A 57,671-nucleotide genomic window follows, 5' to 3' on the forward strand; every position below is an offset into this window, starting at 1 on the left:
AAAGACCATGCTACAACCTGCGCGCAATCATCGGTGGGAGGTTAACCATCTCCCATGGCCTAAAGACCATGCTACAACCTGCGCGAAAACCTCGGTGGGAGGTTAACCACCTTCCATGGCCTAAAGACCATGCTACAACCTGCACGCAAACCTCGGTGGGAGGTTAACCACCTTCCATGGCCTAAAGACCATGCTACAAATAAGATGATTTCCCCTACCCTGTAGGCGGTGGCTTTAGCCCCGCATCATCGGAACATAACAACGGGCTGAAGCCCGTCCTACAGTGGTGGATTAAACCGAAAGCGGGACTAATCGACCTAGTGGTTCGTCTAATGATTTAGGGGGTTCGGTGAACCAATGGGCTTGTTTATCCCCCATGTAAAGACAATCCTCTAAACGCACACCAAACTCGCCGGGGATATAAATTCCGGGCTCATTCGACAAGCACATACCTTTATTTAGTGGCGTTGTTTCACCTTTAACAAAGTTGACACTTTCATGACCTTCCATGCCGATGCCGTGCCCTGTTCGATGTGACAAACCAGGTAGCTTGTAAAGTGGCCCATAACCTTGTTTTTCGTAATACGCTCTCACCGCGTCGTCCACTTTACCCGCAGCAGTGCCAACTAGAGCGGTTTCGTATGCTATTTTTTGGCCTTTTTTGACCGTTTCCCAAACTGCGCGCTGCTTTTTAGATGCTTCGCCAAAAACCAAGGTTCGACTGATATCTGATTGATAACCATAAACACTGCAACCGCTGTCCATTAAAATGACTGAGCCTTGTTTAATAACCTGCGACTGCCCAGTGCCATGTGGATATGCACTTGCTTCATTAAACAGCGCTAAACACCAAATATTTGTGCCGCCAAGCTGCGATTGGGTAGCGTCCATCAATTGTTTTACATCGTGTTGCGTCATGCCCAGTTGAAGCTGAGAAAACACATGTTCATAGGCCATCAAGGTCACTTCATTGGCTTTATGCATAAGCGTCAATTCATGTGCAGATTTATACATGCGGCAAGCTAAGGTGACCGGTTCGGCGCTGACGTGATTCATATCAGGTAGCAAAGCCATTACGCCATCAAGGACGAAGTATCTAAGCGTAGACTCAAAACCCAACTTGCCTTTTCTTATGCCTCGGTCTTGCAAAACCTGTTTGATTAGCTCAAAGGGACTTTCATGCTCTTGCCAAACTCGAACATCATCACCAAGTTTTAAAGACTCACGAATACTTGGCTCTTCAAAAAAGGGACAAACAACGGCAATATCACCGCTTTGAGGAATGACAACGCCGGTAAGCCTTTCACTTCGCCACCACTGAATTCCAGTAAAGTAATCCATAGCCGCACCAGGCTCTAGAATAATGGCATCTATTTTTTGTTCTGCCATATGCTTCTGCGCCGCAGCAATACGCAGCTTTCTCTCTTGCACTGAAATCGGTTGAACGTTGCCAGTAACCTTTGACAGTTTGGTTGATGTAACAGGTGATGCCGCGGTCTCCAACGACAAACCATTGAATGCTATAGATGCCATTCCGAAAGAGGATAATTTTAAGAAAGTTCTTTTTTGCACAATGATATAAGCCCAAGACGTTTTTAATTATAATATGTGCAAAAAACACGCAACACAATATTGCTACTCTAGACTTCCTTCAATCTCTATCGCGAAGCCCTGCTATGAAACGTTTAAGGCAAATAACTTATCGAAAAGCATACGGTCTACAATATTTGAAAACGATTCAGTCATGTACAAAGCATAACTTTATCGGCAAACTCAATTAGGTACACCTAAAATTAAAACTAAAAACGTAAAATGGACTTATTTTATGAACACTGATTCAATCTCAAAAACATATGCATTTTTTATTAAAAATACGTTTTTCATTCTTCTGTTAAGCGTATTTTCAAATTTGAGCAACGCCCAACAAATGGGTGGGAACAACGAAAACTCGGTTTTCGCACAACAATCCGCACAGAGCGCCATTAAATTTGCTGAAGCACTGAATAATCACGATATAGATAGTTTAGGAGAAATGACCGACACGAAAAATTTAGGGCAAATTGTTGGCAGTGCGTTATTTTCCAAACAAAGTGAAATAAATGATTTTGTGCGTGGATTTTCGGCGGAACGCACACGGAAAACCTTAATCAATAATCTTTTTGCACAATTTTTCAATGAAGAATCAAACTCTAGCTTTATACGCATGCTTGACGAGCAAGGAGCCCTGCGCCCCCTTGTCCGCATCGACTACGCGACAGGTGGGCATGAATACCTCATTTTATTTCTCAACGAAGAACAAAAAGTTTTTGATTTCCATATCGCCAGCAAAGGCGCTCAATTTAGTGACTCCTTAACCCAAGCAACGGCATTGATGATATCTACTGATGATTCTTTTTTTGGCAAAATGTTTGGTAAAGAAAAAATTAACAAAGATGTGGTGGAGAAATTCCAACGAATTGGCAGCTTACGTCAATCAGGGCAATTTCTAGAAGCTTATAAATTGCTTTTAAGTATGCCGGAAGATATGAAAAAGCAACGAGTCATGATTGATACTGGTGTTGGCCTTGCGCAAAATATTAATGATGAAGAATATCTCGCACAACTTAGTTTGTTAGACAAATACTTTGGTCACCTACCCTCTACCCAATTTATGCTGCTAGATTATTATGTGATGACTGAGAATAACGTCAAAGTCATGCAAGCGATGGAGAACGTCATTAAACGCTTTGGAATGGATGGAGCCCTTGGCGAGCTGAGTGCAAATTTATATTACAACGCGGGAGAAATGAATGAAGCATTAAAATATGCCTACCTAGGTGTCAATGCTGAGCCAAATTTTGAACCTCCCTACTGGACCTTGTTAACCATTTATAATGAACAACAAAACTACCAAGGAGTAGCTGATACATTGAATCTGATCAGTGAACGATTGTATTACGAATTTACTCCTGAGAGTTTGGGAAGTGAACCCGCGTTTGCCGGATTCCTAGCCTCAGAAGAATACCAAGTGTGGTTACAAAACTAACTAAATAACCGATAAAAACAGCAAATTAATAAGTACTAACTTGCTGAATCTAAGCTGGTATCTATATTTGCCAGCTTAGGTAAATTGCCCTCAATTCCAACTGCTTGTTTAATAATATCGTTTTTTAACGGCGATAACTGATTTGTCGCTGATAACCCTATATCTCTGATCAACTTTTTCACCGGGTTGGCACCACTAAAAAGTCGCTTGAAGCTCTCCATGACGGCAATCATTTGCAGTGCTTCTGATTTACGCCAACGCTCAAATGAACGCAGGTTTTTAGCCAAACCTATATCTTTATTTTGCTGTTGCAATTCAACCAGCACTTCGGCTAATGCAGCTGCATCAGCAATACCTAAGTTTGCGCCCTGCCCTGCTAAAGGATGTATGGTATGAGCAGCATCTCCAATCAAAACAATACGGTCACTCACCCACTTGCGACAATAACGCATTTTTAACGGATAACTGGCTCGTTTACTCACAAGCCTCACTTGTCCTAAACGCGTGTCACTGGCGGCACTCAAGGCATGATTAAATGCTCGATCATCCAATTTTAACAGAGACTCTGCCTTTTCGACTCTTTGTGACCAAACAATTGAGCACAAGTTTTTTTCATACAATGGCAACAACGCCAGAGGTCCGTCAGGGGTAAACACTTGTCGCGCCACATTTTCGTGCGCGAATTCTGTTTCAATAGTGGCAACGATAGCAATCTGATCGTAATCCCAAAAAGTCAGCGGTAAATTTGCCACTTTACGCACCAACGAATTCGCGCCATCAGCACCAACCACTAGTTTACTGCTGACATGATTGCCATTTTCTAGACTAATGAAACTTTCTGATTGACCAATGGAAATATTGGCGATTTTGGCACTAGCCGCAATTTCTACATTAGCGACTTGTTTGAGTTGTTGCATCAAACCTAAGCGGATGGCTTGATTTTCAATAATACTCCCTAGGTGTGTTTGCTGAATATCCGATGCCCAAAAATCAATTTTGGCAAAACTATCCTGTTCCCACACTTGCATGTGTTGATAAGGCTGCAATCGTTGCTCGCAAATGCCTTGCCAAGCCCCTAAATTGCAAAAAATGTTCTGACTAGCAAGATTAATTGCACTTACTCGTAACTCTGGTTCTTGACCCAGAGGCTGATCCGCCGGCTCAGAATCGATAACCACAACACGCAAATCAGTATTCTGCAACGCCAGTGCAGCCGTTAAGCCAATAATGCCTGCGCCAATAATTGCTACGTCATAATTTTGCATGGAGTTTTCCTGATGTGCTGTGAAAGCCCATGGCATGGTGAGCTAAAATTTGTTTTATCCTAGGATGACAATCTAAAATACCAAGGGCTAGATTACGCCCTAAAACTAACGGAGGATAAAGATTAGAAAAAGTATGGACCAATAAATCCGTTGCACTAATTAAGCGGTCTTGGTCATTTTTGCGATTTTGTTGGTAGCGCTGTAGAGTTCGATATTGACCGATATCCTGAGTTTCTTCAGCTAATATAATATGCACAAGTTCATCAACATCTCTTAGCCCCAAGTTCAATCCTTGCCCTGCAATGGGATGTAAGGTTTGGCAAGCATTTCCCAATAACGCGGTGCGATGGTGAATGTGTTGTAACGCTTTACTTTGAATCAATGGAAAAGCACTGCGCCTGCCGACGGCTTTTATTTTCCCTAATCGATAACCGAACTCATCTTGTAAACGCGCAATAAACTCCTCATCGCTTAACGCCAATACGTCCTCACATTGCTTTTGCGACAACGTCCAGACTAACGAACTTCGATACGAATCGGCTTGTTGCAATGGAGTCGTTAAAGGTAACAAAGCCAAAGGGCCATATTGGGTAAAACGTTCGAATGCAGTGTTGTTATGGTCTTCATACAGCGCAACATTGGCTACGATCGCTGATTGCTGATAATCTTTGAGCTGAATTTCGATGCCTGATTTTTCGCGAGTTGGGGAATTCCCTCCTTCCGCAATTGCCAATAGCGACGCACTCAATCGTTGTTCATCACCTAGAATTACATCTATCTGCCCCGAAGATTTATGAAGCTGTTCAATTGTTTGACCATAAAAAAAGGTAACTTGTTTTGCGTATCGGTGGATTTCGTTTTGCAATAAATTCACCAACACGGGTAATTCAATCACCTGCCCCAAAGCATCCAGTTGGTAATCTTGCGCAGCTAAGGTACTGCTCCCCAAATGACCTTGATCTGACACATGTATATGCGAAATTGGGCAAGCAAATTCAGATAATCCCGTTAAGCCTAACGCGGTTAACATCTGGTTTGACTGGGCAGAAAGAGCAACACTGCGCAAATCTAAATAGCTTGAATCGTCACCGCTAGAATACTCTGAACGGGGCGTCGCCGCTTCAGGGCTCTGATTAGCCTCTATCACGGCAACCTTAAGCTGACTTTGTTTCACAATCGCCAACGCTAAGCTAAGACCCACTGCCCCGCCACCAGCGATCACCAAATCAAATGATTGTTCAGCTTTGTTCATTATTGCTAGTTCGCCATCAAATTTTCAATATCTGCAATGGTCTTTGGCACTTTATCGGTTAACACTTCATACCCATCTTCGGTAATCACAATATTATCTTCAATACGAATACCAATGCCTTTCCATTTAGGATCAACCTCAGCCGTTTCAGACACATACAAACCAGGTTCAACAGTCATAACCATGCCAGGTTCAAACTCCCGATCTGCACCTGCCACTTTATAGTTACCAACATCATGTACATCCAAGCCAAGCCAATGTCCAAGTCCATGCATGAAGAACTGACGGTAATTTTGTTGTTCAATGTTGTCTTCTAAGTCACCACTCAACAATCCCAATTCAATTAGTCCCCTCGTGAGGACTTCAATGGCTTTATCAGATGCGGCTTTGAAGGTACTTCCAGGTTTAAACATGGCAAAAGACGCCAATTGTGCATCCAACACCAGTTGATATAACGCTTTTTGTGGTTCGCTAAATCGACCATTTACCGGAAACGTGCGAGTAATGTCCGCTGCATATCCTTGCAATTCAGCACCGGCATCGATCAGCACTAAGGTATTGTCTTGTAGCTCACAATTATTTTCGGTGTAATGCAAAATACACCCATTGTCGCCGCTACCAACAATAGTTGAGTAAGCAGGTGACTTTGCACCATGCATGGCAAAATGGTGATGAATCGTGGCTTCTAAATGAAATTCATTTTTGCCCACTTCGCTGTATTTCATTGCGGCGATATGCGCATCACAAGAAATTTCGGCAGCTTGGCGCATAATTGAAATTTCAAAGTCAGATTTAAATAGGCGCATTTCATGTAGCAGTAAGCGAATATCGAATTCGCAACTAGGAGCGATTTTCGATTGTTTTGGTGCATTGCGTAAGTTGGCGAGTACTTCATCCATTAACGCATCACTAGGGCCATGATGACCGCGAGCGAAATACAGATTTTCGTGACCATTTAGGTAACTTGTTAAACCTACTAGGATATCGTCTAGGGGGTGAGCAATGTCGACTTCATAATCAGCTGGTGCCGCCTCGGCTCCAATCCGTCTGCCTTGCCAAATTTCTGCTAATTCATCTTTAGGTAAACAAAATAAAGCGCTGAATACATCGCCCATCAATGGACTATTACTAATCACTAAATAGGCATCGGCTTCTGGAAAGCCTGACAAATAATGAAAATCACTGTCTTGGCGAAAAGGAAACTCAGTATCATTGCTGCGGGTTACCATGTTTGCTGCAGGTATGACGGCAATACTGTTTGGCAACATTCGCTCACGTAAAATTTGTCGGCGTTTAGTGCACTCTTTAATTAATTCTGATGACATCAATGTACCGTCTTAGGTTCAGTTTGTGCTTGGTCAGCTGAATGACCCAATTCATTGAAACATAACATGCAAGAAACTCGAACGTATTCGATGACTTCGAACAAGGCTTTTTCTGCTTCCTCATTTTCTGGCATGGTTTCGTCCATACGAGAAATCTCATAGAAATCTTCTAACGCTTCTTTCACGTCGGCAGAACAGGCAGTTAAATCAGCTTGGTGCAAACCAAACCCCAACATAAAACCTTGAATCCAATTGATTAATGCTTTGCCTCTTTCGTTAATTGGAGCTGAGTCATCGGGCATACATAAGGTTAAAGTGAAATCGGTTTCTAATAACTGTTGGCAGGTATCATTGTAAAGCGCGGTTAATTGCACTTGAACCTCATTAGGTAAAGCGTCACCTTGATTTATTGAATCATTAAGCGCAACTGACCATTCCTGACTTTCTAACGCCATTCCACCCGATAACATACCGCAAAAAATGCCATGTACTTCAGATGCATCAGTGAGAATATTGTGCTGTTCCAATAAAGTAGACAACTCTTCATAATTTAAATGCGATGGATTCAATTTTGTTTCCTTTATTTTCCATTAGTGCCATTTCCACTCAAGAACTGACACAAGATAGGGCTTTGAGATCGTATCACTACCAAAGGTGCCTGCCTAGAGCATGATGAGGCTTTAGTAAAGCTTTGTCATTTTGATAGCGGTGACTGTGTTGAAATTTCGCCACTTAGTGCAGTTTATAAGCAACTAAAAATGAATTACCAGTTTTCGATTTTATTTTAGCGCCGCTATGCTAAAATTCGTAATTCTCCTGGGGTGTTTGCCAGTTCAGTTTTGTCCCTGGCCGATGCTATTTAACCTGGAAATTGATTCCACTACTATTGTGCAAGCTTGGCTAGTATCAAGACGCCTACGGTAGTGATGATGTTTCCGCCCTGAACTTTCGGTTCACGGGCCCACACCGAACAGCGGCATTTTGGGAGATTCTAATTTCATAGGGCGAGGTGTCAATTTATTTGACACCTCGCTTTTTTATGCACCCTCCAAAATTCACAACCCATTGTTTTATAAGAATATAAAAGTTGTCGGTTCATAAATTGCAGGTTATTCTAATACTGTTGATTGGACGGAAAACAGGCGTTATACAAAATACTTCAGGCACACAGGGAATTGGCCTATACAGTGCGCTAGCAGTTTCTTAGTGAAAACCACTAAACTTTTAAAATTAACGTTGAAAAGAATAATAATGTGATGAAAGTGCCACCGACTGAACAACAGGCAATGCGTGAAGCTTGTCCTGAATTTTTTGACGACCTAGACCATCAAATCGAATGGAAGTGGGACGAGCATTTTGGCTGTCTTCTCGCTGAGTTTTCCGTGGACCATGCACAGCACGTTTATTCAATAGCCAAAAAACATTTTCCCCATATTTGGGATAAGAAGCAGTTTAAAAAAGCCAATCCGTTTCTCAAACACCGCGCAGGATTTTTCGGCATTCTCGAGAAAAAACAACAATTGCTTACCAAAGATGACAATGGGCAAAATGACTTAATGCTGTCTTGGTGGCCCTGGGGACACGGTGCGACTATATCTGTTCGTTTGTTTCAAGCTAACGAGCAACCATTTGTGGAAACTCAAGGTTTATTCGACAAAATTGCGTCTATCTTTTCTCGATAGCCTAGCAATCTCGAAGTGCAGAAATTTTCAGCAATAAGTTATCAATAGTTAAAAAATAGCCTTTAGGCCGTCAAAGCTGACCAAATGGTCAGGTTAAACTGTTCTTTTTAGCGTTAACTTATGGTACAAACGCATTTCTTTGTAATCTCATAGCGCTAAATTGGAACTTTTATGGCTGTTATTAATTTCGGTTCAATCAATATTGATCATGTTTATCAGGTCGATCATTTTGTTCAACCCGGTGAAACCTTATCCTCAACAGATTATCAACAATTATTAGGCGGCAAGGGAGCAAACCAGTCGATCGCACTAGCGAAAGCGGGTTCCGATGTTAGGCATGTGGGAAAAATTAACGAACATGACGCCCATTTTAAGCAAGCAATGATTAAACAAGGTGTTGACTGCAAATATGTGCAGTGCACCGACTCCCCTACTGGCCATGCAATAATTCAAGTGGCCTCTTCAGGTGAAAATGCCATTGTTTTATTTGGTGGCGCGAACCTTGAAATTGAAAATCAGGATGTTCTCAAAGCCCTTGATGGCGCTGATGAATCTGCTTGGGTACTAACTCAAAATGAAACAAGCTCCATAGACATTGTGTTTCAAGAGGCTAAAAAGTTAGGGTTAAAAGTGGCTTTTAATCCAGCGCCAATGACTGATTCAGTGAAACAGCTCCCCCATGACTGTATCGATCTACTGATTGTTAATGAAGTGGAAGCAGCTGCAATTAGCGGAGTCGACGATATTGATCAAATGGAAGAATATTTCCGTCGCGAATGGTCCCATGCAGAGGTATTAATTACCTTAGGTAAACAAGGAGTGCGATTTGTATTGGCTGAAGAAACCATCACAGTTCCTGCATTCTCGGTTGAAACAGTAGATACGACCGCAGCTGGTGATACGTTTATTGGTTATTTTCTAGCGGCATACAGTCGACGTCATAAACCCAAGGATGCGTTAGTGCGCGCGTGCGCAGCTTCAGCAATAGCAGTGACACGTAGTGGCGCTGCCCAATCAATTCCGAATACTGAAGAGGTTGATCTTTTCCTCAGTCAGCATCAAGCTTAACCACAATTTATCATTAAAGAGAACGATTATATGGCTCATAAAATAATTCTCGATACCGATCCAGGTATTGATGACGCAATGGCAATATTTTTTGCCTTTCAATCTCCTGATATCGAGGTATTGGGATTAACCACAGTATACGGAAACGTACCTGTTACTATGTCGGCTCAAAATGCACTCACGTTATGTGAATTAGCTGATCAAGACATTCCAGTAACCAAGGGTGTGGGTATGCCTTGGGTTGGTCCTGAGTCAGGTTACGCACATTTTGTGCACGGTGATGATGGTTTTGGCAATATCGATTTTCCATCTTCAAAGCGCGAACTAGATCCTCGCAGCTCAGCCCAATATATTGTCGATATGGCTCGTCAACATCCAGGTGAAATCACCTTAGTGGCAATTGGCCCGCTAGGTAATCTGGCCTTAGCATTGCGTTTAGAACCTGAACTCCCCAACTTGGTAAAAGGTGTGGTCATTATGGGTGGCGCTGCTTTTGTGAAGGGTAATGTGACTCCTGTAGCTGAAGCTAACATATGGAACGATGCGCATGCCGCTGAGATAGTGTTTGCAGCGCCATGGGATCTGAAAATGTTTGGTTTGGATGTGACTAATGATGTGCCTTTCACGTTAGATTTTCTTGATGAATTAGAAATCAAAAACCCTAAGCTGGGTGGATTCGTGAAAAAGTCATCTCAGTTCTACGTGGACTTTTATTCACAAGATAGAGACGACCGTGTTTGTTTCTTCCATGATGCGATGCCACTGGCTTATTTAGTAGACCCCAGTTTATTTGAATTTACTCGCGGTCATGCCAGAGTTTCCACTGATCCACTTAACCGCGGACAGACAACAGTAGCACCAGAAGGTAGTACTGCCAGCCCTCTTTGGTTAGACGCCCAGCAAATCGACGTTGCCACCAAAGTTGATCATGATCGACTGCGTAAATTGTACATCGACACCTACTCGCTGTAATCACAATATCCCCTATCGAAAATGGTAATTAAGGTTACCATTTTCGTTTTAAACGCTTAATTTATCGATCTTAAGCTCTGAATACACAACTTCACCTGTGTCTCATCATTTAACTAAATTTAATCCTAAAATTTACTCACCAAGCTGATAGAAAAGAACCGAGTTATTGGTATACTGAACAGATATTGTTGTGCTTAATCTGTGTTTTCAAAGGTGTCTTTGCGTTGTTAGAAAACAAATCCCATTTACGTAAACAATTTCGTCAATTGCGCCGCAACCTATCTGCAGAGCAACAAAAACTAGCTAGTCGAGACGCGCTTCAGACTGTTATCAAATACCAAATACTGGAGCAAGCCAATCACATTGCACTTTACCTTGACCAAGACGGAGAGTTGTCTTGTACCGACATTATTGATTGGTGTTGGCAAAATGGTAAAACAACCTATTTGCCTGTTTTAGATCCATCCCGTGAGAATTATCTAATATTTATTCGATATGCTGCGGATACTAAAATGCGTAAAAATCGATTTAATATTCCTGAACCAGTTATCTCATCATCACGAGTTAAAGCAGTGCCACAACTCGATTGTATATTTTTGCCTTTAGTCGCGTTTGATGAAACCGGCAATAGGTTGGGTATGGGCGGTGGATTTTATGATAGAACACTTGCTGAAATAACCTCCTCTCCGGTAAAACCGCAGCTTATTGGATACGCCCATGACTGTCAGCAAGCGTCCAATTTAAGCACCGAAAGTTGGGATATTCCGGTCCACAAAATAGTCACCCCCAGTCGCGTTATTTCAACCTAAATAACCTCAAATCAAGATATACAGTGTTTGTAGCCGCGTGGGAGCTAAGTGCGGTATACTCTGCGCAGATTTTTTGAATGTATTAAACATTGCCAATGAATAGGATCAAACATGACTCAAGATGAAAAAAAACGAGCCGCTGCCGAAGCCGCGATCAAATTTGTTACTGACGATAGTGTTATTGGTGTAGGCACGGGATCAACCGTGCATTATTTTATAAGCGCACTGGAAAAAGTAAAACACAAGATTAAAGGTGCGGTTTCTAGCTCTGATGATTCAACGGCAAAACTGAAGGCAATGGGAATCGAAGTGTTTGATCTCAACTCAGTAGACAATTTTGACATTTATGTTGATGGGGCAGATGAAATAACCAAACATAAACATATGATCAAAGGCGGTGGTGCAGCGTTAACAAGAGAAAAAATTGTGGCCGCTGTAGCTAAAAAGTTTGTCTGTATTATTGATGACAGCAAACAAGTGCCGGTTTTAGGTGCCTTTCCATTGCCAGTTGAGGTAATCCCGATGGCACGTTCGTTTGTTGCCCGAGAGTTAGTAAAATTGGGTGGCGATCCTGAATACCGTCAAGGTGTGATTACCGATAATGGTAACGTGATTCTTGATGTGCACAATTTAAAAATTCTTAATCCAGTTGAATTGGAAAAACAAATTAATCAGATTCCAGGGGTTGTCACCAATGGACTGTTCGCCATGCGTGCAGCAGATATCGTATTAGTCGCCACAGACACCGAAGTAATTGAGATTGATTAGACCAAATAAATATAACAGGCTCTTTCTTATTTGAAAAAGTTCTGGTATTTTTCACATTCAAATAGACGTCCAGATGTCTCTTAATTCAGATATCTTTAACTAACGATCATGTACGGGAACATTAATGAGCAAAGTATCACTGCCCAAAGAAAAAATTAAGATATTGTTGCTTGAGGGTTTACACCAAAGTTCAGTGGAAACCCTTGAAGCCAATGGCTATACCAATATTGAATATATTAAGACGTCGTTATCAGAAGAAGAGTTAATCGAAAAGATTGCAGATGTTCACTTTATTGGTATTCGTTCTCGTACACAGCTCACTGCAAATGTTATAGATGCTGCGCAAAAACTCGTAGCGGTTGGTTGTTTTTGTATTGGTACTAATCAAGTCGACCTTAAAGCAACACAAAAACGCGGTATTCCGGTGTTCAATGCGCCCTTCTCTAACACCCGTTCAGTTGCAGAGTTGGCCCTAGGCCAAATCATTTTATTACTTCGTGGTGTACCAAGTAAAAATGCCAAAGCCCATCGCGGTGTATGGGAAAAAAGCGCAGTAGGATCATATGAAGCGCGAGGCAAAACCTTAGGTATTATTGGTTATGGCCACATTGGTACTCAGCTAAGCATCTTGGCAGAGCACTTAGGTATGCGAGTCCAGTTTTTTGACATAGAAGATAAATTGGTTTTGGGTAACTCAACTCAAGTTAAAACCCTTAAGCAATTACTCAGTACTTCAGATGTTGTTTCTTTGCATGTGCCTGAAACTGAACAGACGCAAAATATGATTGGCAAAAAAGAACTGGCGATGATGAAAGATGGCGCTATCTTAATGAATGCTGCCAGAGGCACCGTAATTGATATTGATGCATTGGCAGAAGCCATGGAATCAGGCAAGTTGAACGGCGCTGCTATTGATGTTTTCCCAGTAGAGCCAAAATCAAATGACGAAGAGTTTGTTTCGCCTTTGAGAAAATTTGATAACGTGATTCTTACTCCTCACGTAGGTGGAAGTACCCAAGAAGCACAACAAAATATCGGTATTGAAGTTGCGGGTAAATTGGCCAAATACAGTGACAACGGGTCGACGCTTTCAGCGGTTAACTTCCCTGAAGTATCCTTGCCATCACATATAAATCGTTCTCGTTTGTTACACATCCACGTCAATGCGCCTGGTGTTTTAACTCAGATCAACCAAGCATTTGCAGCTCACAACATTAATATCGCTGCACAATATCTACAAACAAATGAAAATATTGGTTATGTGGTAATTGACGTTGAGACAGACGATGCGAAAGAAGCATTTGAGCAACTCACTAAAATCGACGGGACAATTAAAACTCGTATTTTACACTAATCGTTTAACACTTCCCGATAGCCACTCTATCGGGAAGTGCTGTTTATTTTATGCGCCATTCAACGTCACCTTAAACGGGTTTCATTTGCCCCTCATAACTGAACAACCAATCAAGCCATCAATTAAAATGTAACCTTGCCCATAACAAGGTATATTAATAAGAAATTTATTGGTTAAAAACTCGTTCTACTGGTATTAATTATAATGCCAACGAGATTTGGGAAGTACTTAGATGCATAAGATATTCTGGGTTTGCACTGTGTTTGTTAGCCTTAAAGCGTTCGCGATACCGGTGACAATTGACGTTGTGAGTCATAACAATACCCCTGTTTTCCAAACTGTCGTTTACCTAGAGCCTGAAGACGATGTTGCCGTTGCCGAAATTAGCAAAGATATTGCGGTCATGGATCAAGTAGACCGTCAATTTATGCCACACATTTTAGCGGTTCAAAAAGGCAGTAAAGTAGTATTTCCTAATTCTGATTCAATCAAACACCATGTTTACTCCTTTTCTCCAGCTAAACAATTTGAGTTAAAGTTGTATAAAGGATCAAACGCCGACCCATTGCTGTTTGATAATCAAGGTGAAGTAGAACTCGGTTGTAATGTTCATGATTGGATGCTTGCTTATATTTGGGTGGTAGATACGCCTTATTTTGCAAAAACCAGTCAAGATGGAAAAGTAACAATAGACGTTCCTAAAGGTCATTACAAAGTCAAAATTTGGCATCCTAGAATTCAAGATGATTTCGACGCTTTGACCCAAATGATTAATGTTGATGCTCCAACTAGTGCGCGCTTTTCTCTAAAAGAAAAGCTATTACAAGACCTTAGTTTTTATGAGCAACAAGCAGATAAACTAACCGATTACGAATAGAGTGTAATGCTAATCAACATGGAACTTTGCTATTGATAGTTAAAAATTACCTTTTGTGCAAAACGTTGATTGCCAACTTTGTGTTTAGCTTGTTGGTATGTATAAGTGTTGTAACACCAGCCGTGGCAAATCAGATTGGCGGCCTAATGCAAATTTACCTTGCTGATGCTGACAGTTGGCAATCGTACCAACATCAAGGTACCGGTATTCTTCGTCACGATGAAAGTAAATTAGGTATTCAACAAGCTCTGTTGCACACAAATTTAGACATAACCTCCAGCGTAAGTGTAGATGCCGTGGCGAATTATTATGCTGACGGTGAACAACATTTCGGGTTTTCTCAAGCGTTTTTAAACTATAAACCTTTAAGCCCTGAAAAAATCAAATTCAAAGGGCGAGCTGGCTTTTTTTACCCACGCTTGTCATTGGAAAATGTCGATGCAGGCTGGCTATCTCCCTACACCTATACCCAATCGGCAATCAATAGCTGGGTAGGAGAAGAAATGCGAACGCTAGGTCTAGAGCTATCATTTTATAGCCCTGGCAGAGCAAGAAGAAGCCCTTGGACGTGGGAGATTGTTGCGGCGACTTTCAAAGGTAATGATCCTCTTGGTACCTTAATAAGTTGGCGCGGCTTTGCGATGCACGACCGACAGTCTCTTAACAATGACAGAGTCAACTTTGCTGCCTACCCGACGGTGATTGATACTGACTTTATATTTCATCCTGACTATGTAGAACCTTTCCATGAACTAGACCGACGTTGGGGGTTTTATACAGGCTTGCATCTGAGCTATTTCAACCAATCAAGCTTTCGTTATTATTATTACGATAATCAAGCTGATCCGTTAGCGGTTAACAGTCAACGACTTTATGGTTGGCGCACTAAATTCCATTCGTTTTCCATGCAACATAAATTAGACGCCAATACACGGCTGATTAGCCAAATTATGACCGGCAGTACTGTAATGGGCGTAAAGTATGTTTACGTGGATTTTGATGCTTGGTATTTAATGCTTAGCCATACAGTATCACAGCACCGAATAAGCCTGCGTTATGACAGGTTTATAGTATCTGAAGATGATGTTTTCCCCACCGACATGAATAACAGTGATGGCTACGGGCTAACTTTAGCTTGGCGCTACGATATTGATGAAAATTGGCAGTTAGGTATAGAGCAGCATTTCAACAAGAATACAGCACAAAACAGAGCCCAATTAGACCTTCCGATAGATGCAAATCAGCAGCAAACTCTATTGGTGGCGCAATTTCGTTGGTAAACGCCTTGCGTAAAACATAAAAAAGCCGGCGTAAAAAGCCGGCTTCAAGCAAATATCAAACAAGCAGGGATTAGAAAAAGGTATAAACCAAAGTGACTGCAGTTTGTGTATCTAGTTTTTCAGTATCATCAGATGCACCAGAGTTATGATCCAAAGTCACACTGAATTTCATAGACAAAGAACCATTTATTGCTGCAGATAACGACGTCACAGATTTAGATTTTGTATTATCTTCACCAACTTCTGTTGATAACAACTGTTTAAAAGTAGCGGTATCTGAGATTTTCCACTGATAATCTAATGCACCACGTACAATCAGACCTTTCTCAGTCTCACCCGCTACAAAATTTCCATCCGCGTCTTCAGTGCTCTGAGTCTTAGAATAAGAATAACCAGGACCGATACTGTATTCAAATGACGACGTTTCGTCTGCCCACAATTTTTGGTTCCAACCTACAGCGACGGTAGATTGATAATCATAACTGCTAAAACGGTCATCTTCGTAAGAACCAAAACCAAATAAACGATGGTCTGGGTTTTCTAGTTTATAGTTAGCCTGACCAGATACGAACCACTTCTGTGCCGTGGTTTGTGTAACAGTTTCTTCATCAACTGTTACTTGGTCTTTTTTGTATAACCCTTCAATAATGAAGTCGTTACTCCATTCTTCTAGTTCTTGATGAGCAGACAACTTACCTTTAACGGAAGTAGTTTCAGTATTACCAGAAGTGACGATTAAGCCAAACTCGCCATCCATGGTAAAAGGTTTAGTTTCTTCTGCGCTTACATTTGCTGCTAGGGCGCAAAATATAACTGAACATAAAACTGATTTTTTCATTCGACTTTCCTGATTTTAATTAAAATAAAAACAGCTGATATTATTATTGTTTTACTGAATATTGGTTGAAACGTTTCAAACCACCAAGATGGTAAACACAAAATGTACCAAGTTGCTGATTCATGGTTATTTTTAGCAATTCAATTAAAAAAACTGATATACCAATGTGACGGAAGTTTGAGTATCTAGTGGTTCGTCCAACTCTTGAGGTGAACGATTATGGGTCATATTAAAAGACAACTTCATAGCCAAAGAACCATTAATTTTTGCCGCCAAAGAAGTTTCCGAAAAAGAGCGTGAAAACTCATCGTCGGTTTCAGTGCTTAAATATTGCCTGAACGTTGCCATATCATTGAATTTTTTCTCGTATTCCATTGCCGCGCGGATTATAACACCAGTTTGATCTAACACATCAGTATTTTCTTTGGCAATCGAGCGCGCATACCCTGGCCCGACACTGTAGGTAAACTCACTCTCTTTATCAGACCATAATTGCTCTGTATAACCCACAGCTAAAGCGGCTTGGTAACGATATGAATTAAATCGATCATCTTCGTATTCACCGTACATGAATAGACGGTTAGTGGGATTTTTTAATTTAAAATCTGATTGCATTGAAACGAAAACATTCTGTGCGCTGGTAACTAATTCACTATTTTCATCAATAACTTGTTCGTTTTGTTTATACAGTACTTTTGCCACGTAACGGTGATGCCATTTAAGCAGATCTTGTTTAGCATTTAACTTACCGGTAACCGTAGTACCTGTGGTATTTCCATCGGCATAGATAACTCCGAACTCACCGTTCATGGTGAAAGAGTCGTGATGTTCAGCAGTCGCATCACCATGAAAAGGTGCATCAGCGAGAAAAAGTGCTCGAATTACATCAGTGCGTGCACTACTGGAAAAACTGATGAAAAGGCAAATGGTGGCGCAAATTAACTTCATATAAACCGATCTAAATTAGAATTTGTTCTATTTTTGCGACATTGTATATAATAACGTAACAATATGCAGCACTAAAATAGATTAAAAATCAAACAAATGCTACTTTCAACCCGTTCCTACATTGCATATCAAAGATATGTCTGCTTTTAGCGACAAGCTTGACGATGTTTAATGCTAGCGAGTTAGTAAGGACTGAAGATAGACATCATTTGGTTTATTTCCTGCTTACTGAAAGTGATAGCATCAACAAGTACTTCAACATCCAAATCTACACTTGCTAAGATCACTGGATTAATTGTTTCAGGCAGGTTTCCTGGGAAGTTCGTCGCCAGCATATATCCTGCAATGGCAGCCACATGCATAATAGCGACCTCTTTGTTACCCATAGCATAATCTTCATCGGTGATATGCATGATGGGCAATGAAATTTGCGTCGGTAGTTGCCAAAGTTGCAAAATCGTTGAGCTACATTGTGGATAAGTAAATCCGAGTATATTTTTTTGCAGCGCAAATGGCACTGTTGCGTGATCTGCTGGAATACATTTAGCAGCTAACTCAGGACTCTCTTTCGTCACCACCAATTCTGCTAAATTATGCAGTAAACCCAACAAAAAGAACCGTTCAGAACCTCTAACTCGCGCTAATTTGGCTAAATGCTTAGCCACTAAACCAGTGAATAAACTCTGTTTCCAAAATCGCTTCAGATCCACATTTTCATCACTCAAAGAGTCGAATGCATCTTTCGCAGTTTCAGCCATAACTAAATTATATAGTGCTTCGCCACCTAGTATGTTTACTGCTTTACCAATGTTATCGACCTGAGAGCGGAATCTAAACAATGGACTATTGGCTAATTTAAGTAATTTGGATGCAAGTGATGGATCTAAGCTAACAAGGTTTCCGATATCTTCGACGTCTGATTGATGATCATCTAACATTTGCCGAATACGCAGACAAATGTCTGGCAGGGCAAATGAGGTGCTAGCTTTTTTTGCGTAATCAATTGCTTGCATAAATACGAATACTTTTGGATGAGATGTGATTGATAGTAGTGGACATTATAGTCATGCTGAACTCAAATTGCGGTTTTTTTTTGTGCATAGTTATGGGTTTTCATATTTAACCAAGGCTTCAGCCGCACTGCTTATCCAACCACAAAAAAAAGTTGATATTTACGTTGTTAGGCGTACGGTATATTTATAACGGTTTGTTAACAGGGAAGCAGGATGGAAGAACTCTCAGGTTTAGATGCAACTTTTCTATTTTTAGAAACTGAAAAAGTCCCGATGCATATAGGTGGCGTATGCATAATGGAAGGATCGATGAAATTCGAAGAGTTTTACGAATTTATGGAAAAACGTATCCATCTAGTTTCAAAGCTCACCGAAAGACTGGTTACCGTTCCCCTAAGCCTAGATAGACCTTACTGGATTGAAGATCCCAATTTCGATTTGAGTTTACATATACGACACATGAAATTACCTGCGCCGGGTTCTTGGAAGGAACTGCGTTATGCTGCATCTCAGCATTTTTCAACATGTCTAGATAGGAGCAGACCGCTTTGGGAATTTATTTTTGTTGAAGGCTTAGACAACGTATCGCAAGTACCGAAAGGATCTGTCGCGATAATAACTAAAGTACACCATTCTGGTTTCGATGGTAAATCAGGTGCAGATTTAATGGCCATGATGTGGGATGTCACTCCCAAACCTCGGCCGGTCCCCGCGAAAGTATCCAAACCCCAAGAAAAGATCCCTGGCGCGATGAACCTTATGGCTCGTAGTGCGTATAACTTAGTTACTATTCCGGGAAAATTGCCGGGATTGTTATGGGATACAGGCAAGGCCACCTTAAAAGCCAGTTATCTGTCCCGTGTACATGGCATTAAAATGCCAACCCTGCCCTTCCGCGCTCCAAAAACGCCATTTAATGGGGTGGTTGAGCAAGAACGTAAATGGAATTCCGCTTTACTCGAAATTGATCGGGTAAAGGCAATACGTAAAGTGGTTGATGGGGCTACCCTAAACGATGTGATATTGGCTATTTGTGGCGGTGCGTTGCGCCAATACCTATTAGCTAAAGGGGAATTGCCTGAGCAACCATTGGTAGCTATGGTGCCTGTCTCTACCCGTTCGAAAGATGAAAAGAACGCGATGGGAAATCAGGTATCAGCCATGTACATCCAATTGGCTACAAATGAGGCAGACCCGATTAAGCGTTTGGAGAAAATCCATGTTAATACCCTAGTTGGTAAGCTGTACCAAGAAGCAATAGACGCTAAAAGTCTAATGGGATACGCAGACTTAATTCCATTCGGTTTAGCTGGTGTAGCTTCACGATTTTATACACGATCAGCGTTAGCCAAGTGGCATAAACCATTTTTCAACTTGGTAATTACAAACGTGCCGGGGCCAAATATTCCGTTGTATCTAGGCGGACACAAGTTACTTACCAATATGGGAACCGGGCCCATTTTTGATGGTATGGGGTTAATTATGCCGGTGCTAAGCTACGACGGGACGATCACCATTAGTCCAACAAGTTCAGCCAATTTGATGCCCGATATCGATGTTTTAACTAAATGCATATTAGATTCCGCTAATGAATTGGAAGCTGCCGTGCAGAAGAAGCAAGCCAACATGGCTGCGTTTAACGCTTTGTTAAATGAAAAATAAAGCACGAAGTATATAACCAAAGAAGTAGAGAGTTTATATGAATAACGAAATAGCGACACTGCCAAACAATCGTCCCAAAAAGCGCCATATGCTCTCGGAGGGCAGATCGCTTTTCGAATTCGGTACAACCAGTTTATTGATGCCTTTATTGCTGCAAGCTCCTCGTGGTGACAAACATCCTGTGATGGTTTTGCCTGGTTTCTTAGCCTCGGATATTTCGACTAAACCTCTACGTACCTTTCTCAAAATGAAAGGTTATAAACCTCATGGTTGGGGCTTAGGAAGAAACCTAGGCACCCACATTGTAGGTGGACAGCATATCGTGAGTGACCAGTTACTCAATAAAGTCATTGAATTGCATGTCAAACACGATGCCAAGGTCAGCCTTGTGGGCTGGAGTTTGGGTGGCATTTTGGCAAGAGAAATTGCCCGTGCAATTCCTGATTGTGTAAGACAAGTTATTTCGTTAGGCAGTCCATTTAATGGCCCTCAGGGTTCTGCCCCCGTAGCGGCTAAAATGTTTGAGATGATAAATGGCGATTTAAATCAACGAGAACCAGATGCTGCACAACGAATTATTCCCCCACCACAGGTTCCAAGTTCAGCTATTTTTTCCCGTAGTGACGGCGTAGCTCACTGGCAATCATGTATCAACTCAAATGAACATTTGCATCCACAATCGGAAAATATTGAGGTGAAAGGTAGCCATATGGGCTTAGGACATAATTCTCAGGTATTATGGATTGTCGCCAATCGATTAGCGCAAAAAGAAGGCCAATGGCAGCCATTCAGACAAAAAACCTTACATAGAGTTCTGTATCCAAATCCTGATAGGGCATAAATTTGAGTGAAGTAACTAATAGCGAAGAGCTGTTCGCGGACGTAAACGGAATTACGTTGTGTTACCAAACCTTTGGTAACCCAAAAGACAAACCCCTATTGTTGATAATGGGCCTAGCAACTCAAATGATTCATTGGGATCCACGATTTTGTCAAAAATTGGTGGACCAAGGGTATTGGGTGATCCGTTTCGACAATCGCGACATTGGCAGAAGTACCTTATTACAAGGTCAAAAAAAGCCAACCATTTTTTCAGTCGCGGCCAATCAATTGTTTGGTAAAAAGCTGCACGTTCCTTACGATTTACATACGATGGCCGGTGATGCAGTTGCATTATTAGATCATCTAAACATTGCTACCTGCCATTTAGTAGGAGTATCTATGGGTGGAATGATCGCCCAATGTATCGCCATAGATTATCCAAATAGGGTGGCCAGTTTAACCTCTATTATGTCTACTACCGGTAACCGAACGCTACCTAAACCCAAAAAGTCGGTAATGTTAAAAATCATACAGCCGCCGCCTAAAGATCCTAAAGCTTACCTACATTATTCTTTAAAATTATGGAAAATGCTTAATGGCGACTATTTCAATTTTGATAAAAAGAAGATAGCAACACTTATGCAGCACGCCAGAGAACGCTCGTTTAATCCTGATGGCGTGTGGCGACAGACCTGTGCAATATTAGCCTCACCTGATCGAACCTCAGCGTTACATAAGATTAAATTACCGAGTCTGGTGATCCATGGTGATTGTGATCCGCTTGTTCCCGTCGAGTGTGGGATAGCCACAGCCGCAGCCATCGAAAATTGTGAATTAGTTATTATTAAAGGTATGGGGCACACATTGCCTGAAGAGGCTTGGGATCAAATCATCAGCAGTATCGCTAAGTTAGCCAATTAACATACAATTACCGCAGTTGAAGTCTGTGGGAAAGGCCGTTACTCATCAAACATGTCTGTTTGCTGAGGTGTTGTTGTTTTAGCATCGCCGTTTTTCCTGCGTGAGGCTATGGCTTTGCGTCTCTGACAAGCTTTTATAATAACCCTTTTGGCATAAGGTGTAGTCTGATTCCAATACAGCCTTTCGTCCCTGCTGCGGAAACATCCCGTACAATAGCCCCCTTTACCTGATTGGCAAACACCGATGCAGGGGCTAGGGATGTCAAAAAACTCGAGTTGATCCACAGTGGCGACTTTTATTCATAAATTCAGATCATTTCCTATAGTTTACACCCTTATTCAAAAGTAGGCGAAATACCAATTATGATTTTAATAATGATCTGAATTCAATTAATCCAATACTATTCTGGATATTGGGCAAATTTAGGTGCCGCTTGGCCATCATCGTACCAAGCAAATTTTTCTTCCCAAAATATATTCGCTTGGGGCGTAATATCTGGAACGCCATCTAAGAAGCCAGCAGGTATGCACAGCATACTGCCATCACGGGTTAAATAAGGCACTTGTGAGCCGCAATCAGAGCAAAAAACATTACTAAAGCGCACCGCATTTGGTAGATCAAAACGTTTTATTTTATCTTCACCACTGTGCCATTGGATATTGTCAGGATCGGTAAATATTAGTGAAGCGAACGCTGAGCCAGTTTTCTTTTGACAGCGATCACAATGACATTGATAAAAACGTTTGTAAGGTCCATGAACCTGACCGGTCACTGCACCACATAAGCAGCTACCTTTAATTTCTTGCGGCATAATAATTCCTCTTATAATAATTTTATTTAGCAAAACGAATCTAGCTCATCCCCCCGCCTAATTATAGAAGCATAAGCTCAGGTGATGATAAAACCAGATAAAACCTGCAGACATAAAAAATGCCAGTTTGCTCAACGCAGACTGGCATTCTTTGTATCGTTCAGAGAATTACTTTTTCTTTGCTTTTGGGTTTGGCAAATCAGTAATACTTCCTTCAAATATTTCAGAAGCTAAACCAATTGATTCATTTAACGTTGGGTGAGCATGAATTGTCAAAGCAACATCTTCAGCATCAGCGCCCATTTCAATGGCTAAACCAATTTCACCTAACATTTCACCCGCATTGATACCGATAATTGCGCCACCGATTACACGGTTAGTGTCTTTTTCGAATATCATTTTAGTCATACCTTCAGTACGACCAGAAGCAATAGCTCGGCCTGAAGCAGCCCAAGGGAAAGAGGCAGTTTCATAACTTACGCCTTGCTCTTTAGCTTCTTTTTCAGTTAATCCTACCCAAGCGACTTCTGGGTCAGTGTAGGCAACTGAAGGAATACATTTAGGATCAAAGTAATGCTTCTTACCAGCAATAACTTCTGCAGCAACATGACCTTCATGTACCGCTTTGTGAGCAAGCATAGGTTGTCCAACAAGGTCACCAATCGCATAGATGTTGCTAACGTTAGTACGCATTTGCTTATCAACGTTAATGAAACCGCGCTCATCTACTTTCACGCCAGCTTTATCGGCTGCAACTAAACTGCCATTTGGACGACGTCCAACTGCCACTAGTACTTTATCGTATCTAACTGGCTCAGCAGGTGCTTGTTTACCTTCAAAAGTAACGTATAAACCGTCGTCTTTAGCTTCAACAGCTGTTACTTTTGTTTCCAACATGACGTTAAATTTGTTTTTAACGTATTTTTGATAAATTTTGATGACGTCTTTGTCAGCAGCTGGAATCAACTGGTCTAAAAACTCAACCACATCAATTTGCGAACCTAGAGAACGATAAACAGTCCCCATTTCCAAACCAATGATACCGCCACCCAAAACTAACATTTTTTCAGGGATATCTTTCATTTCCAACGCGCCTGTAGAATCGATTACTCGATCATCATCGTTTGGAATGAAGGGAAGTGAAACTGGCTCTGAACCAGCAGCTATAATCGCGTTATCAAAAGTAATGGTTGTTTTACCGTCTTTCCCTTCTACTTCAAGGGTATTAGAACCGGTGAATTTACCGTAACCTTGCACAAATTTAACTTTGCGCATTTTAGACATGCCTGACAAACCTTTAGTAAGTTGCCCTACTACACTGTCTTTCCAGCCACGTACTTTATCTAAATCAATTTTAGGCTCACCGAACACAACGCCGTGTGAAGCCATTTCTTTCGCATCATCAATTACTTTAGCTACGTGAAGTAACGCTTTAGAAGGGATACAGCCTACGTTAAGACATACTCCACCTAAGGTTTCACGGGAGTCAATGATGACTGTTTCAATACCTAAATCGGCAGCTCTAAACGCTGCTGAATAACCACCAGGTCCTGCACCTAGCACAACCAGTTGAGTTTTAATTTCGCTCATTATGACCTCAAATTTCGAATTCTATTCTGACAGACCTGTAAAATACTACCTTTGCGACTTTATGTTAGCAAAGTAAAGCACGACTAAACACGAAAAATATCAAAAAAGTGCGCTTCAACATGATTTAAGCAAAAGCGCACTTAATTATGACCTAAAGTAGAATTTGGCGAAGATCAGCCAACACGTTGCTCAAATGAACCGCAAAACGTGCAGCTACAGCACCATCAATCACACGGTGATCGTAAGATAATGACAGCGGTAACATGAGTCTTGGCTCAAAATCTTTACCATTCCACTTTGGTTTCATTTCACTTTTCGAAACACCTAAAATAGCCACATCAGGCGCATTTACGATAGGCGTAAATGCAGTACCACCAATGCCGCCTAAACTAGAGATAGTAAAACAGCTGCCCTGCATATCCGGACCTTTAAGTTTTCCATCTCTGGCTTTGATACTAATTTCAGTAAGTTCTCGAGAAAGTTCGACAATACCTTTTTTATCCACATCACGTACTACAGGAACAACAAGTCCTCCTGGAGTCTCAACAGCAATACCAATATGGTAATACTTTTTCTGGATAAGTGATTCGCCAGATTCAGACAAAGACGTATTGAATACCGGATACGCTTTAAGCGCATCGGCTACCGCTTTCATCATAAAGACTAAAGGTGTAATTTTAACCCCTAGTTTACGTTTTTCAGCGATGACGTTTTGCTCTTTACGGAATTTTTCCAATTCCGTTATATCGGCTTCTTCAAATTGCGTAACATGTGGAATCGTTACCCAATTGCGGTGCAGGTTTGGTCCAGAGATTTTCTGAATTCGCGTTAGTGGAACTTCTTCCACCTCACCAAACTTAGCAAAATCAACTTTCGGTGGAGCTAGTACTTGCAAACCACCTGAACCACTTCCAACAGATGACCCAGGGGTCATTTTAGGACGTGATAATTCGTATTTAACAAAAGATTGCACATCTTCTTTTAAAATACGTTTTTTAGGACCGCTACCAGCAACCTGTGTTAAATCTACACCAAATTCTCTCGCTAAGCGACGCACCGACGGTGAAGCATGAACTTTACCACTGGATTTTTTGTCGGCCGCTGATGGATGATGTGGAACCGGTGGCTTACGGGTATTCTCAGCTCTGGCAGGTGCTGCAGGTGCCGCTGCTTGTTGAGCAGGGGCAGGTGCTGGAGCAGCTGCTTTGGGTGCTGATTTTTCAGTTACCTCTAATGTGATAACCAAACTACCTTCAGATACTTTATCGCCAACTTTTAATTCGACACTTTTAACCGTACCACTTTTCGGTGACGGTACATCCATGGTGGCTTTATCGGTTTCCAAAGTCACCAAGCCTGCTTCAGCTTCTATTTCATCGCCAACCGCAACCAAGACTTCAATGACATCAACATCAGTATCACCACCGATGTCAGGTACTTTTACATCAATCACTGAGGTGCTCTGTTCACCCGAGTCAGCTTCTTCAGTTGCAGGGGCTTCTGGCGCAGATGCTTGTTGTGCAGGTGCTGGCGATGGTGCCGATTCAGCAGCGCTAGGCGCAGTATCCGCGGCAGAATCTGATGCACCTTGAGTTTCTAATTCAAGTATCAAAGTTCCTTCAGAGACTTTGTCTCCGACTTTGATTTTAAGCGACTTCACCACACCTGCAGCAGGCGAAGGTACGTCCATGGTCGCCTTATCAGTTTCCAAGGTGATTAAACCCGTTTCTGCATCAATCTTATCGCCTTCGGCGACCAGTACCTCAATCACATCAACATCAGTGTCACCACCAATATCAGGCACCTTAACTTCAATCACTTCACTGCTAGCACTTGCAGCAGCGGCTTTAGGTTGTTCTGCCGTTGGTTCTGGTGCTGACTCTGAAGCAGCCGCTTCAGAGGACGCGCCCGCAGCGGCAAGTTTCATGATCAAAGTGTCTTGACTGACTTTGTCACCTACCTTCACCAAAATATCTGCAACCGAACCTGCAAACGGCGCCGGAATATCCATACTGGACTTATCACTTTCAACCGTTATCAGCGACGTTTCTGCTTCGACATCGTCACCTACAGAAACACAGATTTCAATGACTTCAACTTCTTCACCGCCCACATCGGGGACCAATACATCTTTTAAATCTGACATTTTGAGTCCTCCCAATTACGCGTAAAGCGGATTAAGTTTATCGCCATCAATACCAAACTCTTTGATAGCATCTAGCACAACTTTCTTATCAATATCACCGGCTTTGCTTAACTCAGTTAACGCTGCAAGGGCGATAAACTTAGCATCAACCTCGAAATGATGACGCAAGTTAGGACGACTATCAGAACGACCGAAACCGTCGGTCCCTAGTACTTTATATTGACCTGGCACAAATGCACGAACTTGGTCAGCATAGTTTTTAACGTAGTCGGTCGCAGCAATAGTCGGGCCGTCAAACCCTTCTTCAAGCACGCTAGTGATATAAGGTACTTTGGCTTTTTTGTCTGGGTTTAGCATATTAAAGTGTTCGCAGTCTAAACCATCACGAGCCAATTCATTAAATGAAGGTACACTGAATACTTCAGAGGCAACTGAGAACTTATCTTTCAACAGTTGCGCAGCTTCACGAACTTGCAACAAAATAGTACCAGAACCAAGCAACTTAACTTTCTTCTTGCTCTTAGCTGTACCTACTTTTTCAAGAGAATAAATACCTTTAATAATTCCCTCTTCGGCACCCTTAGGCATTTCTGGCTGAACGTAGTTTTCGTTCATTACGGTTAGGTAATAGAATACATTCTCATGATTCTCACCCATGCGACGTAAGCCGTCTTGCACAATCACAGCTACTTCATAACCATAAGTTGGATCGTAAGTTACACAGTTTGGAATCAAAGCCGCTTGTACATGACTGTGTCCATCTTGGTGTTGCAGACCTTCACCATTTAGTGTGGTTCTACCTGCTGTTCCACCAACTAAGAAACCTCTAGCCTGACTATCACCCGCAGCCCAAGCCATATCACCCACACGTTGGAAACCAAACATGGAGTAATAAATGTAGACCGGAATCATAGGTAGGTTATTGGTTGAATAAGAAGTACCGGCAGCTAACCAAGATGCCATAGCACCAAGTTCGTTAATACCTTCTTGTAACACCTGACCTTTTTTATCTTCGCGATAATAGGCTACTTGATCGGCATCTTGAGGAACGTATTTTTGTCCCTGACTAGAATAGATACCTACCTGGCGGAACAAACCTTCCATACCAAAAGTACGGGCTTCATCTGGAATAATTGGTACGATACGGCTACCAATTTGTTTGTCTTTGAGCATCACGGTTAATACGCGAACAAACGCCATAGTAGTGGAGATTTCACGCTCCCCTGACCCTTTAGTGATTGCTTCAAACGCTTTTAACGGTATCGCTGGTAAATCTTCAGTACTGTCCGCTAAACGGGTTGGCATATAACCAAACAGCTTTTCTCTACGGCGTCTGAGATAAGTCAATTCAGGGCTATCTTCAGAAAACTTGTAATAAGGTAAGTTTTCAAGATCGTCATCAGCAACTGGAATATTGAAACGGTCGCGATATTGACGAACCGCATCTATGTCCATTTTCTTGACGTTGTGAGCAATGTTTTTGCCTTCACCAGCTGAACCTAAACCGTAACCTTTAACGGTTTTAGCTAGGATAACCTGAGGACGACCTTGTGTTTCTGAAGCACGTTTGTATGCAGCATAAACTTTTACTGGGTCGTGTCCACCACGATTCAAGCGCCAAATATCGTCATCTGACATGTTTGACACCATGTCTTTTAACTCTGGGTACTTACCAAAGAAGTTTTCGCGAGTGTAAGCGCCACCTTTGGCTTTGTAATTCTGGTATTCACCGTCGACGGTTTCATTCATTACATCGAGTAACTTGCCAGAGGTATCCCGTGCCAATAGAGGATCCCAATAACGTCCCCAAATGACTTTAATCACTTCCCAACCAGCACCGCGGAAAGTCCCTTCTAATTCTTGGATAATTTTACCATTACCACGAACAGGACCATCAAGACGTTGCAAATTACAGTTGATGACAAATGTTAAGTTATCTAGCCCTTCACGAGAGGCTAGACCAATAGCACCTAAACTTTCAGGCTCATCCACTTCACCATCGCCCATGAAACACCATACACGCTGTTCTGAACAATCTTTTAGTCCACGATTAGTGAGGTATTTTAAGAAGCGAGCTAGATAGATAGCCTGCATTGGACCTAAGCCCATAGATACAGTTGGGAACTGCCAAAAATCAGGCATTAACTTAGGATGAGGATAAGAGGAGATCCCCTTGCCATCCACTTCCTGACGGAAACCATCAAGCTGATCTTCAGTTAAACGACCTTCAATGTATGCGCGAGAATAAATTCCAGGAGAAACATGGCCCTGAACAAATAAATAGTCGCCGCCATCTTTTTCGTTTGGCGCACGGAAAAAGTGGTTAAAACCGACATCATAAAGCATAGCTGAAGATGCAAAACTTGATATATGGCCACCTAGCTCCAAATCTTTCTTAGAGCCGCGTAAAACCATCATCATTGCATTCCAACGAATTGCTTGACGAATTTTAGCTTCAATCGTTTGATCCCCAGGCATGGTCGGTTCTTGACCTGCGGGAATGGTGTTTATATAGGCAGTGGTAGCTGTGTACGGCAGGTAAGCACCATTACGGCGAGCCTTTTCGATCAAGCTTTCTAATAAGTAGTGAGCGCGTTCCACACCCTCTTCTTCAAGTACTGCGTCTAGTGCTTCTATCCATTCCTGGGTTTCTTGTGGATCCACATCCGGATGCATCATATCAGCCATGGTGCTTTCCTTTAGTTAGTTTAAAGTTAAAATTTACTGACCGAGAAAATAAAGAATAGTTTAAATTTATATTCTTTTCTTTCAGTTCAGTAAGTAAATTACATAAATTAGCAATATTAACAATGCCAATAAGGTTATTTCTGTATTTCAATTCTTCTAAGTGCCCGTTGAATTCTGGTATCTTGTCGGTTTATTTCTAACAAGATATCTTCAATGAACGCCAAGTGTTCATTGCTTGCTTGCCTAGCAGTTTCCGGGTCACGAGAAACTATTCCAGCCAATATTTTTTCACGTTGTTTATGAATGATGTCAGTGACATCGTCTCTAATCGCTAACATTTCAAAGTTAGCTTTAATATTTTCCTGCAACATCGACTTCAAGCTACGCATAACATGCACTAACACCAAATTGTGTGAGGCTTTAGCCATGGCGAGATAAAAATCTACCAAGGCTTTAGATAAATCTGTTTTGTCTGATTTTTTAGAAAGCTCCGAAATGGACGCTAGTGCTTCTTCTAATTTAACGTAGTCTTCTGGCTGGCCTCGCAGCGCAGCATAATATGCAGCCATGCCTTCTAAAGCATGACGAAATTCGAGTAAATCAAATTGAGTTTCAGGTCGTTTAGCAATTAGATCCAGAAGAGGATCGGTAACCGATGCAGTAAGATTACGCTTAACAAAGGTACCACCGCCTTGCTTGCGTAACAGCAAACCGCGAGCTTCTAAATTTTGAATCGCTTCACGTAATGACGGTCTAGATACGGCGAAATTCTCGGCGAGCTCACGTTCCGAAGGTAACTTTTGACCAGCTAATAAACGCCCATCAATGATCATCGATTCAAGCTGTTCAGTGATCACATCAGAAAGTTTTCTCGACTGTATGCGTTGCATATTTGCGTGTGCTTCCTCAAAAAATGTTAGGACCTGCCATATTTTTAGGACTCGCCATAGTGTTAATTAGCAAAAAACTTAGTTTGCTACACCCCACACTGCAAATTGGTAAGACCATTTTACCTAATAGGTTAGACTAGTTATTTAATTACGTAAACCTTTTACCTAAAAAACTTGTTCAATGATTCTGTTAATTAAATTCGAAAATTGTTAAACAACGTATTTTTAAAGGCCTTTAAAGCGAGGTCAGACCATTACATTCAATGATAGCATTTAGGGTGTTTAATTTACCTCAACCAACCAGAAAGCGATAACACTGATATTAATACCACTAAAAACATCACATTTCGTTTGGCTAAACGCACCAAAGTGCAAGGCTCTTCAGTATAGTCCTCTTTGTTAATATCGACTTCTTCTGCGGCGTCGGCGACTTTGCATAAAAGTTCTTTTGCCGAAACATTAAGGTCAAATAAATACTTCAACCAAATTGGCAATGCGCGAGAAAAGTGCCCCATTAATAATAAACCTAAAGCGGTAATTCTTGCAGGTAGCCAATCAAGAATAGCCATTAATTGTTGGGCTATGCTTAATTCATTTTGAAACTCTGTTTTGTAAGCATGAGTTGTGCTTCTTGCCAAAACATACATAACCGCACCCGCAGGGCCAAGCAACGCGAACCAAATAATCACCGCCGCATAATGTTGATAGTTCAACCATACCAATTCTTGGCCAAATGAGCCTGGGCTGTCTCCACTGTGGCCCAACTGATCAGCATACATAGTACAAGCCTGAAAATCACCTCGATTAGCCGCTTGCAGATAACATTTGTACACATCTCGCAAATTGGGACAGCCTATACATACCATCAAAATCGCGGTATCAAGAATGAGTCTAATCAAAGCGTTATCAACGCTATTGATTAATATTAGAAGGATTAGCGCAGGAAGAATAACCACCGCTAAAAAACTGGCAGTGGACATATCTTCAGAAAAGATATTTTTTCTCATTAAAAAACGTTGATAAAGGCCATTATAGAAACTCTCTCGCCAATACTTGGTTTGAGTGGCTACACGTTCTGCCATCAAAACCACAATCAAGCTAATTAATGTCATGTAACTTCCTTCTATTTATTATATTCATTATAAAAAAGTGTTTGCTGCAAAAAAGCGCTGCAGGCCTCGGCCTTATATGCTCTTGCTGAAACTAATCTGTTGCCTAAAGCCTGGCCAATCAAAACTCACCCCAGGATCAGTTTTACGTCCTGGAGCAATATCATTATGGCCGACGATTCTACCTATAGTAATTAATGGGTATTTTTCAACAATAACGTTAGTGACTTGAATCAATGCTGCATATTGCTGTTCACTATATGCGGTATTATCTGTCCCTTCCAACTCAATGCCAATTGAAAAATCATTGCATCTGGTACGACCTTGAAAGGACGAAACACCAGCATGCCAAGCGCGTTCTTCGAATCCTACAAATTGGATAATTTGACCGTCTCGTCGAATCAACAAATGAGATGACACCCGCATCTGATATATTTGTTCAAATATAGGATGGCTGTGAGGCTGAAGTTTTCCAGCAAAAAAATCTAAAATATGCGGGCCGCCGAATTCTCCGGGAGGCAATGATATATTGTGGATTACCAATAGACTGATATCATGGTCCGCTGGTCTGCAATCAAAATGCTCACATTCAGAACGTTGAACCGAATCTAGCCAACCCGCGTTTATTTGCAATCTGGTGTCTGAGACCATATATAAAAATAGCCGTTAATATATAAGCGATAAAGAAGCAGCATAGCAGGGTATAGAATGGAACAAAATCAATCACCAGCGGAAAACTCCACTAAAATAGGAAAATGGATGTTTTTTGCGTTTTGGATAGTCGGTCTGTTGCTGCTATCGCTATTTTTTGGTGATCGTTTAGAAAAACAAAAAAATCCAAATCAAAATCCGCAAAGTCAGCTAAACAACGGTGCCGCTGAAGTTAAGCTCAAGCGCAATCGTATGGGCCATTATGTAGCCAGTGGCCTGATTAATGGACAACCTGTTACCTTTTTATTAGATACAGGCGCAACCAATGTATCTGTTCCAGCTCATTTGGCCAATGAATTAGGTTTAGTCGGTGGCGCTAGATACTCCGTTTCAACCGCTAACGGCAATGTGACTGTAGCGCAAACTAACATCCAACAACTTGACTTAGGCTCGATCCGAATAAACGACGTGCGTGCCAGTATCAACCCCGGTATGTTAAGTGATGAAATTCTGTTGGGTATGAGTGTACTCAAACAGTTGGAATTTACTCAACGTGGTGATTGGTTAATACTGCGACATTAACGATATTAAATAGATTACCTCTTGGCTAATCTGCGATTACTTTACTTGTGTGACTTATATATGAATCAAAACTCGATAATAAAAGATGTTGAGCAAGCGCTTGACGAGGATTTAAATGGCTTAGGCCCAATAGATGGAGACATTACCGCGGCATTAATTAGTAATGATGTGATGGTAAAAGCATCTATTCTAACCCGAGAAGACTGCACAATATGCGGTATACAATGGGCAACTGAAACATTCAGACAAGTAAATCCTGAAATCAAAGTCAATTGGTTAGTGGCGGATGGCGATTTATGTAAAGCCAATCAAATATTTTGCGAACTCGCTGGCTCGGCGCGCTCCATATTGACTGCAGAGCGCACCGCCCTCAATTTTTTACAGACATTATCTGGAACTGCAACCACGGCGAAAGCCTACGTTGATTTACTCGCGGGTAGCGGTATCACCTTATTAGACACTCGCAAAACTATACCAGGCATGCGCTTGGCACAGAAATATGCGGTAAAATGCGGTGGTGCCGAAAATCATCGTATTGGTTTATTTGATGCTTTCCTTATAAAAGAAAACCACATATTGGCGTGCGGCTCTATTGCCAACGCAGTTAAACAAGCACGCCAAAATATGCCGCAAGCCAAGGTGGAAGTGGAAGTGGAAAGCCTCGAAGAGCTGAAACAGGCGATAGATGCAAGGGCAGATATTGTGATGTTGGATAATTTTGATCACGAAATGCTTAGTCAAGCAGTATTGATCAATCAAAAAACAGTGAAATTGGAAGTTTCGGGCAATATAACCGAAGAAAAATTGCATAATTTGCGGGGAATAGGTATAGATTTTGTGTCATCAGGGGCTTTAACCAAGGATGTCAAATCAATTGATTTATCTCTTAGAATCAATTAGTTAACTATTTATAGACGGCAAAATTGTTTGATGAAAGAGACTTGAGTATATTTCTGCATACTTGTCAGTAACGGATCTCGTTCTATACTGATTATGAATTCAACGAGGACGCCATCAAACGCAAACGTAGTTGTGGCAACAAACAACTTAACTAATTATTTTACAGTAACTTAAATCGCACTCAATGGTGCAGGAGATAAATACCATGAAAATGACTCAAATGACTAACAACAAAGGTTTTACACTAATTGAATTGATGATCGTTGTAGCGATTATCGGTATTCTTGCAGCCATCGCATTACCTGCTTACCAAGGGTACACAGATAAAGCGAAATTCTCAGAAATTACTAACTCAACTGCAGCGGCTAAATCAGCAGTAGAAGTATGTGCACAGGTAAACAACTCTGTAGCTAACTGCACAGAAAGTACAAATGGCATCCCAGCTGATGTTACCGTATCCGCGACAGTAAACGGTTTGACCACAGCAGCCGGTGTTATCACAGCAACCTATAAATCTGATGGTTCTTCATTAGCTGGTTCTACATTTACTATGACTCCTACACTAGCTGGTGGTCGTGTTGAATGGGCTTCAGAATGTAACCCAGCAACTCTTTGCTAATCTAGAGTTTGACTAACAAGATTTAAAGCCCAGTTTATCTGGGCTTTTTGCTCTAAATAACTTGCTATAACAAACAACATAATTAGGTTTAACTATGGCTAAGACAGCAGAAATATACACTTGGAACGGCGTAGACAAAAAAGGGCATAATCGCAAAGGTGAAATCAGTGCCTTATCTTTGTCAGAAGCAAAGAATATGCTGCGTCGACAGGGTGTTTCTGCCACCAAGGTCAAAAAGCTAGCCAAACCCTTATTTGGTAAAAAAGATAAAGTTTCTGCCCAAGATATCAGTGTCGTATCTCGGCAAATCGCCACCATGCTTGGGGCGGGTGTTACATTAATTCAAACCATCGACATGATCGCCCAAGGTCACGCAAAACAGAGCATGCGTCGAATGCTTACCGAGATTGCCGATGAAGTAAAAGCCGGCAATCCGTTATCTAGCGCACTTAGGAAACATCCAAATCAATTCGAAGACTTGTATTGTGATTTGGTTGAAACCGGTGAACAATCCGGTGCACTTGAAACCATCTATGACCGTATTGCTACCTACAAAGAAAAAGCCGAAGCGCTAAAATCGAAAATCAAAAAAGCCATGTTCTACCCTATTGCGGTAGTAGTAGTCGCCTTTATTGTGACCACTATTTTGCTGGTATTTGTGGTACCTCAATTTGAAGAGATTTTTAGCAGTTTTGGTGCAGAGCTACCGGCATTTACCCTTTTTGTATTGGCTATTTCCCAGTTTGTGCAGGATTTTGGTATTTTTATCGCCGCCGGTGTCGCGATTGCCGCGGTGCTCTTTATCCGCGCCCATAAAAAGTCACGAAACTTACGAGACAGTGTCGATAAAAAAATACTGAAAATTCCGGTAATTGGTGAAATCCTGAAAAAAGCCTCAATCGCTCGATTTACCCGTACACTTGCAACCACCTTTGCTGCTGGTGTGCCTTTGATTGGCGCATTGGACTCAGCTGCTGGCGCTTCGGGCAATGCCGTTTTTCGGGATGCTATATTATTTATTAAGCGGGAAGTTGCTGGCGGTATGCAAATGAACACCGCGATGCGCGCAACAGGCGTGTTTCCAGACATGGTGACGCAAATGATTGCCATCGGTGAAGAGTCTGGGGCAGTGGATGATATGCTCAGTAAAATTGCTACTATTTACGAAGCCGAAGTAGATGACATGGTTGACGGCTTAACCAGTTTGTTAGAGCCGATGATTATGGCTGTTTTAGGGGTGGTCATTGGTGGTTTGATTGTCGCTATGTATTTACCAATCTTCCAAATGGGTAACGTGGTTTAGCAAAAGCCAGACTCACGTTATATAATTCGTATTATGATTGCTAGAAAGGTTTCTACCTAAAGACTTTTCTGGCAAGCTTAAACAAAATGATTTTTCATAATAATAAAGTGCCTATATATGCCTGCGATGTTTGAGCTCTTAGCCGATTCACCCCTATTTTTTGTTAGTTTTGTCTTTGTCGTCAGTTTATTGGTAGGCAGTTTTTTAAATGTGGTTATTTACCGCTTGCCGGTAATGATGGAAAGAGGTTGGAAACAAGAGTATCAACAATACTTCCAGCCAGAATCGGCAGAACAAGCCTCTTCAGAGACGTTCAATTTAATTAAACCTGACTCAACTTGCCCTAAGTGCCAACATAAAATAAGAGCTTGGGAGAATATTCCAGTGATTAGCTGGCTTTTTCTTAAGGGAAAATGCAGTCAGTGCAAAAATCCAATTTCATTTCGCTACCCTGCCGTTGAGTTGCTGACTGCTTTAGCCAGCATGGCAATAGCCTGGCATTTTGGTTTCGGATGGCAAGCCGCCGCCGCAGTGTTTCTGACTTGGTGCCTGATTGCGTTAATTTTTATTGATCTCGATAAAATGTTGTTACCGGATCAAATTACCCTGCCAGTTTTATGGTTAGGTCTAGTATTCAGTACCACGGGCTTATTTGTAAGTCCTATCGACGCCATAATTGGAGCGGCAGCAGGTTACCTAAGTCTGTGGAGTGTTTACTGGCTGTTTAAGTTACTCACAGGCAAAGAAGGAATGGGTTACGGTGATTTTAAATTGCTCGCAGCCTTAGGTGCTTGGGTGGGTTGGCAATACCTTCCGATCATCATATTACTTTCATCTTTTGTTGGTGCAATTATAGGAATTAGCTATTTATTGATCAAAGGAAAAGATAAAGGCAGCCATATTCCTTTTGGTCCGTACTTGGCGATTGCCGGTTGGCTGACGTTAATTTATGGCAAAGATATAGCTAACTGGTATTGGAGTTGGGCAATAGCATGAGTGATTACGTAGTTGGATTGACTGGCGGAATTGGCAGTGGCAAAACCGCCGTTTCAGATTTATTTGCTGATTTAGGCATCGATGTAATAGACGCTGATGTGTTGGCCCGTCAAGTGGTTGAACTAGGTAGTCCGGCTTTGCATTTGATTGCGCAAAAATTTGGGAAAGATTCGCTTTTAAGTGACGGAAATCTGAACCGCCAATATATTCGAGAGATAGTATTTTCTGATCCCTTATTGAAAACTTGGTTAGATAACCTACTGCATCCATTAATTCGCCAAAATATGCAACGTCAATTAAAACAGGCTAAGTCTCCATATTGTATCCTTGCCGTTCCCTTGTTGATCGAAAATAACATGATGGCAATGGTCAATCGGGTTTTGGTGGTCGATGTTAGTGAAGACATTCAGTTGCAACGGGCAGCAAACCGAGACCAACAGTCTCAACAGCAAATTAAAAACATAATGGCTAACCAAGTCTCTCGTAAGGTGCGGTTAAAGCATGCCGACGATGTAATCGATAATAATGGCCCAGTTGATAATTTAACAAACCAAGTAAGCCAATTGCACAAGCAATATTTATTGCAAGCGAACAATCAACTGGCCTTGATTTAAACAAATAAAACATTGACGGTACTGTGTATTAAAAACCAAATATTGACTCAGACCAATTTTGTTATGTTATTCTTCTAACTACTGCTTTACCAATTGCCCCCCAAATTATCTAATGGCGCTAATGTGACTTGATGGCAACTTTATTATCTTGGGGTTGAAATCTGATGCGTTTTGCGGTGTAGTTCCGGTTATAATAATCATTCAATAGTCAGTTCTAACTATTTGATTTACTATTTTTAAGAACATTAAATCTTCCGTCTGCGTATAATTTCTTTAGGATAATCAATGTCATTAGCTGTTTATGAGTTTCCATTAAACGAAAAAGTCAGGACCTATTTGCGTCTTGAACAGTTGTTTATACAACTCAAACAAAGCGCACAAGCCCAAGAAGATTGGCAGTTTATGAGTTTTTTTGAGGCCCTATTCACTTTACTTGATCTTTTAGAACGACTGGATATTCGTAGTGACATTCTAAAAGACATCGAAGTTCACGAAAAAAACTTAGTATTTTGGTCGCAACATCCAAAGATTGATTCAGAAGCATTGCAAGCTGCGTTACAAAAAATACTTCGCCTTCGAGACCAACTCAAACACTCGAAAAAAGTCGGAGCGAGTTTAAAAGAAGACAAATTTTTAAGCTCGATAAGACAACGTTTTTCCATTCCAGGTGGTACCTGCAGCTTCGATTTACCCAATTTACACTATTGGATCAAACAACCGTTGGATTTAATTCGTAGCGATATTAATAATTGGTTATCGGAATTCGATTTGATCAACGAAGCTATCGATATTACTTTAGCCTTTTTGCGAGAAAGAGGCCGATTTACCGCTATTACCGCAGAAAATGGTTTTTACCAAGGCATCGCTGATGACAAAAGTGAATTAATACGCATTCAGAGTCTGACCGATGAGGGCTACTACCCAATGTTGAGTGGTAACAAATACCGCTATGCAATCCGATTTATGTTATTTACAGCCAATGAAAATGGCAGTACTCAAGTCAATGAGTCAGTTCAGTTTAATATTGCCAGTTGTTAGGAGTTTAACGTTACGATGGAAGTGTCCTGCCCCACTTGTGCAAAAAAAGTAGAATGGAATGAAAAAAGTCTGTTCCGACCATTTTGTTGTAAGCGCTGCCAACTGATTGATTTGGGCGAGTGGTCGAATGAAGAAAAAGTTATTGCGACTGAAAACCCAAATAGTAATGATGCAAATACCTCACTTCCTGATATTGAAGACATAGAGGCTATGTTGGCTCAGCAGAATCAAGACTTTTTTAAAGAATAGGCTCTAATGCTTCTACCATCAGTTGCAAACTAACTCGTCCTCTAAACTCATTGATATCCAACTTGTAAGCAATGTGAATTTGCTTGCAACTAGGGTTGGGCCAAAGCTGCGGATCAATATTAAACGCAATTGCATCCACTAATACGCCCGCTTCTGCCTTCAACATTAGTTTGAGGTGTTTACCGCCCAATAACTTTTGATCTACTGGCGTAAAAATGCCATCAAAAATAGGCTCAGGAAAGCCCTGTCCCCATGGACCTGAATCTTTAAGTTGTTGCGCAAATTCAAGTGAGAATTCTTGATGAGAGAGCTCACCATCACTTAATATCTGCCCACTTAAATCACGATCTTTTAAAAGTTCGTGGCTAACTTGCTCAAAAACACGCTTAAATGCAGCAAGCTTGTCAGCATGAATGGTTAAGCCAGCGGCCATAGCATGACCACCAAATTTGACTATCACATCGGGATAGCGACTGTTGATCTCTTCTAATAAATCGCGAATATGCAGACCAGCGATTGATCTTGCTGACCCTTTGAGAGTGTCATCGTCTTGATGGGCGAAGGCGATAGTTGGACGATTGTATTTTTCTTTGATTTTACCTGCAACAATACCAATAACCCCCTGATGGAAGTCAGCTTGATAAACAATAATCCCATTTTTAGTTTGATCGCCATCAATCGCTAACGTTTCTAAACTGGCTAACGCTTGGTCTTGCATGGACTGCTGAATTTCTCTGCGCTCTCGATTTAATGAGTCGAGCTCCACGGCCATTTGACGGGCTTTGCTATGGTCTGCAGCTAACAGACATTCTATTCCCAAAGACATATCATCTAGCCTACCCGCCGCATTGAGTCGTGGACCGAGTACAAATCCCAAATCACTGGACACCATTCTTTCGGGACTTTTACCAGCAACTTCCACTAAAGCTTTGATACCGGGTCGACATTTACCACTACGAATTCGTTGCAGTCCTTGATAAACCAACACACGATTATTACTGTCTAACGGCACCACATCAGCAACTGTTCCCAAAGCGACAATATCTAAAAACTCAGCTAGATTGGGTTCCGGAATGGCTTTTTTGTCAAACCACTGGGTTTGTTTAAGGTGATTTCTCAGGGCTAACATCAAATAAAATGCCACCCCTACTCCCGCCAAGTTTTTCGATAAAAACTCACAACCAGGTTGATTAGGATTCACGATCGCGTCAGCTTGAGGTAAACGGTCTGCAGCTAAATGGTGGTCGGTGACCAGCACTTTTATCCCCAGTTCTTTGGCCTTATCTACACCATCAAAACAGGCTATGCCATTATCGACAGTGATAATCAGTTGCGCACCTTGTTGATGAGCCACTTGTACTATTTCTGGACTTAGACCGTAACCAAAATCAAATCGATTAGGTACTAGGTAAGAATGTCCACTGGCACCCATTTTAGCCAAGCACAACATTGTCAACGCGGTACTGGTGGCTCCATCGGCATCGAAATCTCCAACGATGATAATTTTTAGCTGTTTTTCAAGCGCTTCACTCAGCACCTGAACCGCAGCATCCATTCCTGAAAGGTGTTGATAATGTAATAACGCTTTAGCACGTTTATCTAACTGACTCGCATCTTCTATTCCGCGACTAGCAAAAATTTGTCGAATAATAGGCTGGGAAATATGTGATAAGTGGGAGTCAGATACGGTTTCGCGACGGACAATTTTGGCAGACATATGATATCGTTTTTTGAGGTGAGCAGAGTGACACTGGAAAATAAAAGGCTCAAAACAGTTTATGTTTCGAGCCCAAATTTCTTCAACTTATATTTGCGATAATTTCTCTAGTAACGCATCAGCAGGCATGTAGCCACCAACCAATGAACCATCGGGTAAGATGATATTTGGGGTACCATTGACGCCGATACGAGTTCCAAATGCATATTCATCAGCAACTTTGTTACTACAAGTGCTGCCATCAACATCAGCCCCTGTTTTTGCCGCGGTTAGTGCACCTTGTTTATCATCAGCACACCATACTGCAACCATATCGTAATAAGTTTGGGTATTAAGACCACCTCGAGGAAATGCTAAATAACGAACGGTAATCCCTTTGTCATTGTAATCGTCAATTTCACGATGCAGTTTACGGCAATAACCGCAAGTAATATCAGTGAAGACGTTAATCACATACTTTTCATCTTTTGCCTTGAATTCAATGACGTCTTCATCAGAAAAATCAGAAATACCTTCTATACGCAATTCAGCTAATTTTACATCAGTTTCGTTACGCATTCCGGCATCGACATTGAAAATTCGACCACTTACTAGGTATTTACCGTTTTCACTGGCATAAAATAGACCTTGATTGGTCGACACCTGAGCTAAGTTAGGCACTGGCGAATCACCAATAGCCAACACTTTAAGGCCCAAAACACTTTCTAATTTCTGTTTAGTCTTGGCGTAGTCTGGACTACCCACATCTGCTTTTAGTTTTGACCCTACTTTGGGAGTAGTGTCAGCCTGATCTTTGACCATCACTTTTGCAGTATCAAGGTTAGCAGAAGCGCTTTCTTTGTCTGTCATCATTGCATAAGCTGATACGGCAGCAACACACAAGGTCACCAAAATTACGGGTGGTTTTATCCAGTTTTTCATTTACCTTCCTATTAATTAACAATTATTAACGGTGTTACTAATTGTTAGACCTGCGAAATGAGTAATAAATTGCATCTAATCAGTTAATTTTACCTTTCAATATTGTTCGTTAGTTTATAACGAATGCGACGCCAATCCAATCAAACCTAAACCTACATAGGCATATATTTTCAGGTTTTCTAATAAAATCATGTTTCTGGAAAGCAAACATTACAAATTAACGAATTAGCCTCTAGGATGGTGCTCTTCCACCAGCATTTGCAATCTTTGTGTGGCCACATGTGTATAGATTTGGGTTGTCGATAAATCGCTGTGACCTAACAGCATTTGCACTACTCGTAAGTCAGCTCCATGATTGAGCAAGTGGGTAGCAAACGCATGGCGTAACGTATGCGGAGACAAATGGGTTTGAATACCAGCAACAAGGGCATAGTGTTTTATCCTGTGCCAAAAAGTTTGCCTTGTCATCATCACACCACGGTTACTTGGGAAGACAATATCCGATTCGGTTTTTAACAAGTTTCCACGCGCTAATTTTATAAATCTCAATAACCATTCAATCGCTTCTTCGCCAAGGGGCACTAATCGTTCTTTATTACCTTTACCAGTGACTCTTATTACCCCTTGTTGCAACCCCATTTGTTCCATTCGCAATGATACTAATTCGGATACACGCAGACCTGTGGCATACAAAACCTCCAACATGGCCTTATCTCTAAACTCAATTGGATTATCTATATTGGGCGCATTGAGTAAATCATCTACCTGCTCTTCACTCAGGGTTTTAGGCAGTGATTGCGGTAACTTAGGATTGCGCATTTGTGCAATAGGGTCATCGTCTCGTAATTTCGATTGCAACAGATAAATATTGAACATCCGCAAACTACTTAGAAAACGCGCGATACTGCGCTCAGACATGCCTAAATCGTATTGGTGGGCTAAGTATTGGTCTAAATCAGATTTGCTAAAGTGGCTAAGTTTAAAATCAGCTAAGTGTTTTTCAGCAAAAATAACGAACTTCAATAAGTCGGAACGATAGGCATTTAAGGTATGCTCACTGAGCCCTTTTTCTATCCAAATAGAATCAATAAAGGTCTCGACTAATGCTAAATGATCATCTTGTACTGCCAATTTACTGCTCCTTAAGCATCATTTAACGCAAATTCTTCAGCATCAATTTAGCTTCTTTTGAGCCTTGTTCTACCGCTTTTTTGAGCCATATTTTGGCCTTTTTAGGATCAGATTTAGTCCCAAGACCTTGTATATAAGCTTTGGCGGTTGCCACCATCCCTTCTACCGATCCCCATTTAGCACTTTGTTCATAATAAACCGTGGACAAAACGAGATCTTTTTTAAGACCTTTTTCGGTCTCATGCAATTGCGCTAATCCGAAAGCGGCATCGGGATTTTGCATCGCATAGGCAATAATGTAATAGGATTCTGATTTTTGTGGATCTGCAGCAACCACCTCGCCACTGGCGTATATATAACCGAGTTCAACAAGGGCATTTTGATTATTTTTTGCAGCGCTTTGTTCAAATAATTTTAGGCCTTTATCAATATTTTGTTCTCGGCCTTCGCCATAAAAATAACAATATCCAACATCATACAAAACATGCTCAACACCAAACTCAACCGCTTTTTCATAATAATCACAGGCTTGTTTGTAATCGGACTCCCCTAACTCCCCAAAATAGTAAATATCCGCTAAGTTCTCCGCGGCATAACCATTTCGTTGACTGACGGACTTTTGATACCACTCGACGGCGGCCTTAAGGTCTTTCTCTACACCATTTCCGTATCGCAACGACGTGGCGTAATTGTTCTGTCCGGTAGAATTGCCTCCGTTGGCTGAAAATTGGTAAAAACTCGCCGCTTTTTCATAATCCACCGCCACACTTTCGCCATGCTCATACATATAACCTAAATTTGCAGCGGCTCGAAAACTTCCGTGATTGACAGCTTGTACATAATACTCAATCGATTGAGATATGCTTTTTTCAACAAGCTCACCTTCACGATAAATAATACCCAATTCAAACATCGCGTCTTTGTCACCTAAACTCGCCGCTTGTTTAAAGCGATTAATTCCTTGCGCTATATCCTGGTAATGATCAATCTCAATAAATGCCAAACCATAGGCACAACTGGCCACTTCGTTAGCATTACTTTCAGGATCATCAATGACTTGCTTATAAAATTGGGTAGCTAAATCATAATTGCGGATTTCCACCTCATCGGCATACAGATCACCTAAGCGGCAACCGGCCAAGTGAAACCCCGCGTCCATCGATTTTTGAAAGTATTCAATTGCTTGTGACAAGTCTCTGCTAACCCCTCGTGCAAAGCGATATGCAAGAGCCACATTATAGAGTGCGTTGGGATCACCTTGCTCTGCTGCTTGTTGATACCAATAAAAAGCTTTATCTCGATCTTTAGCCAAACCAAAGTGAGAAAACGTATATAAAATCCCATAATCTAATTGTGCACTGGCATAACCTTGCTCGGCCAGTTGCGCGATAATGGCTAATCCAGCGTCGCTATCTTGCTGATTATTCCAACCACCTTTCAATAAAATATGTGCATAATCTAATTTTGCTCGAGGATATCTTTCACCTAAACGCTGAAGCAAATACGTTAGCTTTTGATTAACTAATGGGGTTATCAAACCAAAGGTGGTGTTATAACGATTGATAGCATTTCGCCAATAGCTAAAATACTCATCATTCAAATTATCTAATAATAAATCGAATAATGGACCGTTATTAGGTTGATTTAAAAAGCCGTCTAACCAAACATTAGTTGCCTCTTGGGCCCCTAAATTTTTGACATTATATCGATATAGCTGTGCCGCTTCGCTCACCTCAAAAGGGTCTTGGGTTGACAACATATACTGTCCAAAGACCGCGCTAGCATCAACAAATCCATTTTCAGAATAGGTGAGTAAGTCATCAATTCTAAATTCGAGTTCATCGGTGTTTTGGGTATGTAAGTAAGCGTAAGCTAACGCAACAGAGGCTACCGCGCCTAGATTGTCGGAACTTTCCAATGACTGAATAACCAACTCTGGGTGATCATTTCTAAGCCAATTGCCAAATTGCCAAAGAAAAGCCGCTACGCTTCCAGTCTGAAAACGGCTTTCCATTTGAATTTTAGCGAGCTGTTTGCTTTTTCCATTTTGCGGGATCAGAAGATTACGTTGGCGCGCGAAAAACTCAGTATTTTCTACGTAGTACACTGAGTATTTAGAATTTAGCGTATCCATTGTATGTACTTTGTATACGACTTGATTCGCTAGACGAACCATTTCCATATCGAATACGCTGATACCAACCCAATTAAAAATAATTTGAGCTTCGTAAAGGTCCCTAATTTTAATTGCTTGTTGCGGCGTTTCGCCGTTTCCGGATTGCAGTAAAAGACCTGAAATGAGGTCGATTTTGTGTTTAATTTGCTGGCTTTTCTCGTCATTTGAAGCCATATCTGCACAATGAAGCGCAACCCGATAAGCCATTAAACTGGTATTATTTAACGCCAAAGTATCGTCGATGATTTGCTGATGTGCTTGACTGCAAAAATCGGCTTCAGGCCAAGAATTCAAGCTCTCTAACAGGGTTGTGTAGGGTGTGACAACCGAATCAACATCAGCGATGAAAAACTGGTTTATTTGCTGCAACCAATATTTTGTATCCGCATCCATATTAGAAGTATCAAAATCCAAAACAATGGGCGGTTGAATATCTTGAGACTGTTCCTTTGTCGTAGTTGCACATCCTGTCAACCCTCCACCAATTAACAAGATGGAAGATAAAATACTCAACAAATATACCCTATTTTGTTTCATATCATTTGAACCCTTTGACTTGTTTAACCAAATCATATGCTGATTGAATATCTTGGGCCTTATTTTTTGCGATCTCAATAGCTTGTTTCGGTAAACCTTTGGAAACTAATTTATCCGGATGGTATTCGGTCATAAGTTTACGATAAGCCTTTTTGATAGTCTTGCCTTCATCACTTTCTTTCACCCCTAAAATCTTATACGCATCTTGAAGCGATTGCTGTTGCGAATAGTGAGGTTGTTGCGAGTGTGAGCGCCCGCGGTTGCCGTTGCCGCGTCCTTGACCGCTACGAAAGCGAATTTCCGCTTCGTACATGGAAAGTAAATACAGAAATTCATGCTCTTTGAATCCCAAATGACGAGCGGCCTTTTCCAACAAATGCTGCTCTTTTTTATCTAATTTTCCATCAACAAAAGCGGCTTGGATAAGAATTTCTAAAAACACCTGCAATACATCGCGTCTGCCATGGCAAGAAGCTTTAAATTCGCGCAACACTTCATCCACAGGGAAATCATTTGCTTTACCTTCACGAAAAGCTTGCTGCGCTTCTTTACGAGTATCGCCCTGCAGATTCATTTGGTCCATCAAAGCGGTTGCCATGCGTATTTCCGAATCAGTTACCTGACCGTCTGCTTTGGCTATGTGTCCCATCAGGGAAAACAAAGCATGAAAAAATATGGCTTGGGACTTCAGCTCATCTTGACTGGTAAAAAAGCGGCTGAACCCTCCCATTTGATTAAAATCGCGACTGTACCCCTTATCAAAAAAGTGACCTATTATAAATCCAATCACAGCTCCAATTGGGCCACGGAACATAAACCCAAACACAGTTCCTAATACTTTTCCCCAAATCGGCATTGTTAACCTTCCATCTTATTAATTTGTTCTAAACGTTGCGGAGTACCTATATCAAACCAAATGCCTGTATGGTGCTGACCAGTAAGTTGACCTTTTTCTGCTAAATCAAAAAGTAGTGGTGCCAATGGTGATTTTCGCCCATCAAGATTAGCGAACAAACCGACATCATAAACAGCTATTCCACTGAAGGTGAATTGATTTTGTGGCTGACGCACGACTTTGTGGTCAATTACATTAAAGTCGCCCTTTAGATTATGTGGGGGGTTATTAACTAAAACCAAATGCCCTTTGCTGCCATCTAACTCATTAGGTAGGCAACTAAACTCAAAATCTGAATAAATATCAGCATTTATAACGGTAAAGTAACGTTGCTGTTGTAAACACGACTTCAGCAGTGGCAAGGCATTGATAATTCCACCAGCGGTTTCTAGTGCGCTGGTTTCTGCTGAATAATGAATCTGCAGGTTGTAACGCTCACCATTACCCAAAAATGCGACTATTTGCTCTCCAAGCCAAGCATGATTTATCACCACATGTTGAAAACCAGCTAAGGCCAACTTTTCCAAATGCAATTCAATTAATGCTTTACCTTTTACAGTTAACAGTGGTTTAGGTGTGGTATCCGTGAGGGGGCGCATTCGCTCTCCCCGCCCGGCAGCCAAAATCATTGCTACTTTCACTTAGTCAACTCCAATAATTTGGGTTTAATGGTGTTTTCTATTAATCCAACCAAGTCTGCTAATGCTGGATAATTTGCCCCCACTTCAAGAATATAATCTAAGGTTCGTGGAATGTGTGACAGATAGCCATCTTTGCCATCACGATGAAAAAGCCGACAGAATATCCCGCTAGCCTTGAGGTGTCGCTGAATTCCAGTGAGATCAAACCAATAGGTAAAATCTTGCCATTGATATTGAGAATAAAATTGTTGGTGAAAGTGGCGCAGTAACAATTCAACCTGATCTGGTGGCCATTTTTGATAACAATCTCTCAATAACGAAACTGCATCATAAGTAATTGGGCCGATTACCGCATCTTGAAAATCAATGACACCAATATCGCCGTTGGCTAATAACATCAAGTTTCTACTATGAAAATCTCTGTGTACGCCTGCTTGTGGTTGAGATTTGAATGCTTGATGCAAAAATTCATAGGATTTATCGACGCTATCCATTTGGCTTTTTGTTAGCTTGATGTTTAAATGCACCTCAATTAGCCAATGGGTAAAGATGTATTTTTCTTTCCGCAACAATTCGTCGTCATAAAATGGTAAAGATTGTCCATTTGCAACGACACAAGACTGAATTGCAGGAATTTGATTAAGGGCATTGGTGTATAACACCTGCATGGTATCCGGATTTAATGCTTGACTGAATTGCTTATCACCAAAATCTTGTAAGCAATAAAAACCAAGTTCAGGATTATGCGCTAACACTTTTGGTACTATGACATGATGTTGAAAATAGGCATTGGCAAGATTAACAAATTTTGAACTGTCTTCGTATTCTGGCGGTGCATCTACGGCAATGATTGAGGTATGACTCAATTCATCCCAAAAGCGAAAATAGCGACGAAAACTTGCATCGCCAAAAATCATTTCTATTTTCTGACATCTAAACTCTGTGGAAGAATTTATCCATTGTAACAATGCCTTCTTGGTTTGCACTATTTGTGTCACGTTTTACCTCATATTTGTGGTATAAATATAGCCAATGCGAAAGCATAATAGATCAAAGGAAATCCATTGTGGTGTATTTTTTGGGAAGTTTATTGGTAAATCATGTTCAAGCACTTAAAATTTACACTTTTAATGTCGATTATCGACCTCTACATGGCAATTTAACTTAGACCCTGTATGCAAATTAACCAGATCACTTCTTTACTCCTGACCTGCGCTGTCGGGAGTGTTGCAGCTCAAGTTCAGCCAACCTCCTCCTGTGCAATTAGTACCGAGGATTTTGTTGCTGACCAAACTATTTCAGCCGATCAGATAAGAGTTAAGGCCAATCGTGCCCAAATCAACCAAAATCGCTACGCCACTTTCGAAGGCGATATCACCATTGATAATGAAAAAGCTCGAATTCTGGCCGACAACGCAACAATAGACAAAGACAAAACGGAATTGAAAGCCTCGGGGGATGTTAGCTACAACGATGATTTGATGGTAGTGCAAAGTCGCGACGTTAGATTGAATACCACCTCCGGTCAGTTATCAATGAATGATACTAAATACCACCTCCGCCAATTTGGTGGCAGAGGTTCTGCTGGTGTCATAGATATCGATCAGCAAGTGGGATTAGAATTAACTGACGTGAGTTATACCACCTGCCCTGAGGGTTCTGAGGACTGGAAAATAAATGCCAGCAGCATCAAAATTGAAGAGGATGCACTTTGGGGAGAAGCGGTAAACACAGTTTTTTACTTGAAAGATATTCCTGTTTTTTATTTACCCTATTTCGTTTTTCCAGTCTCAGATCAGCGTCAAACCGGATTGTTGTTTCCCGAAATCACTACTTCGAGCACCACAGGTTTAGATTATGAGCAACCGTTTTATTGGAATATTGCGGAAAATTACGATGCGACTTTGACTCCTCGCTTGATGACAGACTTAGGGTTGATGTTAAAAACTGAATTCAGGTACCTAACTGATAATAGCAACGGACAAATAAATATTGAATATTTGGACGATGACAAAAGCACAAGTGACAGTGACGCTAGATATTTTTATCGATTACTGAACTCCACCAGCATTGGCGATAATTGGAACCTAAATATTGATTACAACGCGTTGAGCGATGATAACTATATCGTCGACTTTGGTTCAGATTTTTACAATCGCGCAGATACTCACTTGTATCAAACAATGGCGTTAAACTACTACAGTGATAACTTAGATTTTTCCCTTAGTTTCAGAGATTTTGAAATAATAGGCGACCATCCGACAAATTATCGTGCAATGCCTGAATTGAAGTTAAACTATCAAACAGATATGTTTGCCGGCTTGGAATTTCGCATTGCTTCAGAATTAGCCTATTTTGAGAACCAACAATCTGACTTACCGCAAGCAACACGATTGCATTTTGCGCCCAGCCTGGCCTTACCGTTACGTGCTCATTGGGGCGAATTTTTAGCAGAAGCTACCTTGTTTAACACCTATTATCGCCAAGATAATATCGAAGGAACCGAGCTTGCAGAGCGCACTAACCGCTCATTAGCCCAAGGGCGTTTATTTGGTGCGTTACATTTCGAAAAAGATATTGAGTGGTTTGACAATGAATTGCGGCAAACATTAGAACCAAAAATTCAGTACTTGTATACTAGTTACGAAGACCAAAACCAAATAGGATTGTATGACACAACTCGCTTACTAAATGACTTTAATGGTTTGTTCCGTGGACAAGAATTTACAGGTCTCGACAGAATTAGTGACAACAATCAGGTTACGGTAGGTTTAACCACTAGAATTTTAGATGAAAATAGTCGGGAACAATTTGCCCTTAGTTTAGGTCAAATTTTCTATCTCAAAGATAACCGTGTTGTCGCGGCCAGCAAAGATGAAGATAAATCTGCGTTGGCATCTGAGTTGGATTGGCAAATTGGCAGTAAATGGTTTGCACATTCAGAAATACAGATTGCGACTAAAACTGATAAGGTAGAGCGCAGCAGTATTTCATTGGAATATCAATTAAGCGAAGATAAAATATTTCAATTGAATCACAGGTTTGTGCGTAATTTATCGGGCGAAAAAATTGATCAAATGGGGCTCACTGCGAGCTGGCCATTAGCAAAAAATTGGCATTGGGTCGGTAGATGGTATAAAGATTTAAACACTCAACGTACCATCGAAACATACACTGGTATTCAGTACGAGTCTTGTTGTTGGGCAATTAGCATTGTTGGACAAAGGTACTTAAGTAACCGATATGATGACAGTGGATTAGAAGATACACAGGAATTTGAGACCAGTGTTAATTTGAAATTTAGCTTTAAATTCACCGGTGGTGAAGCACGAACGAGTCGCCGAGATATGCTCGAAGATGGTCTTTTTGGTTATCGCCAATCTTACCTGATAAATTAATAACAGATATAATGTCCAAATTGAGGGCATTTTCACAACGTTTTGAGTAAAAGTAATAAACATGAAATTATTAGTCGTCGCTATAGCTTTAACCACACTTCTTACCTTTCAAAGTGTGGCACAACAGGTTTCGTTAGATAAAGTAGCCGTTATTGTCGATCAAGGTGTCATTTTAGAAAGTGAAATAGATGCATTGGTAGAACAAGTGAAACGCAATGCAGAAACCAATAATCAAACTTTACCGTCAGACCGTGCTCTGCGCACGCAAGCTATTGAAAAATTAGTCACTGATAACTTACAAACTCAAATGGCTGAAAAAATGGGGATACAAATCAGTGATCCTCAACTTGATCAAACCATTGCCGGCATTGCGTCAAATAACAATTTGTCGATGGAGCAGTTTAGAGCAGCTATTGCCAAAGATGGTATTCCTTTTGAAGTCTATCGTGAAGACATCCGCAAAGAGCTGATTACCCAAGAAGTTAGACGTGCAAATGTACGCAGAAGAGTTTATATCACACCACAAGAAATCGAAAACCTAGTCAAGTTAATTGATGAACAAGGCGCAGAACAGGCGGAATACAACTTAGGGCACATTTTGATTGGATTTCCTCCTCAGCCTACAGACGAAGACATTGCAAAAGCGAAATCAACCGCAGATAAAGTACTGGAGTTACTCAACAGTGGCTCTGACTTCACACGGATTGCGATAGCCTCTTCTTCTGGTTCAAAAGCACTAGAAGGCGGTGACTTAGGTTGGATGAACATCAACTCTATGCCAACACTTTTCGCTGAAGCGGTTCAAGATAAAGGCAAAGATGAAATCGTTGGGCCGATTCGAAGTGGTGCAGGGTTCCATATCTTAAAAGTAAAAGATTTACGTGGAATCGAAGTTGTCAAAGTACAAGAGGTCAACGCTAGACATATTCTAATCAAACCTTCAGTAATCTTAAGTGACGAAAAAGCGAAACAAAAATTAGAAGAGTATCGTAAACAAATCATCGCCGGTGATGCTACATTTGAAGAGCTTGCTAAAGAACATTCAGCAGATCCTGGCTCAGCGATTAAAGGCGGTGAACTAGGATGGAACGATCCAAATATATACGTTCCAGCATTTAGAGATGCTTTAGCTAATTTAGAAGCAGATGAAATTGGTCAACCTTTCCGCTCTTCACACGGCTGGCACTTAGTACAAATGATTGGTAAACGTGTTGACGATGCGACCGATAAACGTAAAGAAGACAAAGCTTATCAGCTTATCTTTAATCGTAAATTTTCTGAAGAAACGGATGCTTGGTTAAGGGAAATGCGCGACGCTGCTTACATAGAAGTGTTAGACCCTTCAAATGAATTAGGAAGTTAAATTGCCTTTCAAGATTGCGATCACGCCAGGTGAACCTGCCGGAGTAGGGCCAGATCTGATTATTCAGCTGGCTCAAAATAAATGGGATGCCCAATTAGTTGTTTTTGCTGACCGTACGATGTTAACCGAACGTGCGGCTATGCTTAACCTACCTTTGACTTTGCTCAACTACAAAAGCGATGTAGTCCAAGTGCAAGCACCTGGTCAACTGTACATCATCGATATCCCGACCAAATCTAAAGTCGTGGCGGGGCAATTGGACGCCAAAAATGGTTTATACGTTGTAGAAACATTGCGCCAAGCTTGTGCTAAAAATATGAACCAAGAGTTTGACGCGGTAGTAACAGGTCCAGTAAACAAAGGCATCATCAATGAGGCCGGTATTTCATTTAGTGGACATACAGAGTATTTTGCTAGTCAATCAAACACCCAAGACGTAGTTATGATGCTATCTACTGAGGGGCTGAGAGTAGTATTGGCTACCACTCATATCCCATTAGCCTATGTAGCAAAAGCAATCACTCGAGAAAGACTGCATAAAGTATTACACATTGTGCACACTGATATGAAGCTCAAGTTTGGGATACCCACTCCACATATTTTTGTTTGTGGATTAAATCCCCACGCTGGTGAAGATGGGCATCTAGGACGCGAAGAAATAGATATTATTATTCCAGCGTTAGATGAATTACGCGAACAAGGACTTAAAATCACCGGCCCATTGCCAGCAGATACAATGTTTCAAGAAAAGTACATGCAGCAAGCAGACGTTATTTTAACCATGTTTCATGACCAAGGCTTACCCGTATTGAAATACAAAGGGTTTGGCAAATCAGTTAACACCACCTTGGGTCTCCCCTTCATTCGCACATCTGTTGACCATGGCACTGCTTTAGATTTAGCTGGAACAGGTGAAGCAAACTCTGGAAGTTTTGAGTGTGCGATTAATGACGCGTTAAAATTGGCAGTAAAACGTATATGAGTAAACAACACTTAGGCCACACCGCCCGTAAGCGCTTTGGGCAAAACTTTCTACATGATGCTTACATTATTGATCAGATTGTTTCGGCAATTCATCCCCAAGAGGGAGAGAACTTAGTTGAAATAGGTCCTGGATTGGCGGCACTTACTGAACCTGTGTGTGAGCACATCAGCAAACTCAATGTAGTCGAACTAGACCGAGATTTGGCAAACCGACTCAGATCACATCCATTTATTTCGAAAAAATTGAATGTGATCGAGGCTGATGCACTTAAATTTGATTTCTCCGAATTATGTGATGAGCAAAATCCACTGCGTGTTTTTGGGAACTTGCCCTATAACATATCAACTCCTCTAATGTTTCATCTCTTCTCTTTTGCCAACAAAATCAAAGATATGCACTTTATGTTGCAAAAAGAAGTAGTGAATAGATTAGCGGCTAAGGCCGGTGAAAAAAACTATGGCAGATTGTCTGTTATGGCGCAATATCACTGCCAAGTTATTCCCGTTTTACATGTACCGCCTAGCGCTTTCAATCCTCCTCCGAAGGTCGATTCGGCTGTGGTACGACTGTTACCTCATACCCAAAAACCGGTTGAGGTCATCGAACAGAAAATGCTAAACCAAGTGTGCGCTCAAGCATTTAACCAGCGCAGAAAAACCATCCGTAATAGTTTAAAAAAATTAATTGAAGAAAAACAGCTTGAAGGCCTAGGTATCAATCCTGAGTTAAGAGCAGAAAACCTAAGTCTTGCAGACTTCGCAACCGTGGCCAACTTCCTTTCTCAACAAGAGTCTTAAAAAATAATGGATGCTAATGATATTTGCATTGATGTGCACACTCAATATCTTGAAGATAGATTTCCTGAAACCGAGGAAAAATATGCGTTTGCGTACAAAATAACGATCACTAATAACAGTAAAGATGAAGTTACCCTACTAAATCGCTACTGGTTAATTACTGATGGAAATGGGGATATATCGGAAGTTTCAGGCAAAGGTGTTGTCGGAGAACAACCGGTAATAAAACCAGGCGAACATTATCAATACACCAGCGGTGCTATTTTAGACACGCCAGTGGGCACTATGCAGGGGCACTACGAATTTAAAGATGCACAGAATGAATTGGTTAAAGTACCTATAGACGTATTTAGATTAGCTGATTCAAACGTTCTTAATTAATAGTCAAACAGGCTCTTCGCAAAACTTATGTCTAATTACGTAGTTGGTGATATTCAAGGTTGTTACTCTGGTCTTCGGCAACTGCTTGATAAAGTAAAGTTTGACCCTGCCAATGACAAACTTTGGGCGGTAGGCGATCTTGTTGCTAGAGGACCCGACTCTCTTGACACCTTAATGTTTCTCAACTCTCTTGGTGAAGCATTCGATACGGTTTTAGGCAATCACGACTTACATTTCCTTGCGATTTTAGGACAATTAAAAGTAGCTAAGCGGAGTGACTTTTTAGGTCCCCTACTACGCTCTGACAAAGCACAGGAACTCGCTAACTGGTTAAGAACAAAACCATTGGCCTTGCGCATCAATAAAGAGACATTAATAAGTCATGCCGGTTTATATCCTGAGTGGTCTTTTAAAAAAGCCGTAGAGTTAAGTGATGAGGTTTCTGCTGTTCTCGCCGGTCCTGACTACTTACATATGCTAGCATCTATGTATGGCGCTGAACCAAATCGTTGGAATGAGCAATTATTGGGCATGGATAGACTAAGGTTTATCATCAATGCTTTTACTCGTATGCGCTATCTTAAAAAACTTAACACCTTAGAATTTGAAACTAAGTGCGCGCCTAACAAATTCAACACATCATTAAAACCTTGGTTTGCAGTAAATAATCAAAAACTCAAAAAAAGTCAGCGTGTTATTTTTGGACATTGGGCAACGTTAATGGGACAAACCCAATCGAAACAATTTATCGGTTTAGACACAGGCTTCGTATGGGGAAACACCATGACATTATATTGTCTGGAGAGCGAACAAAGAATTAGTGTTCAAAATACAAATCGTTAACTCTGCCGACTCATGCACAAATTTCCTTTCTAAAGAATCATATACAAATGTCGATAATTGAAGACAGCATCAGATTTAGTTAATAACATGGAGTTTGGTTGAGATATCAATATCTTTGCAAAGGCTTTTAAGCCGCCGATGACTGGCGAGAATACCAAACTCAGCAACAAAAAAAGTGTGCAGATTATACTTAATAATCATTTGATGTACGTATCAAATCATTTAGTCATTATGTTTGTGGAAAACCAGTGATAAACTGATTTTACTTGTTAAAAAGTTGTGTAACTAAATTTATGACATTTCTGTCAAAATTTGACACACTTAATGCAGAATTGTTAACAATTTGATCTTCACGAATATTAGAATAAAAAGATCAATAAAACAGAGGAATTACTAAATGAAAATATCAGTCGCAATGAGGGTAATAGGCGGATTTACGCTTATTTCTGTTTTACTACTGGTGATAGGTGTTTCCTCGCTATTTAATTTTAATTCGATTGATTCTGCAACTGATGAAGTAAACACCTTAGCCATCCCCACTTTAAACGCCAGTAATCAACTTAAAATTTCGTTTCTAAATATGGGTAGACTGACGGTTGCTGGTTATTACGAAACCAATTCCGAAGCCTTAAACACACAACTAGAAAATTTGCGTACAAGTGAATCTAACTTCCAAAACGAAGTGACGATGATCAAAGGTAAAGTCAGTAAAGACCCAATTTTTAGTCAAGCATTGCAAAACGTAGAAGGCATTTACCAACAATATACTAGCAATGTCAGTAATATGTTTGAAAGCCGAAAAGCCTATTTAGACGAAGGGGCAAGACTTGGCGATATCGTAGAAAGTGTTGAAGATAATTCAGATGACTCTTCCATGTTATTGCTAGATTTTGCTGATTTAGATAGTGTGCAATCCAACGCTCAATTAAGCGAAGCTGCTGAGATTGGCAGTAAATTAGAAACCTCATTATTATCACTTCTAACGGTGAGTGCAGATTATATCAAAACCGAAAATTTGGTTCGCGCCGACACTATTGGTAATGAAGTAGAGTTAGTCATAGGCCAAATTTCAGACCAGTTAGCAGAAATGCAATCACTAGCAGGAAACCGAGATGACAGCGGCACTATGCAAGAAATCACCAACCTGGTTAATTCTGTTATTAGCTCAGTCACTGCTTCAGACGGTTTACTTAACACCCAAGTAACTCGATTAAACAGTCAGTTAGCGGCATCTGAGGCGTTAGCGTCTTCAGAAGAAAATATTCAACAAGCAATTGCAGAATTAGATGCGCTGCTGAAAGTAGCTGAAGAAAAAACCAACGAGATGAAGGACCAAGTAGCAAATCGTGTGGCCATGGGTACAACTGTGATTATTGTGCTAATAATCGTTTCTGCCGTTTTAGCAGCATGGATAGGATGGGCCAGCGTAAGAGCCATAACAGTGCCACTTAGAAAGGTCAATGAAGTTCTACATGTCGTCTCTTCAGGTGACTTAACCCGCAAGTTAGACGATAGTTCAGATGACGAATTTGGAGAATTGGCCACCAGCGTCAACAACCTAATCGATAGCCTAAAAACGTTAATCACTGGAATAAGTACACGCGCATCTCAATTGGCCGCGGCATCAGAAGAAACGTCGACTGTGACCGCACAAACCACGCACTCGATTCAGAATCAGAAATCTCAAGTTGCTCAAGTGGCCGCAGCAACCACAGAAATGCACAGCACATCTCAAATGGTTACGCAAAGCGCTGAAGATACCTTGAATCAAATTCGCCATGCCGATGTTGAAGCTGAAAAAGTAAAAGGTATTTCGTTAAACAATAAAATGACCATTGAAAAGCTTGCAGTTGATGTCGACGATGCTGCCAATGTAATTAATAAACTTCATCAAGATAGCGCGAGCATAGGTGGTATCTTAGACGTAATTCGCGGTGTAGCTGACCAAACTAACCTACTAGCATTGAACGCGGCGATAGAGGCAGCTAGAGCCGGAGAGCATGGTAGAGGTTTTGCGGTAGTGGCTGACGAAGTTCGTACGTTAGCGAGTCGTACGCAAAAGTCTACGCAAGAAATTAACGACATGATTGAAGTTCTGCAAGCAGGCGCTGAAAAAGCGGTGATGGTAATGAACCAAGGCAAAGAACAAACAACTGTCTGTGTAGAGGAAACAGAAAAAGCGACCCAAGCTCTTGATCTAATTACCGAAGCTGTGCATAGAGCACATGATGTAAGTAGCCAAATTGAGCAATCTGCTAGAGAACAGAACGTGGTATCTCAAGAAATTAGTGAGAAGCTGGAAAATATTGTTGGGATTGCTGAAGAAACCTCGATTGGCGCACAGCAAACCGCAGACTCAAGTGAAGAAGTTGCCCGTTTAGCTGAAGAATTGCAGGCTTCTATTCAACAATTTAGAGTCTAAAATGGCAAACTAAAATCAGACGATACAAAAATAAAAACGCTGCATAAAATGCAGCGTTTTTTTTATTTCAGTTTATTAATTGCTAAACCATCATTCGAATAGTGAACGATGCAATTCCTTGACAATTTCAGTACTGTCATCCTGATGCACTAGGAATGACATATTGTGGGGGTTAGCACCGTAGCAAATCATCCGTAAATTATAATCTCTAACCGAAGAAAATATTTTTGCGGATACGCCAGCGGCACTATGCATATTGTTACCCACCACTGTTACTAAATCATAATCGCTTTCAACCACCACCTCACAGAAGTCACGCAATTCATCAAGTGTTTCGCGATTAAGTCTTTCCGCAACGGAGTTAGTTGGATTATCTAAGGTAAAGGATACTGCTATTTCAGAAGTAGTTACCAAATCGACACTTAAGCTGTGCTTAGCAATAATAGTGAATACCTGCTGCAAGAAACCTTGAGCATGCATCATTTTAGGTGTTTTCACAGTCACCATCACTTGTTGCTTACGACGTGTAATAGCGCGATAAGGCGGCTCATTTACACAATCTCGTACTATCCAAGTTCCGCCTTTCTCTGGTTCTTTGCTCGAGCCTACAAACACCTTAATGTTTTTACGCAGCGCTGGCTCCATGGTAGCAGGATGCAGCACTTTGGCACCGAAGTTGGCCATTTCGGCCGCTTCATCGAAACTCAATTCTGGAAGTGGTCTGGCTGCATCAGTAATTCGCGGATCTGTTGTGAACACACCAACAACATCTGTCCAAATTTCGCAACTAACCGCATCCAAAGCTTCAGCTAATAAAGCCGCAGTGAAATCACTTCCTCCGCGACCTAAAGTGGTAGTTCGGCCTTGCTCATCAGCACCAATAAACCCCTGAGTGACATAAACTTTTTCAGCTAACTCAGACTTCATTACTTGGCTTGCTAAAGCTTTAATTTCATCGATTTGTGGAACAGCTTCACCAAATACGGAATTGGTTCGCAGAACATTGCGGGCATCAAAGTTTTCCGCATTCACGCCCTGCTCTTTTAATACTTCGGTAATCAATAAAGATGACATACGTTCGCCAAATGATAACAAACCATCTTTCAGATCATCGCGATGCAACAACTCTTCGTGAAAAGCTAATGCTTCCATAGCGTCAAATAAAGAGCTTAATTTTTCAGTTACTTCATCTGGTTTAGCAAGCTGAGCAACAATTCCATTTTCAATCGTTTTGATCTGCTCAAGAATTTGCGCTATCTGTGCATGAGTCAATGCTGTATTTGATAAGCTAACTAGATGATTGGTAACACCAGCAGACGCACTAACAACTACCACGCGAGTAGAAGGGTTAGCAGCGATAATCTTTGCGCAGTTTTGCATTGCGGCATAATTTGCCA

The 57,671-nt window shown here is 41.1% G+C and carries 51 protein-coding genes and 1 other RNA gene (1 of these 52 running past the window's edge); 28 read left to right on the plus strand and 24 right to left on the minus strand.

Annotation, left to right across the window (positions count from 1 at the left end):
• Window positions 1–291: 291 nt before the first annotated feature.
• The gene (locus tag Q4567_RS17760; protein WP_303501323.1) at window positions 292–1,572 is read right to left on the minus strand and encodes a Xaa-Pro peptidase family protein; all 1,281 of its coding nucleotides are present in this window, start codon (window positions 1,570–1,572) and stop codon (window positions 292–294) included.
• Window positions 1,573–1,825: 253 nt separating this feature from the next.
• On the opposite strand from Q4567_RS17760, the gene Q4567_RS17765 reads away from it, so the two are divergent.
• A complete protein-coding gene (locus Q4567_RS17765) occupies window positions 1,826–3,025 on the plus strand; it encodes a hypothetical protein (RefSeq protein ID WP_216047185.1) in 1,200 nt (399 codons plus the stop codon).
• A 35-nt stretch (window positions 3,026–3,060) separates the two neighbouring features.
• On the opposite strand, the gene Q4567_RS17770 is transcribed toward Q4567_RS17765, so the two are convergent.
• From Q4567_RS17770 to Q4567_RS17785, 4 genes are read right to left on the minus strand one after another with little or no spacing between them, the layout of a single operon-like run.
• A complete protein-coding gene (locus tag Q4567_RS17770; RefSeq protein WP_303501328.1) occupies window positions 3,061–4,290 on the minus strand; it encodes an FAD-dependent oxidoreductase in 1,230 nt (409 codons plus the stop codon).
• On the minus strand, window positions 4,277–5,542 hold the full coding sequence (ubiH, locus tag Q4567_RS17775; RefSeq protein WP_303501330.1) for a 2-octaprenyl-6-methoxyphenyl hydroxylase: 1,266 nt from the start codon (window positions 5,540–5,542) through the stop codon (window positions 4,277–4,279). Before ubiH ends, Q4567_RS17770 begins: the two co-directional genes overlap by 14 nt.
• Before the next feature lie 5 nt (window positions 5,543–5,547).
• Window positions 5,548–6,867, minus strand: coding sequence for a Xaa-Pro aminopeptidase (gene pepP / locus Q4567_RS17780; RefSeq protein WP_303501332.1), 1,320 nt, complete (start codon window positions 6,865–6,867; stop codon window positions 5,548–5,550).
• Window positions 6,867–7,436, minus strand: coding sequence for a UPF0149 family protein (locus tag Q4567_RS17785; protein ID WP_216047189.1), 570 nt, complete (start codon window positions 7,434–7,436; stop codon window positions 6,867–6,869). The genes pepP and Q4567_RS17785 overlap by 1 nt, the downstream gene beginning before the upstream one ends.
• 241 nt (window positions 7,437–7,677) lie before the next feature.
• Here Q4567_RS17785 and ssrS point away from each other — a divergent pair.
• The 9 genes from ssrS to Q4567_RS17830 all read left to right on the plus strand — a co-directional run bounded on the left by ssrS (window position 7,678) and on the right by Q4567_RS17830 (window position 15,677).
• Window positions 7,678–7,859: non-coding RNA, 6S RNA (ssrS, locus tag Q4567_RS17790), on the plus strand.
• A gap of 264 nt (window positions 7,860–8,123) precedes the next feature.
• Complete coding sequence (locus Q4567_RS17795; protein ID WP_216047190.1) at window positions 8,124–8,549, plus strand: hypothetical protein; 426 nt, start codon at window positions 8,124–8,126, stop codon at window positions 8,547–8,549.
• 171 nt (window positions 8,550–8,720) lie between these two features.
• Complete coding sequence (locus Q4567_RS17800; protein WP_216047192.1) at window positions 8,721–9,617, plus strand: ribokinase; 897 nt, start codon at window positions 8,721–8,723, stop codon at window positions 9,615–9,617.
• Window positions 9,618–9,647: 30 nt separating this feature from the next.
• Window positions 9,648–10,589: a nucleoside hydrolase gene (locus Q4567_RS17805; RefSeq protein ID WP_303501334.1), complete on the plus strand. Its 942-nt coding sequence runs from the start codon at window positions 9,648–9,650 to the stop codon at window positions 10,587–10,589.
• A gap of 224 nt (window positions 10,590–10,813) precedes the next feature.
• Entirely contained in the window at window positions 10,814–11,398 is a 585-nt protein-coding gene (locus tag Q4567_RS17810; protein WP_303501336.1) for a 5-formyltetrahydrofolate cyclo-ligase, read from the plus strand.
• A 111-nt stretch (window positions 11,399–11,509) separates the two neighbouring features.
• Window positions 11,510–12,166, plus strand: coding sequence for a ribose-5-phosphate isomerase RpiA (gene rpiA, locus Q4567_RS17815; RefSeq protein WP_216047195.1), 657 nt, complete (start codon window positions 11,510–11,512; stop codon window positions 12,164–12,166).
• Between the two features lie 124 nt (window positions 12,167–12,290).
• On the plus strand, window positions 12,291–13,520 hold the full coding sequence (gene serA / locus Q4567_RS17820) for a phosphoglycerate dehydrogenase (RefSeq protein WP_216047196.1): 1,230 nt from the start codon (window positions 12,291–12,293) through the stop codon (window positions 13,518–13,520).
• A gap of 232 nt (window positions 13,521–13,752) precedes the next feature.
• The gene (locus Q4567_RS17825; RefSeq protein ID WP_303501338.1) at window positions 13,753–14,397 is read left to right on the plus strand and encodes a methylamine utilization protein; all 645 of its coding nucleotides are present in this window, start codon (window positions 13,753–13,755) and stop codon (window positions 14,395–14,397) included.
• Window positions 14,398–14,543: 146 nt separating this feature from the next.
• Window positions 14,544–15,677 carry a hypothetical protein gene (locus Q4567_RS17830; protein ID WP_303501341.1) on the plus strand — a complete coding sequence of 378 codons (1,134 nt, stop codon included), beginning with the start codon at window positions 14,544–14,546 and terminating at the stop codon, window positions 15,675–15,677.
• 70 nt (window positions 15,678–15,747) lie between these two features.
• Here the strand turns inward: Q4567_RS17830 and Q4567_RS17835 are convergent, their stop codons facing one another.
• The 3 genes from Q4567_RS17835 to Q4567_RS17845 form a co-directional block, all read right to left on the minus strand.
• Window positions 15,748–16,515: a YdiY family protein gene (locus Q4567_RS17835; protein WP_216047198.1), complete on the minus strand. Its 768-nt coding sequence runs from the start codon at window positions 16,513–16,515 to the stop codon at window positions 15,748–15,750.
• 144 nt (window positions 16,516–16,659) lie between these two features.
• A complete protein-coding gene (locus Q4567_RS17840) occupies window positions 16,660–17,463 on the minus strand; it encodes a YdiY family protein (RefSeq protein WP_216047199.1) in 804 nt (267 codons plus the stop codon).
• Window positions 17,464–17,645: 182 nt separating this feature from the next.
• Window positions 17,646–18,476, minus strand: coding sequence for an HDOD domain-containing protein (locus tag Q4567_RS17845; RefSeq protein WP_303501344.1), 831 nt, complete (start codon window positions 18,474–18,476; stop codon window positions 17,646–17,648).
• Between the two features lie 213 nt (window positions 18,477–18,689).
• On the opposite strand from Q4567_RS17845, the gene Q4567_RS17850 reads away from it, so the two are divergent.
• The 3 genes from Q4567_RS17850 to Q4567_RS17860 are packed head-to-tail and all read left to right on the plus strand — an operon-like array spanning window position 18,690 to window position 21,881.
• Window positions 18,690–20,138, plus strand: a complete 1,449-nt coding sequence (locus tag Q4567_RS17850; RefSeq protein ID WP_216047201.1) for a wax ester/triacylglycerol synthase family O-acyltransferase — start codon at window positions 18,690–18,692, stop codon at window positions 20,136–20,138.
• A 37-nt stretch (window positions 20,139–20,175) separates the two neighbouring features.
• A complete protein-coding gene (locus Q4567_RS17855) occupies window positions 20,176–20,979 on the plus strand; it encodes a hypothetical protein (protein WP_303501347.1) in 804 nt (267 codons plus the stop codon).
• Between the two features lie 2 nt (window positions 20,980–20,981).
• Window positions 20,982–21,881, plus strand: a complete 900-nt coding sequence (locus Q4567_RS17860; protein WP_252728827.1) for an alpha/beta fold hydrolase — start codon at window positions 20,982–20,984, stop codon at window positions 21,879–21,881.
• 38 nt (window positions 21,882–21,919) lie between these two features.
• On the opposite strand, the gene Q4567_RS17865 is transcribed toward Q4567_RS17860, so the two are convergent.
• The 8 genes from Q4567_RS17865 to ampD form a co-directional block, all read right to left on the minus strand.
• A complete protein-coding gene (locus Q4567_RS17865) occupies window positions 21,920–22,165 on the minus strand; it encodes a DUF1289 domain-containing protein (RefSeq protein ID WP_216047203.1) in 246 nt (81 codons plus the stop codon).
• 116 nt (window positions 22,166–22,281) lie between these two features.
• Window positions 22,282–22,692 carry a GFA family protein gene (locus Q4567_RS17870; protein WP_216047204.1) on the minus strand — a complete coding sequence of 137 codons (411 nt, stop codon included), beginning with the start codon at window positions 22,690–22,692 and terminating at the stop codon, window positions 22,282–22,284.
• A 168-nt stretch (window positions 22,693–22,860) separates the two neighbouring features.
• Window positions 22,861–24,282, minus strand: coding sequence for a dihydrolipoyl dehydrogenase (gene lpdA / locus Q4567_RS17875; protein ID WP_216047205.1), 1,422 nt, complete (start codon window positions 24,280–24,282; stop codon window positions 22,861–22,863).
• 151 nt (window positions 24,283–24,433) lie between these two features.
• Window positions 24,434–26,428, minus strand: a complete 1,995-nt coding sequence (gene aceF / locus Q4567_RS17880) for a dihydrolipoyllysine-residue acetyltransferase (protein WP_303501356.1) — start codon at window positions 26,426–26,428, stop codon at window positions 24,434–24,436.
• A gap of 15 nt (window positions 26,429–26,443) precedes the next feature.
• Window positions 26,444–29,116, minus strand: coding sequence for a pyruvate dehydrogenase (acetyl-transferring), homodimeric type (aceE, locus tag Q4567_RS17885; RefSeq protein ID WP_216047207.1), 2,673 nt, complete (start codon window positions 29,114–29,116; stop codon window positions 26,444–26,446).
• A 134-nt stretch (window positions 29,117–29,250) separates the two neighbouring features.
• Window positions 29,251–30,006, minus strand: coding sequence for a pyruvate dehydrogenase complex transcriptional repressor PdhR (gene pdhR, locus Q4567_RS17890; RefSeq protein WP_216047208.1), 756 nt, complete (start codon window positions 30,004–30,006; stop codon window positions 29,251–29,253).
• A gap of 287 nt (window positions 30,007–30,293) precedes the next feature.
• The gene (gene ampE / locus Q4567_RS17895) at window positions 30,294–31,118 is read right to left on the minus strand and encodes a beta-lactamase regulator AmpE (protein ID WP_303501359.1); all 825 of its coding nucleotides are present in this window, start codon (window positions 31,116–31,118) and stop codon (window positions 30,294–30,296) included.
• 72 nt (window positions 31,119–31,190) lie between these two features.
• A complete protein-coding gene (gene ampD, locus Q4567_RS17900; protein ID WP_303501361.1) occupies window positions 31,191–31,748 on the minus strand; it encodes a 1,6-anhydro-N-acetylmuramyl-L-alanine amidase AmpD in 558 nt (185 codons plus the stop codon).
• A gap of 75 nt (window positions 31,749–31,823) precedes the next feature.
• On the opposite strand from ampD, the gene Q4567_RS17905 reads away from it, so the two are divergent.
• The 8 genes from Q4567_RS17905 to yacG all read left to right on the plus strand — a co-directional run bounded on the left by Q4567_RS17905 (window position 31,824) and on the right by yacG (window position 38,067).
• Window positions 31,824–32,348, plus strand: a complete 525-nt coding sequence (locus Q4567_RS17905; protein ID WP_216047212.1) for a TIGR02281 family clan AA aspartic protease — start codon at window positions 31,824–31,826, stop codon at window positions 32,346–32,348.
• A 60-nt stretch (window positions 32,349–32,408) separates the two neighbouring features.
• The gene (nadC, locus tag Q4567_RS17910) at window positions 32,409–33,248 is read left to right on the plus strand and encodes a carboxylating nicotinate-nucleotide diphosphorylase (RefSeq protein ID WP_303501364.1); all 840 of its coding nucleotides are present in this window, start codon (window positions 32,409–32,411) and stop codon (window positions 33,246–33,248) included.
• A 205-nt stretch (window positions 33,249–33,453) separates the two neighbouring features.
• Window positions 33,454–33,867: a prepilin-type N-terminal cleavage/methylation domain-containing protein gene (locus Q4567_RS17915; RefSeq protein ID WP_303501366.1), complete on the plus strand. Its 414-nt coding sequence runs from the start codon at window positions 33,454–33,456 to the stop codon at window positions 33,865–33,867.
• Between the two features lie 94 nt (window positions 33,868–33,961).
• Complete coding sequence (locus Q4567_RS17920; RefSeq protein WP_303501368.1) at window positions 33,962–35,170, plus strand: type II secretion system F family protein; 1,209 nt, start codon at window positions 33,962–33,964, stop codon at window positions 35,168–35,170.
• Between the two features lie 117 nt (window positions 35,171–35,287).
• Window positions 35,288–36,166 carry an A24 family peptidase gene (locus Q4567_RS17925; protein ID WP_303501370.1) on the plus strand — a complete coding sequence of 293 codons (879 nt, stop codon included), beginning with the start codon at window positions 35,288–35,290 and terminating at the stop codon, window positions 36,164–36,166.
• Window positions 36,163–36,780 (plus strand): dephospho-CoA kinase, encoded by a 618-nt coding sequence (gene coaE / locus Q4567_RS17930; protein WP_216047217.1) that lies wholly within the window; start codon window positions 36,163–36,165, stop codon window positions 36,778–36,780. The genes Q4567_RS17925 and coaE overlap by 4 nt, the downstream gene beginning before the upstream one ends.
• Before the next feature lie 285 nt (window positions 36,781–37,065).
• Window positions 37,066–37,818: a cell division protein ZapD gene (gene zapD / locus Q4567_RS17935; RefSeq protein WP_303501372.1), complete on the plus strand. Its 753-nt coding sequence runs from the start codon at window positions 37,066–37,068 to the stop codon at window positions 37,816–37,818.
• 15 nt (window positions 37,819–37,833) lie between these two features.
• Window positions 37,834–38,067, plus strand: coding sequence for a DNA gyrase inhibitor YacG (yacG, locus tag Q4567_RS17940; protein WP_303501375.1), 234 nt, complete (start codon window positions 37,834–37,836; stop codon window positions 38,065–38,067).
• Here the strand turns inward: yacG and recJ are convergent.
• The 7 genes from recJ to Q4567_RS17975 all read right to left on the minus strand — a co-directional run bounded on the left by recJ (window position 38,057) and on the right by Q4567_RS17975 (window position 47,083).
• On the minus strand, window positions 38,057–39,784 hold the full coding sequence (gene recJ, locus Q4567_RS17945) for a single-stranded-DNA-specific exonuclease RecJ (protein WP_303501377.1): 1,728 nt from the start codon (window positions 39,782–39,784) through the stop codon (window positions 38,057–38,059). The two genes, yacG and recJ, sit on opposite strands and share 11 nt — an antisense overlap.
• An 87-nt stretch (window positions 39,785–39,871) precedes the next feature.
• The gene (locus tag Q4567_RS17950; protein WP_216047221.1) at window positions 39,872–40,705 is read right to left on the minus strand and encodes a thioredoxin fold domain-containing protein; all 834 of its coding nucleotides are present in this window, start codon (window positions 40,703–40,705) and stop codon (window positions 39,872–39,874) included.
• 225 nt (window positions 40,706–40,930) lie between these two features.
• Window positions 40,931–41,836, minus strand: coding sequence for a site-specific tyrosine recombinase XerD (gene xerD / locus Q4567_RS17955; RefSeq protein ID WP_303501381.1), 906 nt, complete (start codon window positions 41,834–41,836; stop codon window positions 40,931–40,933).
• A 22-nt stretch (window positions 41,837–41,858) separates the two neighbouring features.
• Window positions 41,859–44,549, minus strand: a complete 2,691-nt coding sequence (locus Q4567_RS17960; RefSeq protein ID WP_303501383.1) for a hypothetical protein — start codon at window positions 44,547–44,549, stop codon at window positions 41,859–41,861.
• Between the two features lies 1 nt (window position 44,550).
• Entirely contained in the window at window positions 44,551–45,405 is an 855-nt protein-coding gene (djlA, locus tag Q4567_RS17965) for a co-chaperone DjlA (RefSeq protein ID WP_303501384.1), read from the minus strand.
• A 2-nt stretch (window positions 45,406–45,407) separates the two neighbouring features.
• Window positions 45,408–46,085 (minus strand): N-acetylmuramate alpha-1-phosphate uridylyltransferase MurU, encoded by a 678-nt coding sequence (murU, locus tag Q4567_RS17970; protein WP_354667861.1) that lies wholly within the window; start codon window positions 46,083–46,085, stop codon window positions 45,408–45,410.
• Complete coding sequence (locus Q4567_RS17975; protein WP_216047225.1) at window positions 46,082–47,083, minus strand: aminoglycoside phosphotransferase family protein; 1,002 nt, start codon at window positions 47,081–47,083, stop codon at window positions 46,082–46,084. Before Q4567_RS17975 ends, murU begins: the two co-directional genes overlap by 4 nt.
• 177 nt (window positions 47,084–47,260) lie before the next feature.
• Between Q4567_RS17975 and Q4567_RS17980 the strand changes: the two genes are divergently transcribed.
• The 7 genes from Q4567_RS17980 (at window position 47,261) to Q4567_RS18010 (ending at window position 56,274) form a co-directional block, all read left to right on the plus strand.
• The gene (locus tag Q4567_RS17980; protein ID WP_216047226.1) at window positions 47,261–49,483 is read left to right on the plus strand and encodes an LPS-assembly protein LptD; all 2,223 of its coding nucleotides are present in this window, start codon (window positions 47,261–47,263) and stop codon (window positions 49,481–49,483) included.
• 61 nt (window positions 49,484–49,544) lie between these two features.
• Window positions 49,545–50,846: a peptidylprolyl isomerase SurA gene (surA, locus tag Q4567_RS17985; RefSeq protein WP_216047227.1), complete on the plus strand. Its 1,302-nt coding sequence runs from the start codon at window positions 49,545–49,547 to the stop codon at window positions 50,844–50,846.
• 1 nt (window position 50,847) lies between these two features.
• Window positions 50,848–51,828, plus strand: a complete 981-nt coding sequence (gene pdxA / locus Q4567_RS17990; protein ID WP_216047228.1) for a 4-hydroxythreonine-4-phosphate dehydrogenase PdxA — start codon at window positions 50,848–50,850, stop codon at window positions 51,826–51,828.
• Window positions 51,825–52,628 (plus strand): 16S rRNA (adenine(1518)-N(6)/adenine(1519)-N(6))-dimethyltransferase RsmA, encoded by an 804-nt coding sequence (rsmA, locus tag Q4567_RS17995; RefSeq protein WP_216047229.1) that lies wholly within the window; start codon window positions 51,825–51,827, stop codon window positions 52,626–52,628. The genes pdxA and rsmA overlap by 4 nt, the downstream gene beginning before the upstream one ends.
• A 6-nt stretch (window positions 52,629–52,634) precedes the next feature.
• Window positions 52,635–53,009, plus strand: a complete 375-nt coding sequence (apaG, locus tag Q4567_RS18000; protein WP_216047230.1) for a Co2+/Mg2+ efflux protein ApaG — start codon at window positions 52,635–52,637, stop codon at window positions 53,007–53,009.
• Window positions 53,010–53,036: 27 nt separating this feature from the next.
• Window positions 53,037–53,852, plus strand: a complete 816-nt coding sequence (locus Q4567_RS18005; protein ID WP_303501389.1) for a symmetrical bis(5'-nucleosyl)-tetraphosphatase — start codon at window positions 53,037–53,039, stop codon at window positions 53,850–53,852.
• 397 nt (window positions 53,853–54,249) lie between these two features.
• The gene (locus tag Q4567_RS18010) at window positions 54,250–56,274 is read left to right on the plus strand and encodes a methyl-accepting chemotaxis protein (RefSeq protein ID WP_303501391.1); all 2,025 of its coding nucleotides are present in this window, start codon (window positions 54,250–54,252) and stop codon (window positions 56,272–56,274) included.
• A gap of 90 nt (window positions 56,275–56,364) precedes the next feature.
• Here Q4567_RS18010 and lysC read toward each other — a convergent pair whose 3' ends face one another.
• Window positions 56,365–57,671, minus strand: partial view of a lysine-sensitive aspartokinase 3 gene (gene lysC / locus Q4567_RS18015; protein WP_303501393.1) — the 3' portion only. It continues 46 nt past the right edge of the window; 1,307 of the gene's 1,353 nt are visible here — the last part of the coding sequence; its start codon lies off the right edge, out of view; the stop codon is at window positions 56,365–56,367.

Source organism: Aliiglaciecola sp. 2_MG-2023 (genome assembly GCF_030548145.1).
Lineage (GTDB): Bacteria > Pseudomonadota > Gammaproteobacteria > Enterobacterales > Alteromonadaceae > Aliiglaciecola > Aliiglaciecola lipolytica_A.

Excerpts from the sequence above, each read along its gene's own strand:
- aceF (WP_303501356.1), bottom strand. The coding sequence starts at position 26,428 with ATGTCAGATTTAAAAGATGTATTGGTCCCCGATGTGGGCGGTGAAGAA.
- zapD (WP_303501372.1), top strand. The coding sequence starts at position 37,066 with ATGTCATTAGCTGTTTATGAGTTTCCATTAAACGAAAAAGTCAGGACC.
- pepP (WP_303501332.1), bottom strand. The coding sequence starts at position 6,867 with ATGTCATCAGAATTAATTAAAGAGTGCACTAAACGCCGACAAATTTTA.
- yacG (WP_303501375.1), top strand. The coding sequence starts at position 37,834 with ATGGAAGTGTCCTGCCCCACTTGTGCAAAAAAAGTAGAATGGAATGAA.
- coaE (WP_216047217.1), top strand. The coding sequence starts at position 36,163 with ATGAGTGATTACGTAGTTGGATTGACTGGCGGAATTGGCAGTGGCAAA.
- Q4567_RS17845 (WP_303501344.1), bottom strand. The coding sequence starts at position 18,476 with ATGCAAGCAATTGATTACGCAAAAAAAGCTAGCACCTCATTTGCCCTG.
- Q4567_RS17765 (WP_216047185.1), top strand. The coding sequence starts at position 1,826 with ATGAACACTGATTCAATCTCAAAAACATATGCATTTTTTATTAAAAAT.
- Q4567_RS17855 (WP_303501347.1), top strand. The coding sequence starts at position 20,176 with ATGAATAACGAAATAGCGACACTGCCAAACAATCGTCCCAAAAAGCGC.
- Q4567_RS17840 (WP_216047199.1), bottom strand. The coding sequence starts at position 17,463 with ATGAAGTTAATTTGCGCCACCATTTGCCTTTTCATCAGTTTTTCCAGT.
- Q4567_RS17960 (WP_303501383.1), bottom strand. The coding sequence starts at position 44,549 with ATGAAACAAAATAGGGTATATTTGTTGAGTATTTTATCTTCCATCTTG.
- Q4567_RS17850 (WP_216047201.1), top strand. The coding sequence starts at position 18,690 with ATGGAAGAACTCTCAGGTTTAGATGCAACTTTTCTATTTTTAGAAACT.
- ubiH (WP_303501330.1), bottom strand. The coding sequence starts at position 5,542 with ATGAACAAAGCTGAACAATCATTTGATTTGGTGATCGCTGGTGGCGGG.
- Q4567_RS17915 (WP_303501366.1), top strand. The coding sequence starts at position 33,454 with ATGAAAATGACTCAAATGACTAACAACAAAGGTTTTACACTAATTGAA.
- serA (WP_216047196.1), top strand. The coding sequence starts at position 12,291 with ATGAGCAAAGTATCACTGCCCAAAGAAAAAATTAAGATATTGTTGCTT.
- Q4567_RS17830 (WP_303501341.1), top strand. The coding sequence starts at position 14,544 with ATGCAAATTTACCTTGCTGATGCTGACAGTTGGCAATCGTACCAACAT.
- ampE (WP_303501359.1), bottom strand. The coding sequence starts at position 31,118 with ATGACATTAATTAGCTTGATTGTGGTTTTGATGGCAGAACGTGTAGCC.
- aceE (WP_216047207.1), bottom strand. The coding sequence starts at position 29,116 with ATGGCTGATATGATGCATCCGGATGTGGATCCACAAGAAACCCAGGAA.
- Q4567_RS17770 (WP_303501328.1), bottom strand. The coding sequence starts at position 4,290 with ATGCAAAATTATGACGTAGCAATTATTGGCGCAGGCATTATTGGCTTA.
- recJ (WP_303501377.1), bottom strand. The coding sequence starts at position 39,784 with ATGTCTGCCAAAATTGTCCGTCGCGAAACCGTATCTGACTCCCACTTA.
- Q4567_RS17950 (WP_216047221.1), bottom strand. The coding sequence starts at position 40,705 with ATGAAAAACTGGATAAAACCACCCGTAATTTTGGTGACCTTGTGTGTT.
- rpiA (WP_216047195.1), top strand. The coding sequence starts at position 11,510 with ATGACTCAAGATGAAAAAAAACGAGCCGCTGCCGAAGCCGCGATCAAA.
- Q4567_RS17905 (WP_216047212.1), top strand. The coding sequence starts at position 31,824 with ATGGAACAAAATCAATCACCAGCGGAAAACTCCACTAAAATAGGAAAA.
- rsmA (WP_216047229.1), top strand. The coding sequence starts at position 51,825 with ATGAGTAAACAACACTTAGGCCACACCGCCCGTAAGCGCTTTGGGCAA.
- lpdA (WP_216047205.1), bottom strand. The coding sequence starts at position 24,282 with ATGAGCGAAATTAAAACTCAACTGGTTGTGCTAGGTGCAGGACCTGGT.
- Q4567_RS17795 (WP_216047190.1), top strand. The coding sequence starts at position 8,124 with ATGAAAGTGCCACCGACTGAACAACAGGCAATGCGTGAAGCTTGTCCT.
- Q4567_RS17920 (WP_303501368.1), top strand. The coding sequence starts at position 33,962 with ATGGCTAAGACAGCAGAAATATACACTTGGAACGGCGTAGACAAAAAA.
- Q4567_RS18005 (WP_303501389.1), top strand. The coding sequence starts at position 53,037 with ATGTCTAATTACGTAGTTGGTGATATTCAAGGTTGTTACTCTGGTCTT.
- Q4567_RS17870 (WP_216047204.1), bottom strand. The coding sequence starts at position 22,692 with ATGCCGCAAGAAATTAAAGGTAGCTGCTTATGTGGTGCAGTGACCGGT.
- Q4567_RS18010 (WP_303501391.1), top strand. The coding sequence starts at position 54,250 with ATGAAAATATCAGTCGCAATGAGGGTAATAGGCGGATTTACGCTTATT.
- Q4567_RS17925 (WP_303501370.1), top strand. The coding sequence starts at position 35,288 with ATGCCTGCGATGTTTGAGCTCTTAGCCGATTCACCCCTATTTTTTGTT.
- Q4567_RS17980 (WP_216047226.1), top strand. The coding sequence starts at position 47,261 with ATGCAAATTAACCAGATCACTTCTTTACTCCTGACCTGCGCTGTCGGG.
- pdhR (WP_216047208.1), bottom strand. The coding sequence starts at position 30,006 with ATGCAACGCATACAGTCGAGAAAACTTTCTGATGTGATCACTGAACAG.
- nadC (WP_303501364.1), top strand. The coding sequence starts at position 32,409 with ATGAATCAAAACTCGATAATAAAAGATGTTGAGCAAGCGCTTGACGAG.
- Q4567_RS17805 (WP_303501334.1), top strand. The coding sequence starts at position 9,648 with ATGGCTCATAAAATAATTCTCGATACCGATCCAGGTATTGATGACGCA.
- apaG (WP_216047230.1), top strand. The coding sequence starts at position 52,635 with ATGGATGCTAATGATATTTGCATTGATGTGCACACTCAATATCTTGAA.
- surA (WP_216047227.1), top strand. The coding sequence starts at position 49,545 with ATGAAATTATTAGTCGTCGCTATAGCTTTAACCACACTTCTTACCTTT.
- Q4567_RS17825 (WP_303501338.1), top strand. The coding sequence starts at position 13,753 with ATGCATAAGATATTCTGGGTTTGCACTGTGTTTGTTAGCCTTAAAGCG.
- Q4567_RS17835 (WP_216047198.1), bottom strand. The coding sequence starts at position 16,515 with ATGAAAAAATCAGTTTTATGTTCAGTTATATTTTGCGCCCTAGCAGCA.
- djlA (WP_303501384.1), bottom strand. The coding sequence starts at position 45,405 with ATGCCGATTTGGGGAAAAGTATTAGGAACTGTGTTTGGGTTTATGTTC.
- Q4567_RS17800 (WP_216047192.1), top strand. The coding sequence starts at position 8,721 with ATGGCTGTTATTAATTTCGGTTCAATCAATATTGATCATGTTTATCAG.